The sequence below is a fragment of the Candidatus Synechococcus calcipolaris G9 genome (genome assembly GCF_029582805.1).
Classification (GTDB): Bacteria; Cyanobacteriota; Cyanobacteriia; order Thermosynechococcales; family Thermosynechococcaceae; genus Synechococcus_F; species Synechococcus_F calcipolaris.
In genome coordinates, this window is record NZ_JAKKUT010000008.1 from 288,358 (window position 1) to 346,028 (window position 57,671).

Here is a 57,671-nt window from a genome sequence, read left to right on the forward strand (position 1 = left end):
ACCGACGCTGGCACTATAGCTATCGGGGGAGAGATTATCCTCTACCCGGCCGCGACGATAATTAAACCCGACATTGCCAGTGATGCCCGCCGGTAAGCGTTGACTATAGCTACTGGAGACACTCCAATCGAATCCTTGGAGAAAGAGCGAATCTTCGGGAAAAAGGGAACTGATGCGATCGTCAAAGGTACGAAATTGGCCCCCCCGCCGCTCTAGGGCAAGGCGAAAGACAGGTTGCCAACGACTTTGGGGCCCTAGGTCTAAATATTCATAGCGTAGCCGTAAACCATAATCCACATTGCCATCAAAATGACTCAGGCCCGTATCCAGGCGAATATTGCCCAAAGGGGTGGCCTTAACGGTTTCCAATCCCAGGAGTTGCTGATTGGGATCCGCCTGGGTGTAGCCGCCCATGGTTAATGCATTGGTGAGGCCGACGCGATGGGCGGCAATTAGTAGGGGGGTTTCAACGTCATAGTTACGAAAGGTTCCAGAGGTAGTTTCATCCACGGGAAAGCCGATATTATAGCTAAACTGTTGGATCCCCTGGGCCAGTAAATCCGAAGCCACCGCCGCCGAAAAATTGAGTTGTTGTACCTGACCCACGGCATTGGTAATCACGAGGCTAATGTTATTTACCCCCACATTCAGGGGCAAATCCCGTAGGTCTTGGGGGCCGGCCGGTAGGGTAAGGGTTTGCCGCAAAAAGCCGTTGACATAAATTTCCACTTCGGAGGGGGTATCCAGGGTGAACTGGAAATTACCACGGGGTTGAATGGTGAGGTAGGGCTGGAGGGTGAAATTCCGACTGGCAGATAGGCCCAACATGGGCACAAAAGCCTGATAGCCCGTGGTCGAAAGGTTAAGATTACCGGCAGCGTAGCGAATTCCCCGCAGCGGATCATCCCGTACCAAGCGTAGATCTCCCTGGACAAATTCAGGATTCCCTAATTCCGTATAGGTGGTACTCCCTTCAAAGACCCAGTTTTTGAGATTAAAGGCACCGTCAAAATTGAGGGAGAGAGGTTGCCGACCAACAAGCTCACTATCGGGGCCCGTCCACACCACATCTTGACCGCCGCGAACATTCAAAAAACCACTGACCGTTGCCGGACGAACTGCCGTAGCCGCTTCCGGGGGTGCCCCCACTTGACTCAGGTTATAGATACTGGTGCGGCGCAATACGGGGGGAATATCCACTCGCAGCTCCAGAGTGCGCTCATTAAATAACGCCTCTAAGCCCACCTGTTGCAGAGCCTCTAGGGGTAAGTTGCCCTCATTGCTCACATTAGCCTCTAGGGTTTGCTGGAGTTCGGGTCGTAGGAATGTTGCCAGGCGTACCAGAAAGGGGTCTGCTTGAATTTGCACCGGAGATGCGGATGCTTGACCAATGAAAACGAGAACTTGCCCCTGTTCTAAATCGTTAATAAAAAAAGGAACCACAACCCGTTGAACACCTCTGGGGGTGCGGGGGCGGCCAAAAACTTCTTCAAATAGGGCATCTTGATTGGGGGAGGGGGGCGGGTCTGGGGTATCGGATTCCGGTTCTATTCCCTGGGGAGTCTCCCCAGTCTCTCCATCCACTCCCAAAGCATCAGGCCCAAGGGCATCAGGAGCAGCATAGGCTTGGGGAACAATGAGTATGATGGCAATGAGGGGAAATATTTTCCGTACTGTAAATGCAATCATGCTGTCTGGGATGTTCAAACCGCTGTATCGTTACTGTGTTCATTTACCGTCGATCGCCGGGGGCTTACTCATCTTTACGCTGACTTTTATGGGGGGTGGGCCATTACCCATTAGGGCAACGGAGGATAGGGACGCGGCGGAACGTCTCTTTAAGCAGGGGGTTGAACAGGCCTTAATTCAGAACTATGGAGCGGCGATCGCTGACTTTACGTTGGTAATTGATCTGGGCAGTGCCCTACCAGAGGTGTACTACAATCGAGGATTGGCTAGGGATCGTCTTGGAGATATTGAGGGGGCCGTTGCGGACTATTCCATGGCGATTCGTTTGGATCCCTTTGATGCGGCGGCCTTTGTCAATCGCGGTAATTTATATAGTCTTCAGGGAGATTTTCGGGCGGCTCTACGGGACTTTGACCGGGCCATTCAGGCGGATCCAACCCGGGTGACGGCCTACTATAACCGAGGTAATACCCACTATGAATTGGGTGAGTTTGCCCGGGCGATCGCCGACTATAACACCTGTTTGCAACTGGTTCCGGATTTTGCCGATGCTTTTGTGAATCGCGGACTGGCCTACTTTCAACTGGGCGATCGCCAGCGGGCCCAGCGAGATCTCAATCGGGCCAGTCAACTCTTTTTGAACCAAGATAATGTGGCCGCCTATGCCGAGGTTTTAGATCGGATCACGGGTCTAGAGCTTTAAGGTTTGGGGATTGGCAATTAGGGGGCTCAAAGGGATGATAATAGGCCCGCTTGGGCGGTGAGACTGTTTTGTTCCAGCATGAGGATCACCCGTTCACGGGAAAGGGGACGGGCAAAATAATATCCTTGACCGTAGGTGCAGTTTAGGGCTTGCAGATTCAGTAATTGCCCTAGGGTTTCGATGCCTTCGGCCACCACCTCTAAACCCATGGACTTCGCCAAGGTAATGATGGTGGGCACAATATTGGCGCGGGTATCTTCACTATCTAGGTGTTCAATGAAGCAGCGATCGATCTTGAGGGTATCAATGGGAAACTTATGCAAATAGCTCAACGAGGAGTAGCCCGTACCAAAGTCATCCATATAGAGCTTAATACCCAATTGGCGAATTTCTTGAAGGGCCGCGATCGCAACGTCTGTATTTTCAATCAGGATGCTCTCCGTCACTTCTAAGCGCAAGCGATGGTTCGGAAAACCTGTTTTTTCAAGGATCACTTGCAGTTTATCTAGGAGATCCGGTTGTTGAAAATGTCGCCCGGTTAAATTCACACTAATGCTGAGGTGATCACTATGGGGAAAGCTCCCCTTCCATTCCTGCATTTGTAGGCAAGCCTGCTCCATCACCCACCAACTAATGGGCACAATCAATCCCGTTTCTTCGGCGATCGCCATAAATTCCCCCGGTGCGATAATTCCCCGCTGGGGATGCTGCCACCGCAATAGGGTTTCAAAGCCAACAATGATTTCAGTTTTTAAGTCAACAATGGGCTGGTAATAAACGCGAAACTCTTTTCGCTCCATAGCACGCCGTAGTTCGGTTTCCAGTTGCATCATGGCTAAGGTTTCCACCCGCATTGCCGTACTAAATACCTCATAGCGAGATTTACCCAGGGATTTAGCCCGATACATGGCCGTGTCCGCATCTCGAATCAGATCCTCTGGGGTTCGAGTGTCTGGGTTTTTCAGGGCAATGCCAATACTGGTGGTGGCAAAAACCTCATGGCCATCAATCAAAAAGGGACGAGATAGGGCTTTGAGGATACGCTCTGATACTTGGACAGCAAAGTCAGTACTGGAAATATCGTCTAGAAGAATGGCAAACTCATCCCCGCCGAGGCGAGCCACCGTATCTTCACTACGGAGGCAGGTTTGTAGCCGCTGGGCCATGCCGATGAGGAGTTGATCCCCCGATAAATGCCCTAGGCTATCGTTAATGACCTTAAACCGATCCACGTCCAGGAATAGCACCGCAAATATATAATTGGGGCGGCGATAGCAGCGATTGAGGGCTTGACCGATCCGATCCATGATCAAAATCCGGTTGGGCAAGCCGGTCATGGCATCATGAAGGGCATCGTGGAGAATTTGCTCTTGAATGAGGCGATACTCGGTAATATCGGTCATGGAACCCGCCATGCGGTAGGGGATGCCATTTTCATCCCGTAATGCTTGCCCCCGCGATCTCATCCAGCGGTATCCGCCATCCCGATGCTTGAGGCGAAACTCACATTCAAGGTGGGGGCGTAGTCCTGACAAATGCTCTTCAATTTCGAGGTTGACGCGGTTTTGATCGTCGGGATGAATCCGCTGGAGCCAATCCTCAGGAACATCAGCCAAGCTACCGGGTTCGTAACCAATCATGGCAGCCCAGCGGGGAGAATAGTAAATTTTGTCATCGAGCAAATTCCAGTCCCACAGTCCATCATTAGCCCCCCGCGCTGCAATGGCATAACGCTCTTCACTCTCCCGTAGGGCCTGCTCAATTTTTTTGCGATGAGTAATATCGACAATATAACAGCGCACCAGATCGCTTTCCGGTAAGCAATGAATGGTCTGTTCGTAGATGCGATCGCCGGCTTCAATTTCCCGAATAAAAAAGCAGCGATTGGGGCTTTGAGTCCACTGCTCTAAGTCTTTTAAGAGGGGGTGAACCGGGTCTCCTTGACTTATCTCGGGAAATTCCGCCACTGCCGCCGGATTGAGATAGGTTAGTTTACCGCTAGGGTCTAGCTCTAGGATTGGATTTGGACTCAGTTCTGGAAATGAGGATAGGCGTAACAGTTGGACATCGCTGAGTTTTTTAATATCGGCAACGGACAGCCCGGAAGTTTCAAAGGGTAAACTTTTACTGGCAACGGGGCTACTGGAGAGTTGGGCTGCCTTGGTGTAGCGGGAAAAGGCGGAGTCCGACAAATTTGAAACCGCATGGTATCGGGCCCGCACATCCCCGGCAAAAATGATCAGATCCCGGTGTTTGAGAATACAGGAAGTACAGGCCTTACCATTGACCGTCGTTCCATTAACACTGCGTTTACCCTGGAGATCTCCATCAATTAGACGAAAGAAATAGTTTCCAGATTCTGGATCCAACACCCGCAGCAGCATGGCATGTTGACGAGAGACCATCTGGGAGTGAACCACAATCGTATTACTGGGATGGCGGCCCAGGGAATAGGTTCCCGAATCTAAGGAAACGGTGCGCCGTCCCTGTTCATCTTGGATAACCAAGAGATGGCGAATACGTTCTTCAGGGATAGTCACGACGGGCTTTCATGGTAAGGGATCACTGCTAGGAAGCAAAGAATAAGAATTTTTAGAGGATGACCATAGAACGATAATAAGAGACGTTAAGTATTACGTAGCAAGCCCATTGAGCATTAAACCGATGATGGCTGGAAACGCAACTTAGTTTCTCAAGGAATGAATGAATTTTAATTAATTGAAGGTATAATAAATAAGCCCTCACCCTAATCATAATCAAATTTTCCCTATGGTCAAAATACCAAGACATTCCCTTGTTGGATATTATTTGGCCCGGCTGCGTCAATGGCTATGGGGGGCGATCGCCCCTAGGGGGGGGCAAACAGTCCCAGGGATTCTATTCTCCCTAAAGGGTTTAGGTCTTGGGATAATCCTATTTATAACCTTAGGATGGGGCAATGGAAACGCCATGGCTGCAACGGCAAAACACTACAGTGAGCTTTCCCTGCCTCCCCTACCGGAGGTGACGATCCCCGATTACTATCGCTACGACTTAGCCAATGGGTTGACAGTTTACCTGATCGAGGATCATCAATGGCCGATTGTGCGGGGAAGTGTGATTCTGCGGGCTGGTAGCCGCTGGGATCCACCGGATCGGGTGGGTTTGGCAGATATTAGTGGGGAGTTACTGCGAAATGGCGGTACTAGGGAGCATCCGGCCCCGGTCTTGGATCAATTACTAGAGGAGCGGGCGGCCACCATTGAGTCGAGCATTGGTAAAACCCTAGGGCGGGTGAACTTTACCAGTTTGCGGGAAAATGTGCCGGAGGTATTGGACTGGTTTGCAGAGGTGATTCAAACCCCGGCGATCGCTGAGAATCGATTTGCCCTAGCCCAACAGCGTCGTCAAGGTCTGATTGCCCGGCGCAATGATAACCCGGATGGGATCGCCCAGCGGGAATTTTATAAACTCATTTACGGCAGTGACAGTCCCTATGCCCGTAGCCCGGAATACCTAGATATTGCCAATATCACCCTGGAAGATGTGGGTCAATTTTATGATACCTATCTCCACCCTAGCCGCATGATCCTCGGGATTGTCGGTGATTTCGATCGGGAACAGATGGAGCAGATGATCCAAGATCGCTTTGGTGCCTGGAATCCACCGCTGCCGCCCCCTTTGCCTCTTCCCGTGATCAATTCTGCTAAAAACGATCCGGGCCTATTTCTCGTCGATCGCCCCAATCTCAGCCAGAGTTATATTTACCTGGGCCATTTAGGGGGAACCCTGGAGGATCCGGATGTGTTTTCCCTGTATGTCCTCAATGGGGTTCTGAATGGCTTTGGTGGTCGCCTATTTAACCAGGTGCGATCGCGGCAAGGGCTGGCCTACAGTGTCTACGCAGCCTGGAATCCTGAATTTGATTACCCCGGTATTTTCTATGGCAAGGGCCAGACCCAATCCAGTTCTACCCTAGACCTGATTCAAGCTCTCAAGACTGAGATTAGAGCCCTGCAACAGGAACCCATTTCCGCCCCTGAACTCGCCTACGCCAAGGAATCAATTTTGAACTCCTTTGTATTTAACTTTCGTGACAGCGGCCAAGTTCTGGCGCGGTTAATGCGTTATGAGTATTTTGGCTATCCCAGTGATTTTATTTTTCGTTATCAACAGGGAGTAAAAGCGACCCAAATTAAAGATGTTCAACAGGTAGCCCGGCAACATTTACACCCCGATGACTTAACGACGTTGATTGTTGGGGAGGGCCGCACCCTAAGGGAACTCCTGGAACAGGAATCTATACCCATCACCTCCATTGATGTCACCATTCCCGCCCCCGTTGGTGCAAACTCTTAGCGCGATGAACGTGAGAGGATAGAACTAACCTGCCTCAGAGTACTAGGCCAAAATATTACTAGGCCAAAGTAGCCACTTCTGCCTTTAATCGATCGACGCTGGCATTGTCATCTAAAAACGAGAACAGGTGCTTATAGCGAAGTTTCCCCTCCTTATCAATCAGAAACTGGGCCGGCAGGGGCGCACCCAAGGCTTGACCTGTTTGATAGAGACGAAAGGCTTTGCAGGTGGGATCACTGAGTAAGGGCAGTTTGAGATCCAAATCCTGGGCAATGGTCTGACTCTGCACCGGATCCGTACTGGTTACGAGTAATACTTCGACTCCTTTCCCTTGAAAGTCTTCATAGGCGGCATTCAGGGCCTGAATGTGGGGGAAACAGAGGGGACAGTATTGATGTTCGGTAAAGATGCGTGTCAAGGCTAAAATAACCGGCTGTTGCGTCCAAATTGAGGAAAGCCGTAGGGATTTTTGTTCCTGTACCCAAAGTAATTCCACATCCGGCACAAGTTGCCCGTTACTGAGGGGGTTGGTTGCCGGTATTGGCAGAGTATTTTGCCAAAATCGGTCATTCACTAGGCCAGTGAAATTGGTTGAAGTTAAAAAAGGAAGCCGCACACTCATTCAGGATGTCCCCAGACAAGATACCTCAACGCGATCGCCCCATATGTCTAAAAATCTATCTAAAAATCTAAATGTCTCAAAAAGGGGCGCAGGTTTGCCATGATTATAAGCTGAATCTGTCTTCCCCAGAACCCTATGGCTGATCTCTATGGCTAGTCGTGACTATCTCCCTCCCTGGGCCCTGCGCTCTGGAGTTGTCCATACTGTTTTTACGGCCTTTGGTCAGAAATATTTTCCCTCTGGCCATTGGCAACCGGAGCAGGAGTATATCTTTGAGGGCTTTGAAGGAGTTCCCCTCTATGGTGAAGGGCGGCGCAACCTGGGCGATCGCGGCACGATGATTGCCACCTACGGCATTACGGGAGATTTAACCAACCAGTGGTTTTTGGATCAATTGGCCACTAGGGCAGATGCAGCGGGTTTCAGTGTGATTCGCTTTGATTGGCGGGGCCATGGTCGTTCCGCCGAATTATCCCCCACCCTCACCGCTGATGGTCTAAGGGAAGGTCAGGATTTTCTTGCCATTGCCAAGCGGGCGATCGCCCTGGGGTATCCAAGGCCGTTCTGGTGTGTGGGCTATTCTCTGGGGGGACAGTTAGCTCTCTGGGGAGCCTGGGCCGGTCAAAATGATCCAGAGGGGGTGATTGGAGGAGCAGCGGTTATTTGCCCTAACTTAGACTCAAACCGCTCCCTAACCCATTTGGTTCAAACCCCGTGGGGGCGAAGAATTGAGCAGTCCATTAGTCGCCAGTTGCGTCGCCTTGCCCTACAACTACACGGGTATCATCCCCAGAAATTTGATCTAGGGGCGATTGCACGGGCCACGACCATCGCCGGTTTTGATCGGGAGTTGGTGATTCCCCGTTTGGGATTTGCGACCGTTGCCGACTATTACTATGCCAGTAGCCCCTTACGCTTTCTGAGCCAGTTAACCTTACCCACCTATATTCTCTATGCCGCCGATGATCCTCTGTTTGACCCCACCATTATTGCGATTCTCCAGGCAGTGGCCCAGGAAAATACCCAGATCAAACTGTGTTTAACTCGCCATGGCGGCCATGTGGGCTACTTTAGCTCTCGCCATTGCCAACGGATATGGAAAGATGGCGATCGCCATTGGGGCAGTCATCGCTTAGTGGATTGGTTAGTCGCTCAGTCTTGTTCTGGGCAGTCCTGTTCTGGGGAAGCTGCGGATGGATAGCGGGTACTCCCTAAGTTGACCGATCCTATCGCCCCGAAGCAAGGTGACTTGGTTTCAACAAGCCCTATCAAACGGGGCAAAAAGTGATTAAAAACTTCAAAGCCACGATAATCAATGCTCTTCTATTGACTCATCAAAGATCTGAAATTCAGAAAACGGACAGGATTGGGGCAGGATTCTTGGATCAAGGGGGGTTTCCCGACCGACAAGGTTTAACCCCTTGCCATAGCCAATTTCAATGGCTTCCCTCACATAGGATTTAAGGCTAGGATTTTCCCGGAGATGCCGCTGAATTTCCTGCCGTTGCTCACGAATGGTGTAGATCCAGCTTTTGGAACGTCCTTCGCTTTGGTAGTGCCATTTCAATAGATGCCCTAACAGAATACCCAGGCGATTGCGAAGCTCCTGACGTTGTTGTTTTCCCAAGGATTCCAGTTCTTCAATCAAATTTTCATGGTCAAGGTGATCCAATTTCCCTAGGCGTAGGTACTTAACTTGCTCCTGAAGCCAGGCATAGAAGTCTGTTTCATAAAGTGAATCTATAGGATTCATGGACATTATTTTTGCCCTAGGGTTGGATCTGGGGTCAGCGCATAGGGGCTGCTTTTTTGATTTTAGGGCTGGCCGATGTGGCTTTGCCAGTCCTTAGGGGGCCTTTAATACGCTCTGAAAGAGGGTTTTAACTTGCTCCCAGGCATCTTTCGCCGCCGCCGGATCGTAGCTCTGCCGCTGATCACAGAAAAAGCCATGATCCGCTGGGTACAGAAAGATATGGTGGCGGACTCCATGCTTGTGAAGTTCGGATTCAATGGTTTGAATATGCTCTAGGGGAATACTGGCATCCTGATCGCCAAAGAAGGCATAGAGGCTGCCGCGAATTTCTGAGGTACGACTGACCGTGGGTAGTCCTCCCCCTGGGGTCATGGTGGCAATTCCCGCGCCATAGAAGGAAGCCGTTGCCTTAATCTCCGGCAGGGTAGCCGCTAAATAGGCGACATGGCCGCCAAAGCAAAAGCCAATGGTGCCAATCTCTGCATTGATCACTTGGCCAAGGCCCCGCAGGTAAGCGATCGCCGCCTGGGTATCACTGATCAGTTCATCGGCAGTGGTTTGATCTTTGTATTGGCGACCTAAGTCAATATCCGCTGGGCCATAGTCTGTCTCAAAGCCTGGGGCCAAGCGTTGGTAGAGTGCCGGAGCCAGAACAACATAGCCTTCTTGGGCTAATCGCTCGCTGACATCGCGAATGTGATGATTTACACCAAAAATTTCTTGAAAGACAATAATGCCAGGGTAGGGGCCACCCTCTTTGGGTAGGGCTAGGTAGGCATCTATGAGTAGATCCCCATTCACAATTTGTACCCAACGGGTCTCAATATCAACCATGAGTTAGTTCTCCCGACGGTTAGGATTCCAGATCAGGAAACGTGCGTTGGACTTCGGCCAATAATTCATCCAGTTCTTCAAGGGCTTGGTTGACATCAATGCGAAGGGTGCCCAGGTCTGGCTGTTCTAGAAGTTGCAGTAGGCTTTCTCGCTTACTTAAAACAAAGCGCAGGCGATCGCGTAGGGTATCGGGGTTCATTCTCACCAAGCTCCAAGGCAAACCTTCTCCACTGTAGTGCCTATTGGAGGTTTGGGAAACTCCTAGGGGTGTTCTAGATAATTTCCCAGGTAGTAAAATAGGCATTAAAGATGCGGGCTACTGCTGGATTGTACGGCTTCCCCAGATAGTTGTTGGGCGGTTACGGGGATGATCTCTGGCTGGAGACCTTGATTGTTTTGAACCTGCGGATGCTCTTTCTGGCCGAGGACGCGAAACACCTGGATCCGATGCTCTTTTCCCTTCAATTCCAGGGGACCCCAGGCTTCCACCTCATAGCGATCGCCCAAATAGTCTAAGGTTTCTTGGGCAATTAAAACCCGACAGGGGGTAGGATGGCGATGTTTATCCACACTTTCTAGGCGTGAGGCGGTATTCACACTATCCCCAATCACACCGTACTCCATCCGACTTTTACTCCCTAGACTGCCGACAACAATGGGGCCGGTAAAGATGCCCGCCCGCATTCCCACCTGGGGTAAATTCTGGGCTGCCCAGCCCCGATTCAGTTCCCCTAGGGCCTCTCCCAAGGCCAGGGCGCAGTCTACGGCATTCCGAGCGTCTTCGGCAATTTCCCCTGGGGTTTCTCGGGGAATGGGCACACCAAACACCGCCATGATGCCATCACCGGTAAATTTATTAATCACACCATGGTAGGACTGGACCACGTCCGCCACTTCTTCCAGGTAGGCATTGAGCCAGTTAAATAGGCCATCGGGGGTCATGCCCTCGGAAATCGTACTAAACCCTTTTAAGTCCGTAAATAATAGGGTAGCGGTGAGGCCCTGACCGGGGAGTTTGCCATCCTGAAGCAGTTCATCCCGCCGCTCCCACAGGGCTTCTGCTACTTCCGGAGAGACACTTTGACCGAGAAGCCGCATCACCATTTGCTGTTGCCGCTGGGCCTGTTGGGCCGTATAGGTAATCACACTCCCACCGGAAACAATTAAAGCTAGGGCTGGCGGCACAAAGGGAATCCAACCCAGGGATAAAAAGGCACCATAGGCGATCGCAAATAGCCCCGTTAAACTCACACCCACGGAGATCGCCAGGGCGACGGGATGACGTATCCCCCAAACCAATAGGCCTCCCACCAAGGCCCACAGGGCAATCCAGGCCCATTCCAGCGGCTCTGACCAAAACCAAATCACCGCCCCTTGATTTTCCCCAGCATCTAAAAACTGTCCTACCATCTGGGCATGGACAAACACCCCTGGCATACGTTGATCATCCATCAGGCTGGAGCTAAAGGGGGTATAGAAAAAATCCTTACCACTTTCGGCCGTATTGCCAATTAAAATCACGCGATCTCGAATGAGGTGAGGATCCACATTGCCCGCTAAAACATCCCCCAGGCTGACCCATTCAATGGCCCGATTATCTCCCCGATAGTTGAGCATCACCTGATAGCCATTGGTATCAATGCCCACATAACTGCCATCATTGGGCCGTAGGGGGGTAAAAATACTGCTTGTTCCCAACTGCATAATGGCGGCATCGCGTTCACTCCCCTGGGGAAAAATGTCCTCATCCTGGAGATACCGCAGGGCTAAACGCAGGGAAAAGGAAAAAAGGGTCTCACCGGTATCATCGCTGAGAAATAAAATACTGCGACGAACTGTTCCCCCCGCATCCACCGTGACATCATTGAAGCCAACTTGTTCCGGGGGCAGAACCGTAGGCGGAGCGATGGTTGGGTGAATTTCATCCCCAATTTTGGTTACCGCAAAGAGGCGATCGGAACTCTGCCAGACCTCATTGAGTTCTGCATGGCCCGGCTCTACCGCAAAATCCCGATAAATATCGAGACCGATTGCCCGGGGCTGATGACGCAGAAGTTCCCTAAAGAGATCGGCGTAAACCTGATCCGAGAGGGAGAGGGCCTGCTGCTCTTGAATATCTGCCTCCGTAATCGCCACCACCAATAGACGGGGATCGGGGCCGGAGAAAGGGCGTAATTGAAACAGGCGATCGTAGGCTGCCAATTCTAAGGGCTGTAGTCCCCCTAAACTGCGAACGCCGCCAATGAGTAGGGTTGCCACGCCACTAGCCAGCAAGACAATACTTAATTCCATCCAGCGGCCTTGAAGGCGAGAAAGTAGCTTTAGCATAGGCGTTTGAACCAGCAGAAGAAGGGCCTCTTTATATGAACGCTCAATTACAGCCCAAAACTTGAGTCAGGACTTGAGCCAAAACGTCAGGTTGAAGTGCTTCTATCCTAGTACGGAACTCCGATCCTAGAATCAAGGGAATGGGGACATGGGGTGGAGAGAGGGCGATCGCCCCCAGGAAATGTAACAATCTGTTTACAAACCCCCAAAAACGTTACACTTGATTGCGAATTGTAGCGTCGGGCAACTTTAGTGCTAACTTCAATAAGGAGTTAAGCAAGTCTAGTTAGATCAATCTGGCATTAGCTCAGTTCTAACTTTGTCTAGAACACTCTATCTAGAGCATTGTCTAGATCATTTCCATCTATTGCATCATGTGGGCTGATTTCAGCAGCAATATCGAGCGTTAGATCGAGGAGAACACTTTGTCTGTGCAACAACTTGGAAGAGACCCTGTTCTGCGGGAAGATTTAAGCGAATACGTTGCTCATTTGCAACTACACATGGCCCTCCAGGCCCGCAATCTTGTACCGTCCTTAAGCAATACGAAGGACAGTCGCAATCAATTACTCCACCAGACCCAAGCCACCTTTGAGAAATACGTCTCCCGTCAAAATTATCTCGGCTAGAGTTCACCAGACTTGTTAGTTAATCAACCTTTTTTCCTAAAAGGTTCTGCGCCTGATCGTGCCTGTTTATCTTTGCACGGACTAGGGGGTGGGGCCTATGAAATGCGAGAGTTAGCCGAACACCTCCAGGGCCAGGGTTTAACGGTTCAAGGAATTCTCTACCCGGGCCACGATCGCCCGGCGGCCCAGATGCCTGCCTCTACATGGCAACAGTGGTACGCCGCTAGCCTGGAAGCCTATCAGGAACTCGCCCAGACCTATCCCCAAGTGGATGTAGTTGGTTTTTCCACGGGCTGCCTATTGGGATTACACCTTGCCGCTGCCTATCCCCTCCAGAAATTAGTCTGCCTGTGCCCCTTTTTCACGATTTATCGTCCTGCCTACGTTCCCGTGCCCGTTGAGCTATTGGCCCAAACCATTGGCTATTTACTGCCCACAGTACCCCGCCTCCACTTTCCGATTCGGAATCCCCAGATGCAGCAACAGGCAAGGGAAGCCGCTTTTTTCCCCAGCTTTAATCTTGCCGCCGTCCGTAGTGCCCTGGCCCTGATTCAAATTGTCAAACCCGAACTGTCCCAGGTGACATGCCCGACCCTAATTATGCAAACCTGGGGCGATCGGGTGGTGAATCCCCAAGGGGCACAATTTCTCTACGATCGCCTCGGTAGTGAAACCAAGGAACTGCAATGGCTGGAGCGATCGGATCACATTATTACCCTGGACGATGAAAAAGAAGCTGTGTTTGCCGCCGTCGCCAAATTTTTAGCCTGATTTACTATAATTTTATTACCAAGTAAAAAGATTGCACGTGACTACAGTAACGGTCTCAGACAAAGGGCAAGTCGTTATTCCGATCAGCATCCGTAAAAAACTCGGCATTAAGCCAGGGTGCAAGTTGACATTCACGCTGGATGGAGATGTTATCCGTGCCGAAGTTCAGCGACCAAAGCTACAGACCAGTATTGAAGAAGGATTTGGGATGTTAACCTGTTCACCGGGGAAAACAAGGCGACTGAGGGATTTTGATATTGCCCAGGCAATGCAGAGTGAAGATGATTGGACTTGACACAAACGTTCTGGCCAGGTTCTATGTTAACGATCCCAACGATCCTGAAGCGACTCATCAGCAAAGCTTGGCCCGTCAGGTTTTTGTAGAATCTTCCAATCTCTTCGTTCCGCTCACCGTAATTCTGGAGTTGGAGTGGGTATTGCGATCATTTTACGGCTTTGAACAGGAAAGTTTTGTCCAGGTTGTCCGCCATCTCTTAGGCTTACCCCATGTAACAGTCGAGCATTGGGAGCGCGTTGAACAATCCCTGGTTTGGCATTTGCAAGGACTGGACTTTGCTGATGCCTTGCATCTTGCCGCCAGTAAAAATTGCCAAAGTTTCGTCAGCTTTGATGAAAAAAGGTTTGCCAGACGGGCTAAGCGACTGAATATTGAACCACCGATCCAGATACCTAAAGCGTTTAATCAAGAGCACTAGAGAAAAAAGTATACCTTTGTTAAGGGGGAGATGGCCAGCACATTTGCAAAGAGGCCGATATGATGGAGGCAAGCACATTTCTTAACATTTGGTAATGTTGGTTCAACCTTCCCAATTTCAGCGATGGCAGAGTGAGGCGCAGCGAATTCTCCTCTTTGGGCAGCAGCCCAGTCGGGAGCTATTTGCGATCCTTCTGGTCTATTTCGTCCAGGGCATTCTCGGGTTAGCCCGTTTAGCCATTAGTTTCTTTTTCAAGGACGAGTTAGGCCTGTCCCCGGCCCAAGTGGCTGCCTTAATGGGGGTGGCAGCGATTCCTTGGGTGATTAAACCCCTCTTTGGCCTGATCTCCGATAGTTTGCCCCTCCTAGGCTACCGGCGACGCTCCTATTTGGTGTTGTCTGGGTTCTTGGGCTGTGGGGCCTGGTTGAGTTTATCCCTGTGGGTGGAGAAGCCCTGGCAAGCAACGTTGGCGATCGCCCTAGCCTCCCTGTCCATTGCCATTAGTGATGTGATTGTGGATTCCCTGGTGGTTGAGCGGGCCCGCCATGAAAGTGCAACGGAAGCGGGAACCTTGCAATCTCTTTCCTGGGCAGCAACGGCCCTAGGGGGAATTTTAACGGCCTATTTTAGTGGCCAACTCCTAGAACATTTCACCACCCGTACCGTTTTTGCCATTACCGCCACCTTTCCCCTCGTGGTCTCTGGGGTGGCGATCGCCATTGCCGAAGAGCCCATCCACGAACGCCCCGCCCTGAAAAAAACCCTGGATCACATTGCCCTAGTTCGCCAAGCATTGATGCAGAAAACCATCTGGCTGCCAGTGGCCTTTCTCTTTCTCTGGCAGGCTACCCCGGGTTCCGAATCTGCCTTTTTCTTTTTTACCACCAACGAGTTAGGATTTCAGCCGGAGTTTTTGGGCCGGGTTCGCCTTGTCACCAGTGTGGCCTCACTCCTAGGCGTTTGGTTCTTTCAACGCTTTCTCAAAGCTATTCCGGTGCGAGTTATTTTCTTTTGGAGTACAATTATTTCCGCCAGCTTAGGGATGACCACCCTGATCCTTGTCACCCATGCCAATCGCAGTTTGGGCATTGACGATCGCTGGTTTAGTCTTGGGGATAGTTTGATTTTGGCAGTGATGGGGCAAATTGCCTTTATGCCGGTTTTGATTCTAGCGGCCCGGCTGTGTCCCCCAGGAATTGAAGCAACCCTCTTTGCCCTGCTCATGGCCATTAGTAACCTAGCGGGCCTAGTCTCCCATGAATTGGGGGCCCTGCTCACCCATTGGCTGGGAATTACGGATCACAATTTTGATGCCCTTTGGCTACTGGTGATTATTACCAATCTCAGTACCCTGCTGCCCTTACCCCTACTCCATTGGCTACCGCGACAAATCCCTTCTCCAACCGGGATTCACGTCCTTGCCAGTGAAACCGTCCCTAACCTGGAACCCTCTACACCCCTCGAATTGGAACATCGGCCCCAATGAATTCTATAACTCCCATAACTTCAACGAACCATCCCTTCTATACCATGGAGGGTTGGCGTGGCGGTACGAGATCGCTACCCCAGGAACATGACTACTGGATTGATCAGATAGAAGGAACCCTTCCCCCAGGCTTAGAGGGCACCCTTTTTCGGAATGGCCCGGGCCTACTTGACCGGGGAGGAGTCTCCTTTGCCCATCCCTTTGATGGCGATGGCATGATCTGTGCCTTTACCTTTGTGGAAGGGCGAGTCCATTTTCGCAATCGCCATGTTCGCACCGAAGGGTATAGAGCCGAAGAAGCTGCTAATAAAATCCTCTACCGGGGGGTGTTTGGTACCCAAAAACCGGGGGGCTGGCTGGCCAATCTCTTGGATACCCGCATTAAAAATATTGCCAATACCCAGGTGATTTACTGGGGGAATAAATTACTCGCCCTGTGGGAAGCGGCCCTGCCCCATCGCCTAGATGCCCAAACCCTAGATACCATGGGCTTAGATGACCTGGATGGCTTGCTGAAACCCAAGGATACCTTTGCGGCCCATCCCCGCATCGATCCCCAGGGTCAACGGTTAGTCAATTTTGGTATTCAGCCCGGCCCGAAAACCCAGATTCATCTCTACGAATTTGATCTGGCAGGGAAATTAGCGAGTCAACAAACCTTTGCCATTCCAGGGTTTGCCTTTATTCATGACTTTGCCCTCACCCCCACCTATGCCATTTTCTTTCAGAATCCGGTCGCGCTGAATCCGATCCCCTATCTGTTGGGGTTGCGGGGGGCGGCCCAATGTATTCGCTTCAATCCCCAAGAACCCACCCGCATTTGGCTGATGCCACGGCAAGGGGGAACTCCCCACTGCTTGACCATGCCCGCCTGTTTTGTCTTTCACCATGCCAATGCCTACGAGGAAGGGAGCCAAATCACCATTGATTCCATTGCCTATAGTCATTTTCCTGCCCCACAACCAGCCATGGATTTCCGGGATGTCAATTTTGCCGACTTACCCCCCAGTCAACTGTGGCGCATTCAGATCAACCTGGAGGATGACAGTGTCCGCCCTGATTGCCTCGATCCACGCTGTTGTGAATTTCCCACCCTCCATCCCCATTGGGTCGGGCAGCCCTATCGCTATGTCTATATGGCAGCGGGTCATGATCCGGTGGAGAATGCACCTCTGCAAGCTCTGTTACGCCGAGATTTGATCACAGGGGAGGAACAACTGTGGTCCTTCGCTCCCCACGGGTTTGTCAGTGAGCCGGTTTTTGTGCCAAAGGGGTTACAGGCAGATAAGCCGATCTGGGCGGCCCCAGGCAAGGAAGCAGACGGGTGGATACTACAGGTGGTATACGATGCCAGTGATGAAAAGTCCCATCTTCTGATTTTTGATGCGGCCCAGATTACGGCGGGCCCAGTGGCACGGTTATCCCTGCGCCATCATATTCCCTACGGCTTGCATGGCACGTTTACGCCAAAAGTGTTTCTACAACCATAAGTTAAACGACCACAAGTTAAACCTAAAAATAAAAATGCAAACTAGGTTTGCGATCGCCGTTTTTTGGATGGGGTTGATGAGCCTAAGGAGCCTTGAAAGGATTGACCTACCCCCTGGGCAATGCCTCGGCCAATCAAACCAATACCCCGGCCAATCACATGGGTCAAAATATAGACCATTCCTTGACCGACCCAAGCAATGGCCGATCGCACTGGGGGGGACAGGGCATCTCGGGTTTCCAGGGCAAGAGTTACCAACAGCCGCATTCCTTCTAGGGCTTGTAGCTCTTGCGTGCGGGGTAAGGCAACGTATTTTTTCTCAATGCCGCGATCGCTCAGGTAAATCAGAGCCATGCGACTTTCAAAAATATCCTGGGGTTCGCCAATCAAATGAAACCAGCGATATTTCCAAGATAGGGCATTCCGAAAACGTTCAATTTCGCGACTTGAAAGCATCCGGCGATCGAAAAAGTTGGACTGAATTTCTTCCAGATGGCTCAAGCGATTTAAGAGGGGCTGGATCACCCCATTACTGACCCCCAAAATCAGATGATCCACGAGGGCATCCAAAATGGGTACTGTTTCTGGACTGCCGTAGGCGTAGCGTTTTTGATCAATATGCAGGGGTGTTTGTAGGAGCAAATGGGCGAATAACTCCGGCACTAGGGGGATCGGCTCTAGTAAACCTCGCTGTACCAAGGGAGCTTCCACCAAGAGTATGGGGGTGATCTCCGTTTGCCCATCTTTAATCAGGGTATAGGGGCCAAAAAATGCGCGGGTACTTTGTTCCCATAGATCCAGTAGAAGGCGATCGCGACGTTGGTTTAAAAATTCACGGCTGGGGGGAGTAATTTGCAAGGCCCGTAAAATTCCTTCCCATTCCCGCAGCACCGTATAGACCAGTTCCCGCCGCTTTTCTGCCGTTAAAATATCAATCTCAAGAACCGATCCCGTTAAATTCAACAGATCACTCTGACTACGACTGAGGCAGCGATCGATTAGGGCGGGAATGGTTTGATTCGATACCAAAGGAGAGGGTGGGGACGGTGTTTTCAGGGTCTGGGTCGGTTGGCGAGAGGGGGGCAAAAATTGACCGACCAACCAACGAGCCACTAAAATTTCCCGTTGTCGGCCTTCGCAGACGAGCCGTTGCCAGGGATGGAGTTGCTCCTGACTTAAGTAACGATTCAGGGCCGTTAACCAGGTGTCCATATCCTCTAAGCCGGACTGAATAAACTGGTATTGCCAGCGGGTGATTGGATTGGGATAGCGCTGCCGCACCGTGGGTTGGGGAATGGGCAGGAGCCACACCTGCTCCCCGTCATGAATAGCCTGTAGCCCCGCAATTAATTCTTCGAGGGCAGTCCCCTTGGGATAAACCCCTTCGATTCCTAGGGTTGTGGCTAATTCCAGGAGTGATCGCCCCCCTGGCCCCACTAAAAGCAAGATGCGGATTTGGGGATAGTACTGTTTCAACCATTGCATCAACCAGGGTGTCGCCTCATGATTCACCGTTAACTGGGCATCGATCACGGCAATATCTACCCCAGGGCGATCGCCCCCAAGAGGTGCAGTCCGCAAAAACTGAACCACACTATTTCCATCAGCAACTCCCACCACCACTGTTAGGATCTGGCCATCCGTCGTTTTTACCTGATTTAAGCCCACCTCTAAGCCGAGACGAAAGACCGGATCGCCATCGGCAATCAATAACCGCAGTCCGGGGAATAATTCCTCAGCGGCAGGGGGGCCATCCAAGGAGGAGTCCATAGAACTAATAATGGTTTCTGGTGGGGATGGATCCGCCATGGACTGAACCTGATTGAAGTGGGCAAATAAATACTCTAAGACTACCTTGGATTATCAAAGTCTAGGACGATCGCGAAGAAGAATTTATATATTGGCTAACCAATTGGGCAATGACAACAGCTGGATACATCTGGCCAAACAACCCTTCGATAATCGCTAGGGACATGGTGATGGGAATGGTAGGTGTAATATCACCATAGCCAATTGTTGTTAGGGATACAAAACTAAAATAGATTAAATCAAGCAGATCAGCGTAGTCATGAGGAAACTTAAAACTCTCTGGATAGATCGTATAAACAATACGGTAGGCAAAGTAAAAGAAGTAACCTAAAAGAAAATAGACACAAATTCCACCTCGAATAGAATCAGAGGTAACTAACTCTTGACGAAAAATACTATTCATTGTCAAATAAATAGAGATTGCTACGAACGTGAGGTAAACTAAATTAGCCATAACAATAATCACTTGATGGTATGGTTGAAGAATCCCCATAAAAACAGTAAAAATCTGAATCAATCCAACCCCAAATATCAGACCACAATAGACTAAAAATTTCGTGTGACGAATGCGAAATGTCCTGACAATTAAGACGACAACAACCGTCAGCATGAGAATTGCCACAGTTAGAGCGAGTTTTCGCTGTGGAAATAGGGTGGGTAACAGTATCAAAAACAACTGAGCCGTTAACAACTGGGAATACTGATTCTGCAAAAATAATTCATGACGCGGAACTAGGCCCATTCCCATTCCTCCAGTTGATTATCAGAGTAAAAAATCATCCATGGCTGGGTGGGGGCGGCAAATCGGCAGAATCTCTTCTAGTTCATTGCCCGGTTGGGCAATCACCTGTTGAGAAATTACACTATGGCCGGGAACCTCTCCTAGGGCCGATCGCCCTGCCTTGACCGCAACCTGTACATCAGAAACCGATCCGCGGATCACCACCGACCAATAGCCATCGCCAATCCCTTCACAGCTAACCACCCTGACTTGGGCTGCTTTGACCATAACATCAGCCACCTGTAGGGCCGCTGGATACCCTAAAACTTGAACCATACCAACGGCGATCGCCATTAGACAACCCCAAAACTTACTTTGATAGTATTAAATAAATGACTGGTTATTATACCCTACTAGTTATAAATCCCCGTTCAATCCCTAGCTCAAACGCACCCCCAGGGAAAAGCCCCCATCCACCGTCAGACAAGCCCCAGTGATATAAGCCGCTTCGGGAGAGCATAAAAAAACAGCGGCCTGGGCTAACTCCTCTGGGGTGCCAATTCGACCAAGGGGACTGACCTGAGCTAAAAGTGCTTCACCTGCTGTGATCCCATCCGCGCCGGCCTTGGCCAAAAAACCCCGTAACATTGGCGTATCGACCGGGCCTGGAGCCAATTCATTTACCCGGATCCCCTGGGGCCCCTCCTCTAGGGCTGCACAACGGGTCAACATCGAAACAGCAGCCTTACTGGCGTTGTAGAGGGCATTATGGGGTACTTCATGACGGGCTGCAATGGAGGTAAGATTGAGAATTGCTCCGGTTTTTTGGGGTCGCATTGCCCGAATTTCTGCCTGCATACAGACAAACAGGCCCCGCACATTGGTACCAAAGACCGCATCAAACTCGGCCAAACTGTAGTCCACCAGGCTCTGCTCGAGATCTAGCCCCGCTGCATTCACTGCGGCTACCAAGCCCCCTGCCTCCTGAGCAAATTGGTTAATCGCGGTCTCGGTCTGGCAAGCATCCTGGACATCGGCCAACAATGGGATGGCCTCACCCCCGGCGGCTTGAATTTCAGTAACGACTTGATTGGCCCGCGTCGCATCTCGTCCTAGAACTCCAACTTTTGCCCCCACTTGACCAAAGGCCACGGCGATCGCCCGACCAATACCTGAGGTTGCTCCAGTGACCAATACTGGTTGATTTTCAAATGACATCATACACCCAATGAGTCTATAAAATTACAGTAATCATTGTGAAATTTTCATCCACGGGAACCCTTACCCAACTGTTTCTCCAGGATAACAACCCGATTTTAATAAATTCAAAGTCAGTTTGCACGGACTGGGGCAATCTGGGCCGAATTAACCTTCAGGGCTTGCGAGATGCTTACAACTCAGTATATACTCAGCTATTTTCCAGTCCCAAGAATTATCAATATCAATTGATTCATCGAAAGAGTTTATTTCTAAAGGAACAGGATCATTATTAAAAAAACTCTTATATTTTTGTAGGTTATGAGGTGTAATTAGATAAAAAGATCCATTGATTGTATAGGCTTTTGGCAAATCTTGTGATCTTAATTTAAGGCCTCCAGTAATAAATGGTTCCATTTTATCGTCTTTAATTTGAAAACACCACATTGGATGAGATTTTGCTGGAGATACTCCTAGAATAGTTCGATATTTATATTTTTCAAATAAATGGATACCTTTTTTAATCGTTTCCTTGCTTCTAAAAGGTGAGGTTGGTTGTAACAATAGCAAACCGTCAACACTACCCTTTGCAAGAACATACCAACTTAATGTGTGCAAACAAACATCAACAATTGAGGCAGTATCAGATGCTAGTTCATGTGGTCTTAACCAGGGAACCATAGCTTCTGCACTTCTTGCGATTGCTGCAATTTCTGGATCATCTGTGGACACTAAAATATCACAAATTTCCGTAATTTCTTTTGAAATATCTATACTCCAAAGTAATGAGAGATTTATCTCCTAAAATACGAATATTTTTCCTAGGTAATCGCTTAGAACCTCCCCGTGCAGGGATTACTGCTAAAATTTTCATAGTGCAATAAATTGCTGTAGTATTTTTAATCCAATCTCACCACTTTTCTCAGGATGAAACTGACATCCATAAATATTATCCCGGGCAACTACAGCAGGAATGGAAATGCCTCCATAAATGCAATCTGCAATTCGATGCGCTTTATTTTCTGTGACAGCCATAAATGAGTGGACAAAATACACAGAGCTTACTAAGGAGATCGTACTAAGTATTGTATCGTTCCAGTTTGATCTACTTTTTGCAAGCACTAAATTACTCCAGCCAATATGGGGAATTTTCTGAGGAATACCAGCAGTTGATTTCTTAGGGACTGGAATTACTCGTCCAGGTATGAGATTAAGTCCCTGGGTCAAACCAAATTCCTCACTTTCACTCAAAAGAAGTTGCATTCCCAAGCAAATTCCCAGGAATGGTATGCCTGCATTGACAACTTCGTGAACAACCTCCACTAAATGCCTGCGTTGTAGTTCTGCCATGGCATTACCAAAAGCGCCCACTCCAGGTAAAACTACTCTTGCCGCCGATAAAATATGTTTCGGATTGGATGTAACTTCTACATTTGCACCACAGTACTCTAAGCCTCGCTGGACGCTGAGCAAATTACCTATACCATAGTCAATGACTGCAACAGTACTCATAGATGGCGAACATCGATTCCTGCTAACTTAGCTATATTTCGTATTTCTGCTAGGGTTGAGCGATCGTAGTGAAGAATATCAGCCATAGCTACCGCATCAGCATCACCATGTTGAACAACATCGATCATATCTTCAGGTTTACCCATACCACCACTGGCAATGACTGGAATAGTCACAATTTGCGTGATCGCCCTAACTAAGCTAATATCAAATCCTTTGCGGGTTCCTTCTCGATCTACAGAAGTTAACAGGATTTCACCTGCACCCAAGGTAACACCCTGTTTAACCCAATCAATGACATCTAAACCAGTGCGTTCACGCCCATTATCTGTATAAACTTCCCAATAATCTGGAGACATTTGCTTTGCTTCAATTGAAAGCACCATACACTGACTACCAAAGCGGTGGGCAATCTCAGTAATGAGACTTGGGTTAGCCACGGCAGCCGTATTAACTGCAACTTTATCAGCACCAGACCTTAATAAATGGTTAGCATCTTCTACAGATCTTATACCCCCGCCAACAGTAATCGGAATGAAAATATCCTTGGCGGCATTTTCAATAATATGGCTAAGGTTATTGCGTCCATAGAGACTTGCTACGCAATCCATATAAATTAATTCGTCAGCACCTTGTTGATAGTAGCGTTGGGCGTAATCTCCTGGTAAACCGATCACTCGCAATCCCTCAAGGTGAACCCCTTTGATTAGGTTAGTTCCCTTAATATCTAAGCGAGGAATTAAACGAATGTTTCTCATCTCTTTGTTGTTAAACTTAATGCCACACAGCGTGTCTTAATTTCCATTGTTGATTATCGAAATACCATAGATGTGGAGATCGAAAGGTATCAGTCAAAAACTGAAAATATTTACGATCCATGATTGGCTGCTCAAACATTTGACTTGCATAAGGAAACTCTGCTTCAGGCAAGCTTAAATAGCGAAAAATTTCATCAGCAAATCGCTCAGGAAATTCATGATCAAATCGTTTAACAAGGGCAATACCTTCATCACGATCAATATCACCGGATCGAATTTCTTGAGCTGCATCATAGGTTGCTCGTCCAATGCCAAATTTGATTCCCGTTGTATAGTAATGAAAATCATCAATACGATCGTCAATACTATTATATTTACTGTATGTACCTGGCGTTCGTTCAGGTGAAGCTTGAAATCCACCATTTTCAACGGCATAGTAGTAACAGCTTTGAGGATGCCATTTTAAGTAATATCCTAAATAATGAACTTCAATTTTCTTGTCAAGTAATTGATTTGGATCTGCTGGCAAGTAAGGCTGTAGGTCATTGTCTGTTAAACCAAATTTTTCCTTTAAGTCACTAATGGATACCCCGCCAAGAAAAATTTTAGATTGATCTGTTACTGAAAAATATGCCCAATCTCGCTGAGCATTATCTGTATCACTAATTGGATTACCATACTCTGCTTCATTTTCACCGTAAAAAACCAATGGAATGTTGAACAATAAAGCCATTTTAGGAGCCAATGATTTTTGCCCAAACATAAAGGCTTGAAAGGGGTGAAAGAGTAGCTCGGTAGATAATCGAGAGAGTAGCCGATGAACGCGCCCATTGGGTGTCATTAAGTAGTTATCAAAGCCAGCATGAATCCACGCTTGGAGGTTTTTCCATCCCCACTCAGTATAAATATGGGGAGACCAGGTAACGGTCAGGGGATGCATCCCATATTTATATTTCAATACATGAGCTGCATAAAAACTATCTTTTCCGCCAGAGCCAGGAACAAGGCAATCATAGCTCCCGTCATTTTTACGGTATTTATCGCATAATTCTTTCAGTTGAAGATCTCGATCGCCCCAGTCAATATCATTTTTCTTTCTTTTTGTATAATTACAGGCATCACAAATACCATTCTCATCGAAGTTGATGGTTGCTTTTTTTGTTTTTTGGGTATGTTGATATTCAACAGCAGAATTAGGACGTTGATTGGATATAACACAACTACGACAAAATTTTACCTCTTGAGGTAATCCATAAAAAGCTTTTAGATCTAGATTATCCTTGCAATAGTCATCTAGATCAATATTAGCAGGATAGGGAATAATATTCATAGTTTTTTGGCACGGTATAGTGTTGAATGATTGACAATGAAATGATTTTTTATGAGGCTAAAAAAAGTAGTAAATAATTTCAGAATTTTCATTACCTACGGACAAGTAATTAGGATAAACAAAATATTGTCTGCGACAGAAAAAGCGCAAGTATGTTAATATAATTAAACAATCTAAACACCAGAATACATCGATTTTTATTTTATTCATTATTGACATTTCTTATCCTTTGGAAGAACTACCAAATATTTAAACCACCATCCACAATAATATTCTGACCAGTAAGATAACTTGAGGCATCTGAAGCTAAATATAGTAAAGCACCAACCATCTCTGATGCTTGAGCCATTCTATTTAATGGAACGCGATGAGAGTAACGAAGTTTAAATTCATTATTTTGTCCACTTTCAACCCCCCCTGGAGATAAACTATTCACTCGAATTCCTTCCCTTGCCCAGTAGGTTGCCAAATACTTAGTCAGGCCAATTACTCCTGCTTTAGACACACTATAGACAGCAGGCGTATTTATTTCTCGTCCCATATATAATGATTTTTCATAAATTCGCTGGTCAGGAGCAATAACACCATAGATAGATGCTGTCTGAATTATACTACCTCCCTTCCCTTGCGTAACCATCTGCTTTCCAACAGCTTGGGCGACAAGGAACATTCCGTCTAAATTAACCGACATGATTTCACGCCACTGCTTAAGACTATATTCCTCGAATGAGGCAAAAAAGGCATCTAAATTATTAGACTTTCCTGCTGCATTATTATGCAGAATGTTAATTTCTCCAAACTTAGAGATGACGCGGCTAACCATTTCAGTAACAGAATGGGGATCTGATACATCACAAGCTATTCCAGTTGATTCAACTTCATATCTTTCCTTAAGATTCATTGCCAACTCTTGTGCTTTCAATTCTTGAATATCAATAACTGCTACTTTAGCGCCTGCTTCTGCTAGACCGGCACAAAAGTGTTGCCCTAATATACCTACACCACCTGTTACGACTGCAACTCGATCTGTTAAATCAAACGATTTAAGATAAGATATTTCATTCATACGCCAACACGTCTTCTTATAAGAAATTCAACAATTTCAAAGTCCAACTCAGTATCAATATCTATAGATCGCTCTTCTGGCATTACAAAAATTTGAGTATCTATATTAAATATTGTAGGGTAATTAAATAAAATATCACGCCTCCAAACGTAAACTGAAGCATTCATATCAAAACACGCAGGTGAGTCTTGACGGCGGATTATTGGCTTATTAAGTGACTTGACTAAACGAACAACGTTATTATGTCCTAATTCAACTAAATTGAAGTAAGGAGATCTTCTTGCTGGACTACCTGTAATAACATTACCTATATTCTTAGCTTCAAGTAGATTAACAGCACCTTTAATATCTTCTGGCAAACGCAATGGTGATGTCACGTCTAAATCAACAACTATATCTGTTTTTTGTTTACTTAGATACTCAACTGTTTCTACACAATGACGAATTGCATTTAACTTGGATGATGAATCAGTAGCAAGATTAGAAGGTCGATCTACAAGAATATTTACACCATAACTTTGAGCTATATCCAGTATCTTTTTTGAATCACTACTGACAGCAATTAATTCAAATAATTGAGATTTTATTGCCTGCTCTACAGTATAAGCAATCAAAGGCTTTCCATGTAAATCACGAATATTTTTATTTTTAACTCCTTTAGAGCCTGCACGAGCGCAAATTGTACAAATTCGTTGTGTCATTGTTTTATCCAAACACAGAACTTTGATGCTTTTTCAGATGCTTCTATTGTTTTCAAGGTTTCAACCGCTTGTTTGAAATCACATAATACATTATTTTTGTTTGAGACTATAGCTTGATGTTGTGCCCGATACGTCATATCTTTTTGCATAAATAATAATTTTTTTTCTTTACCATTGATACTAATTATATTATTTAATAAATCAATGTATATACTTTTATTATTCATATTGATAGATATTTCTCGGCGTGGTATCTTATCAAGATAGTTAAGATGAATAGAGATCATTGGACAAGACTCTGTTTCCATTAATATGGAATATCCATCTTCACTATCAATTTCAAGAGAACTAAATTTTCCACCAATAGCTGTTAGCCGTCGCCAAGCTCCAAACAACCAAAATACATAATCTAGCTCATGACTAAGATCTCTAAGGACACCTCCACCCTGTGAACGTTGAGCAGAGTAGCTTACTCGATAATCCCTATTTGTGCGCCAGTTTGGAAGGTATGATCCAACATAAATATGAACCATTAATACCTCACTTTTATCTAACTTATCATCTAGGATTTGTTTCAATTTTTGTAATAAAGGATGAAATCTTAGATTATAACCGACTATATCCTGATTGAAGTTATTAAAAGGAATTTCCAAACACTTGTCAAACAATGGTTTTTCTACCATAACTACGCCACGAAAATCATTAGCAACTAGACTTTTAATATCATTAAAATGCTCACTTGTACGACTAGCTACAACCACATAATTAGGTTGCCAATCAATTAAAGCTTGGGTTATGTTTTGAAAAGATGGAAAATAATTAATTGAGCGACGGCTGAATACACCAACTTGACACCCTAATTCAGTTAATAAACGAGCATGGCGTTGGCCAATCGAACCGTAGCCAATAATCAAAACTTTCATATAAAAAACTATTCTGGTTTATATTGAATTCGCTCGAGTTCTTTTATGTTTCCAATATCTAACCAAGATTCATGAATGGGATAAACAATGGTACTTCCTCCCTGTTCCTTTACGCGATTAAAAAGCATTGGCATATCACAGTACTCATTGACCTCTAAAACATCTAAAGCTTTGGGACTAAGTACATAGATTCCAGCATTGATATTGCTACGAATTACCGGTTTTTCCTCAAATCGCCTAATATTTATGCCTTCCGTATGAACAACGCCAAATGGATTTTGCCATTCATGTAATTGTACAGCCATAGTTGCCGTAGCTCCGTACCGTAGATGAAAGTCAAGCATTTGTCCATAATGAACGTCTGTTAGTATATCCCCATTGCTCACCAAAAAAGGTTGATTGGGTCGTGTGGACAAAAGACTAATTGCCCCAGCCGTTCCCAGGGGAGATTTCTCACGGAGATAATCAATTTTTACGTGCCATTGTTCACCATTGCCAAAGTAGTCTTCAATCATGTGAGCCAAGTAATGAACAGCTAAAATAAAATGCTTGAAACCCTCCCTTTTAGCACGCTCAATAATATGCTCTAGCATGGGTTTACCTTGTACAGGTAAAAGTGGCTTGGGGCAGTTTTCAGTGTGGGGCCGGAGCCGTGTTCCTTTTCCACCCGCCATAATGATCATAAGATTAGGGCGTTGGGGTAGAGTGAGTAGACGATCTAGTGAATGTAGACCAATCACCCGTCGCTGTTCATCCACAATGGGTAAGGAATGAATTAAATTAGTTTGCATCAGATCTAGGACACGATCGCGGGGCATTTGAGGCGGGACAACAAAGGGATGTTGATGAATAATCGGTTCAATTGAGCTATTTAAGCTAATTCCGCGTAATAGACCCCGGCGAATGTCCCCATCGGTAATTGTGCCAATCAACTGTTGCTCTGAATTGATCACCATCACGATTTGCAAGGTTGATTCATTCAGATTACAAATAGCCTCGTGAATTGTAGCATCTTTAGGTAAAAGTGCTTTTTTCCAGTTAATTATATTAGTCATGTTGGGTATTCACCCCAACTTTTTGGGCTGGGCTGCCAGCAACAATCCAATGTCTAGGAATAGTTTTGGGAACAACTGTACCAGCACCAATAATTGAGTTTGCACCAATATGTAATCCTGGCAAAGTGACGGCTCCGGCCCCGATAAAGGTTGATTGTTCTAAGGTGATATTGCCACAGAGAATAGCCCCTGGTGATATAAAACAGTGATCGGCAACGACACAATCGTGATCTACACTAGCACGGGTATTAACAACAACATCTTGGCCAAGGGTGACTCCCGCTTGCACGATCGCCCCCGCCATAATTTGGCAGGACTCAGCGATGTTCGTTTGCTTTGAAATGATTGCTGTGGGGTGAATCACAGAACTAAAGGTATATCCCTGGCTGCTCCACTTGATGAATAGTTGGCGGCGAGACGCGATTGAGGGATTTGCGCCAATGCCATTAACTAGATGACAGGTGGCCGGATCAATTGACTCCAAAACGCGATCGCCCCCCAAAACAGGAATATCATAAATCCTCTGCCCCACCTCTAACCCTGGATCTAAAATACCCGTAACTTGAACGCCGCTGGCTTGTAGGGCATCTAGGAGAACGCGGCCGTGGCCACCAGCCCCTAAAAGGTAGAGAGATTTAGCCATCGAGAACCTGATCAATTTCAAAATCTTCGGGAGCAATCTTCCCTACAGTTTGCCAGTACAAAAAAGGCGATCGCCCATGACCGGGACGTTTACAGGTAAGATTTTCAGGGGTAAAGTCCCCCCCCTTTTGGATAGACTGGCTGGCAACAATACTTTTACGGGCAATGTCACGATTTTTCCATTCCGATGGCTGAGGAGATTTCACCCCATCCCCCAAGCATTGCTCAATATCACGGATTTGTTGCACCATTTGTTTGAGTTCGTCTGGTTCAAGGGAGGCTTGGTGATCGGGGCCCGGTAGACGGCGATCGCTTGTAAAATGCTTTTCTATTATTTTAGCTCCTCGGGCAATGGCCGCAAGGGCAATATGGATTCCTTGGGTGTGATCAGAGTAACCTACGGGTAATCGAAAGGCTGAGGCGAGAGTATCCATCGCACATAGGTTTACTTCCGCAAAGGGAGCCGGGTATTCAGTAGTGCAATGCAAAAGGGTAACGCGATCGCCCAGTGCCGTTTGTCCCACATCCGAAGCAAAGGCCTGGTCAAAATCGCCCCGCCGTGGCAACTGTGTTTTCTCTGCAATAAACCCAAAGGCTAAAACACCCAGGGCAGCTTCCACCTCAGCTAAGGTACTCATGCCCGTTGAGAGAATAATAGTTTCGGCGGCACGGGCAATTTCCAGTAAAAAGGGCGCATTCGTAATTTCTCCAGAGGCTATTTTAACGGTCTTCAAACCAAAGGTCTGGGTAAGCAGGTGTAGGCTAGGCCCATCGAAGGGGGTCGAGAGAAACTGGATTCCACGCATCTGAGCATGATCAATGAGGTCTTGATGATCTCCGATGCTCAGTTCTAATTGGCGAATCATCTCTAGCTGACTTTCTTGACGATCCGTGGTTTGAATTTGGTAGTCTGCCTTTGGGGCATAACGACTGACTAATTGCTCTGCCTGAAAGGTTTGAAATTTAACCGCGTCAGCCCCCGCATCTGCCGCAATATCAATCAGTTCCTTAGCTAACTGGCGATCGCCATTATGATTAACTCCAGCCTCAGCAATAATGAATGTAGAGTGGGTTCCAAACTTCATTACAACATCCCATTACCGAATCCTATTACCGACAGAGAACCTAGGCTAAATGGCTACTTTTAATATTTTTAGGGAATTTCATTAGCTTATTGAACTTAACAAATCAATAACCCCTTATCCTGAACTAAGTTTAGCCTAACACTAGGTCAGCATTCCATTTTATATCAGAGTCATTTTATTCTCAGAGAACGTCGAAAATACATTTATCCTTTACCCAGACTGCGGTGCTGGGGACAGAGGCCATACAGTAATGAATAAAGGGATAAATTATATGATAAGATTTTCTTGCCTTAAAAATCTTTGTCAACCATTGTCGATCCATTGCCAATAGCCTCATGTTTATCTCTACAGCCCCCCTTCCACCTCAATCTTTTCTGCAAATCTGTCCACCCTGATTACCTGGGTGCTCTACAGACAAATACTGAAACTTGCTTTCCCGTTGATTCCCAGGCCTGATGGGTAAGGGATTGTTCGTGGACTACGTATATTTATGGAGTCAAATTGAATATTAAAACCTTAAAACGGGAATGGTTCTCCAATGTTAAGGCGGATCTTTTGGCAGGGGCCGTCGTTGGACTGGCCCTAATTCCCGAGGCGATCGCCTTTTCGATCATTGCCGGGGTTGACCCAAAGGTGGGACTGTATGCCTCATTTATTATTGCGGTGATGACCGCCTTTCTGGGGGGGCGACCGGGTTCTATTTCCGCTGCCACTGGGGCCATGGCTCTGTTGATGATTGATCTGGTCAAAGATCATGGGCTGGAATATCTTTTAGCAGCAACGTTTTTGACCGGAATCCTTCAGGTGATCTTTGGCCTACTAAAGCTGGGTCGTCAAATGAAGTATGTGCCTCGAGCCGTCATGATTGGCTATATCAATGCCTTGGCAGTGTTGATTTTCCTAGCCCAATTGCCCCAATTGATCAATGTGCCACCAGCGGTTTATGTACTCACGATTCTTTCCCTGGTGATCATCTACATTTTGCCCCGTTTCACGAAAGCGGTTCCCTCACCTCTGGTGGCCCTGGCCGTCATGACTATTGCGGCGATCGCCTTAAAATTAGAGGTTCCGACCGTGGGAGACATGGGGGAGTTGCCCGGTAGTTTACCCCTCTTTTCCCTGCCCCAAGTCCCCCTCAATTTAACGACCCTGAAAATTATTTTGCCCTACTCCCTCACCTTGGCGATTGTTGGCTTGTTGGCATCCTTTTTAACCGCCGCTCTAGTGGATGAATTAACCGATAGTCCCAGTGATAAAAATCAAGAAGCCAAAGGCCAAGGGATTGCCAATATTGTCACCGCTTTCTTTGGGGGAATGGCGGGCTGCGGCATGATTGGTCAATCGGTCATTAACGTGCAATCCGGGGGACGGGGACGGCTTTCGACCCTTGCTTCCGGTGTGTTTTTACTCTTTGCCATTTTGGTGCTAAAAGATTGGGTCAGACAAATGCCGATGGCGGCCCTAGTTGCCGTAATGATCATGGTGTCGATTGGCACATTTCGCTGGTCATCCATTCGAAATTTGCGCCGGGTTCCCCGCACCGAGGTGGTGGTGATGCTAACCACGATGTTTGTGACGATTTTTACCCGCAATTTTGCCCTAGGCGTTGCCACCGGTATTGTCATGAGTACGGTATTCTTTTCCCAAAAGATTGCCCTCCTAGTCGTTGTGGATAAGGTTTTAAGCGAAGATGGCAACCACCGCACCTATAAAGTTGCCGGACAGATTTTCTTTTTATCCAAAGAGGAGTTTCTGGAGTCCTTTGATTTTCGGGAACTGGTGGATCAAGTCACGATTGATTTATCCCAGGCCCATCTTTGGGATCAAGGGGCAGTGGAAGTGGTGGATAAAGCCGTGAGTAAATTCCGACGAAATGGGGCCGACGTAGAGGTGATTGGCTTAAATAAAGCCAGTGGTACCCTTTTTGATAAATTGGCCGTCCATAAAGGTTCAGTGGTCATACCGGACTAGCCTCATTTACGTTTTAATATCAGGACTTAACTTAAATGAAAAAGATTTTGATTTGTACCGATGGCTCGTCCTTTGCGGAAAATAGCTATCGTTATGGTGCCTGGTTTGCCCATCGCCTAGATGCCACGATTCATGTTCTCTGTGTGACGGATATTCGCAGTCAACAGGTGATTTCCACCGGAAATTTGAGCGGCAGTATTGGTATTGATGCCTCAGAAAATCTACTCCATCGATTAGTGGAACTGGAACACGAAAAAGCCAAGGTCAATAATCAGCGGGCTAAATTGATTTTGCAACAGGCAAATCAAGCCCTCCAAGGAGAAGGGATTCATCAGGTTCAGCTTTTCCATGAAACTGGATTTTTAGTGGATTGTTTTGAAAAATTTGAAGCAGATTCTGATCTCGTTGTTTTGGGAAAGCGGGGGGAAAATGCCAGTTTTGCCTCGGGCCATTTAGGAGCAAATTTAGAGCGGATTCTTCGTAGTAGTCATAAACCTTGCCTGGTGACATCACGTCAATTTACGCCCATCGAACGGGTTTTGATTGCCTACGATGGCAGTCCCACGGCCAAAAAAATGCTGCAATTTGTGACTCAGTCCCAACTCTTCCATGACATTGATCTCCATGTGATTACGATTGGCAAGGGTAACCAGGATGGAATGGCGATCGCCCGCTTGAGTGAAGCAGAAACCAGCCTATCCGCCGCCGGACTCAAGGCTATCTATCAGTTACTCCAGGGAGAATCCGAGAAAGAAATTAGCCGCTATAGCAGTCAGCAGGATATATGTCTCCTCATCATGGGGGCCTATGGCCATAGCCGCATTCGTCACCTCGTCATCGGCAGCACCACCGCCCAAATTTTGCGGAGCAGTCACATTCCTGTCTTAGTCTTCCGCTAGGTCAGGTCTTGGGGCTTCAGTCCTTGGGAACCAGCCATGACAATACTCAACTATTTCTAGGTTAAGAATTTCTAAGTTAAGAGAAAACTTACGATGTCTACATTAATCAATTCAATTCACTTTCGCCATTGGCGTGGCGATTTATTTGGGGGCGTAACGGCCGCCATTGTCGCATTGCCTTTGGCCCTGGCCTTTGGAGTTGCCTCCGGCGCGGGTGCCATTTCTGGTTTGTATGGGGCCATTATCATCGGTGCCTTTGCGGCTCTTTTTGGCGGAACCCCCACCCAAATTTCTGGCCCCACCGGGCCGATGACCGTTGTCACAACGACGGTGATTACAACCCTGATGGCCCGCTACCCAGACACAGGCCTAGCCATGGCCTTTACGGTTGTGATGCTAGGGGGCATTCTCCAAATTGTTTTTGGGGTGATGCGTTTAGGTCGCTACATTACCCTGATGCCCTATACGGTGATTTCTGGGTTTATGTCTGGGATTGGGGTGATCATTATTGTTTTACAAATTCCGCCCCTGCTGGGACATACCGGCCCGGGTGCGGTTCTTGAGACATTGCAAAAACTACCGTCCTATCTCCAGGAGCCTAACCTGGTTGCCCTACTTTTGGGACTGCTCACCTTAGGTATTGTGTTTCTATCCCCACCCAAACTAAATCGAGTGTTACCTTCGCCCCTGTTAGGTTTGGTGGCCATTACTCTGGTTTCTGTGATCTTTTTTGGCGATGCTCCCCTGGATCGAATTGGCCAAATTCCCAGTGGTTTTCCCCGCCCCCAACTGCCCACATTTCATTTGGCTGAATTAGGGGATATGCTCCGCTATGGTTTGATGCTAGGGGTTTTGGGGGCGATCGATTCCCTTTTGACCTCTTTGGTGGCGGATAGTATTTCCCACACCCAACACAAATCTGATAAAGAATTGATCGGCCAAGGCATCGGTAACTTAGTCTCCGGTCTTTTTGGCGGATTACCCGGTGCGGGGGCGACAATGCGAACGGTGGTAAATGTTCAGGCCGGCGGCAAAACCCCCCTCTCTGGAATCATTCACGCCCTTATTTTATTACTGGTGGTGTTCTGGGCCGGGCCCTTAACCGCCCAAATTCCCAATGCGGTGTTAGCCGGACTCCTATTAAAAGTCGGGATTGATATTTTGGACTGGGGTTTTATTAAGCGGGCCCCGCGTCTTTCAATCAAAGGCACAGGATTAATGTATTTGGTGCTATTTTTAACCGTATTTGTGGATTTAATTACGGCGGTGTTAGTGGGGGCATTTATTGCCAATATACTCACCATTAGCCGCTTAACAGATGTCCAGAGTGATAATATTCAAGCCATTACGGATCCCACGGACTCTAGTAATCTGAGTCCAGCGGAACAGGATATTCTCAGTGCATCCGGTGGCGATATTTTATTGTTTCAGTTAGGTGGGCCGATGAGCTTTGGGGCAGCAAAAAGTATTTCGCGGCGGATGTCCTTGGTCAAAAATTATCAGGCCCTCGTCTTAGATTTAAGTGAGGTTCCCACCATTGGAATTACCGCTGCTCTGGCGATTGAGTCCATTGTCCAGGATTCCCTCAGTCGTTCCCGAAATGTCTGGATTGTCGTCCACCCGGGACAGGTTAAAGATCGGATACAAGCTCTGGAACTCGAACGTTTTGTGAAGCCTCCTTTGACCACCGATAAACCTAGTACTGACAAAAAAGATATGCATAAACACAAAAAGGTCGGTGCGATCGCCCCCAAGCTGTATCAGGTTGAAAATCGCTTTTTAGCTTTACAGTCTGCATTGACATTAGTTCATCCCCAAGTGGGCGATCGCTGAGGATACTCTAAGCCCTCCGAGGACGTTATCAATCCTATGATCTCCAAACAGCCTATTTCTACTAAACAGCCCCAGGCAAATTGGCCCATTCATCAGCTACCGGGACTGAAAGAATCCGATGCTGAAAAGCTCGAACACCATGGTATCGAGACTACTCGACAACTGTTACAAAAAACCCAACAGCCCGCCGATCTGGAAACCCTTGCAGCCCAGCTACAGGTTCATCTTCCGCGCCTGAAAAAATGGCGGGCCATGGCTGACTTGGCCCAAATTCCATCGGTTGGCTGTAAATACTGTGGCTTACTTCCCCACAGTGGCATTGGCTCTAGGCAACAACTCGCTAAAATTCCGGTTCATCGCCTTCACCAGCAGGTTCTGCGTTTTTATGTGAGTAATATGCAACGGCGAGATCTGTGTCCAGAAGTCAGTCGGGTAGCAACCTGGATTGCCCAAGCCCAACGATTTCCCCACCCTTAGGTCAAAAAAAAGCCCATCCCCGTAGGGATAGGCATCAAAAAGAGAGATTAAAGGCTTTAACTCAATGACCGGCCCGACCGAGCCTCGTCAACCCATGGGCAAACCTAGAGACTGGTCAAAAAGCCAATGAGACCATGGCCCGTAATGACTTCCAGGGCCAAGAGAGAAACAAAGCCAATCATAGCTAGACGACCATTGAACAACTCAGCGTAGGGGGTAAAGCCAGACTGAGACTCGCTCATAACGTACATTTGAGGCTCGATGGCGAAATTGTTCATTTTCCCTTGGTCATCGATGATAGAACCGCTTCTCATAATGGTGCTCCTGTTTGTTGCGTTTTCTTTACCTTTCTTAATATAAGTTAACACTTAGTTTACAAAATTGCAAGGGCAGGCCCATTCGGCTATGGTGGTGGGTTAAAAAGAAGGGAATAGCCCCCATGTATCAGTGCTTTGTAAAAAATTGCACGATTTGACTATAGGTATCTGGGGTATTAGCATCCCAACCTAGACCCCATTCGGCCCTGCCGGGAATCGGCTCTATCTTGGAGCGGCTTTGGTGTAATAACTGCCGCAGGCCCGCTTGGCTCTCTCTTAAGTGCAACAACTGGTGACGCCATGCCCCCACGAAGACAAGGGGGTGATCCCAGCGGCCATTTAAGGTTGGAACCAAAAGGCGATCGCCCTGGGCAACACTAGCACAACGTAACCGGGCGTAAAGCTGGGGTTGGCGGGGTTGATCAATGGCCGAGATGAGAATTGCACGGGTTTGCTGGGGCACCGCTTGCACGCCAGCAGCAATAGAAGTGGTTTTGCCTTGACTAGGATCAGGATTGAACACTAAATAGTCCTGGGGCAAGGTTCGCTTTCCCCAGTCCCAGTTATGGGGGCCCAAAACAATTCGGGGAATCCATCCCGTAGTTGCCAGGGTCTCTAGCAGCCATTGACCTAGGGGCTGGCCATTGAGCCAAGGTAGAGCGGCTTTGTCCTGACCCATCCGTTGGGAGTAACCTGCCGCTAGAACGATCGCATAGGCAAGGGGGGGCTTAGTCATGGCCGCGCCAATGGCCAATCAACTCGGCCACAATACTGACCGCAATTTCCTCTGGGGTTTCTGCCCCAATTTCCAGGCCAATGGGGGCGTGAAGAATCTCCTCCGGCAAAGGACTCCCATGGTGCTGATCATAAACTTGGCGCAGAGTGCTAATGCGCTTGCGACTGCCTAAAATGCCCAGGTAATCCAACCGAGCAAAGCCATCCTTTAACTCGCCAAGGGTGTGCAGATCCTGGGGCAACCCCCGGGTCACTAAAGCCACCCAGCGCGGCCCCTGCCAGGCATAAAAGGTATCTAGGGCATGGCTCAGGAAAGGAAAACAGCGAGTGCCCTCGGGTAAGGCATCAGCAGCTAACCAGGAGGGGCGATCGTCATAAACGATCATTTGCCACCCTAAGCCACTGGCCAAATGGCTAAGGGCACGGCCCACATGGCCAGCACCCACCACTAGCAATACCGGCGGTGGCCAGAGCTGCTCAACAAAGAACTCTTGAGAGGGAAAGGGGTCTTTGGCTGTCAAGGCAATGGGAAACTCTCCGTGCAATTGGCAAACTATGGGTACGGCTTGCCCTTGGCTTAACTGCTGGTGAATGTGCTTAATCGTAGAGACTAGGGTAAAGGTTTGGGCATCCAGGTACTGCACCCAAAGTCTCATGGTGCCACCACAGATACCATCCCGGAGCTGCTGGGGATTCCCCCAAAGATCAATGTCCAAAACCTGGGCTTTGCCAGTTTGCATTACCTGTGCTGCTGCCACTATGACCTTAGCTTCGGCAGCCCCACCCCCAATCGTACCTACCCACTGGCCGCTGGGGGTGATTAGCATTCGCGCCCCTCCTTGACGGGGGGTTGACCCCTGGCTGGTTACTACCGTAGCCAGTGCCACTGGCCCCTCTGCTAGGGCAGTTGCCAAGGCCTGCCAGAAATGAGTCATAAACTTTTTATTAAAATCTCGAAAATGATTTAACTTTTGCTTATTCTAAGTACAGCTTAACAAATGGTATTGTGATGGATCTCAATACGGTGAGCCGGGTCGTACAGCCGCGCACCCTGGCAGAAGCCCCGTTTCCCTGGTCGTCTGATATGGCTTGGCTGGCGGGGGGCACTTGGCTCTTTTCTGAGCCTCAAAGCCATTTAACCACCCTAGTGGATTTGCGTAGCCTCAATTGGCCCGATTATGAATTAAACGAATCGGGGCTGACGATTGGTGCTACCTGTGCGATCGCCACCTTGGCTGGGATGTCCCTGCCCACCCACTGGTCTGCCGCAGAATTGGTTCCTGTCTGCTGTCAGGCTTTGCTGGCCTCGTTTAAGATTTGGAACGAAGCTACAGTGGGGGGCAATATCTGCTGTGGCTTGCCCGCCGGCTCTATGATTACCCTGAGTGTGGCCTTAGATGGAGTTGGCACCCTCTGGGGCCACGGCGGGCAGAGGCGTCAAGTGGCCATTGCCGATTTTATTACAGGTGAAGGACAAAAAGATTTGCACCCCGACGAGGTCTTACGCAGTATTCACATTTCTGCCTCGGCCTGGCAACGGCGTTATACCTATCGTCGTTGTGCGTCTGGAGAGCAGGGGCGATCGATGGTGTTTTTAGTGGGGACGGTTGACCCCACCACTGACGAATTTGTGCTAACCCTTACCGCCGCAACTCAGCACCCCATGCAATTACGCTTTCCTAGTTTGCCTTCCTGGTCAACCGTACACAAGGCCCTAGACGAGCAAATTCCCTTTACCCTTTACCTCGAAGATGCCTATCGCTGCGCTACCTACCGCCAGCACATGACGTACTATTTTGCCGAACAAATTTTGGCAGAGTTGGCAGCGGATCCCTAGGGGGAATTGTTGCTGTGGTTACCCTAGTGTTTAAGGAGTATCTATCCCGATGCAATTTGAAGTAAATGGTAAGGGTTTTGCCGTAACCCCCACCAGTGGCCAGTGTCTACGCACCTTTCTGCGGGAACTGGGCTTTTTGGGGGTAAAAAAGGGATGTGATACCGGAGATTGTGGTGCCTGTACGGTTTGGGTAGATGGTAAACCCATTCATAGCTGCCTTTACCCGGCCTTTCGCGCCCAAAATCGCCACATTACGACCATTGAGGGGCTAGGTTCCCAGCAGCAGTTGCATCCCCTCCAACAGGCCTTTTTGGCTGCCCAGGGCTATCAATGCGGGTTTTGTACCGCTGGGATGTTAATGACCGCTGCCAGCCTAGAGTCCCTCTCCGGCGATGAGTTGCCCCGCTTGATGAAGGGAAGTCTGTGCCGCTGTACGGGCTATCGAGCCATCCAGGATGCCCTTGAGGGGATTGCCAACGTGGAAACGGAGCAGCCGGGCCAAGGGGTGGGAGCCTGTGTGGCCAACCCTTTAGGGCCAAGCATTGTCACTGGCCAAGCCCGCTATACTGCCGATGTGGCCATTGAGGACTTGCATTACTTAAAGGTGCTGCGATCGCCCCATGCCCATGCCCGCATTCTTAAAATTGATAAAACCCAAGCTCTAGCATTACCAGGGGTGCGGGCCATTTTCACCTGGGAAGATGTTCCGCGCAAGCGTTTTACCTCTGCCACTCACCACGATTACCGCGTTGATCCCGACGATACCTACGTTCTCGATCAAATTGTGCGCTTTAAGGGCCAGCGCATTGCTGCCGTTGTCGCCGACAGTGAAGCCCATGCCGAAGCAGCGGTGCGGGCCCTAGCCGTAGAGTATGAGATTTTTCCCGCTGTTTTTGATGCTGAAACAGCCATGGCTCCAGGAGCACCTATCCTACACCGGGACAGCGGCCCCGAATCTCGGATCATGCGCCCCGATCGCAACATTTTTGCCGAAATTCATGGCGAGCAGGGCAATGTGGCCGAGGGGTTTGCCCAGGCTGCTTATCTTTACCAAGACACCTATCAAACCAATCGCCAGCAGCATGTTCACCTAGAAACCCACTGTTCTGTCAGTTGGCTAGATGACCAGGGCCGTTTGCATGTGCGCACCTCTTCGCAAACGCCGTCCCTCACTAAGGAAAAGCTGTGTCATATTTTTGATATTTATCCAGAAAAAATTCATGTCTTTAGTGAGCGGGTTGGGGGAGGCTTTGGCGGCAAGCAGGAGGTTCTCACCGAGGATCTGTGTGTCTTGGCCACCCTAAAAACAGGGCTGCCGGTTAAGTGGGAGTTTACCCGCCAAGAAGAGTTTATCGGTGGGGTGTGTCGCCACCCCATCAAGATTGATGTCAAGCTCGGGGCAGATGCAGCAGGTTACCTAACTGCCATGCAGGTGCGGGTGGTTTCCAATACCGGGGCTTACGGCAACCACGGCGGTACGGTTCTATTTCGCTGCCTTGCTGAACCCCTTTCGATCTATAACTGTGCCAACAAAAAGGGAGATGGCTACGCCGTTTATACCAATACCCTGCCTTCGGGGGCATTTCGCGGCTATGGAGCTGCCCAAATGTGTTTTGCCCTAGAGTCGGCCATTGATGAACTAGCCAAGCTAGTCGGAGATACCCCCTCGATGTTCCGTCACCGCAATATGATCCATCAAGGGGATGAAATTAACAGCATCTATGAAGGGCCCCATGACTTAGATTTCAATAGCTATGGCCTGGATCAATGTGTGCAGTTGGTCGAGAGTGCCCTCCACAGCGATCGCGGCCTGGCGAAACCAGCCGAAGAAGATTGGTTAGAGGGGCGAGGCTGGGCCATGAGTATGGCGGAAACAATTCCAGGAGAGCACCGCAGCGAAGCCCACCTTTGGTTGCAGCCCAGTGGGGATTACCAGTTGGCCATTGGCTCCGCTGAGTTTGGTAACAGCATCATCACAGCCCACCGCCAGATTGCAGCCACCGTCTTGGGAACAACCACGGGCCAAATTGACAGCCTCATTGCCGATACCGATCGCGCCCCCTTTGATAGCGGCACCTTTTCATCTACGGGGGTACCTGTGGCTGGTAAAGCGGTGGAGCTAGCTGCCCGCGCCCTAAAGAAGCAACTGTTAACCTGTGCCGCGAAGCACTGGCAGGTGGACATGAATCAGTGCTCCCTTGATGCAGAAGGCGTGTACTGGGGCGATCGCCGGTTGGCCTTAACGGAGCTTTATACCCTAGCCCAACAGCAGGGCCATAAGCTGGAGGCCTGCCGCAAAGCCTACGCCACGCCGCGATCGGTCTCATTCAATGTACAGGGGTTCCGGATAGCCGTCCATCGTATTTCCGGCGAGATTAAAATTCTGCACAGCGTTCATGCTTGTGATGCGGGTACAGTCATTAACCCCATGCAGTTGCGGGGACAAGTTGAAGGCGGCATTGTCCAAGCCCTTGGGGGGGCCTTGCAGGAAGAATTATTGCTAGATGAAACAGGGGGCGTTCGCAATGCAGCGATTCGTACCTATCGCATTCCCAGTTTTCCTGAAGCACCCCGAACAGAAGTCTTTTTTGCCCAAACCCAAGAATTAACAGAACCTTTTGGGGCCAAGGGAATAGCCGAAACCTCCTTTGACCCAGTGGCACCGGCCCTAGCCAATGCCCTAGCCGATGCAACCGGCGTGCGCTTTCCCCGCTTGCCGCTTCGTCCCGATAAACTCTATGAGTCCCTGATATAGCGATCGCCGCTGGCAGGCTTACTTAAGTTGGGGAGATTGAGTCAAAGACCAGTGGTAGTCAATTTCTCCACCCTTGCGCTGCCACTCTTCCTCAAGCTGTTTTTGTTGAGATAACGCCTTCCGTAATTGGACAATGACCCCTTGGACTTGAATATAGGCAGAACTACGAATGTCTAAACTCGGCAATGACACTTGCTCTAAAAGCTGTAGGAGCAGTTCATAGTGAACATGGGACGGCAGGGAAATTGGTAATTCCGTTGATTGAGATGGGCGCACTAGAGAGTGAACCTCCGGGAAAAAAGAATGGAGAAGGCTGATATGCTTTTCATTTATATCATTATGCCCAATAATTCTATGCCCAATGATCAAGTCCGTTAAGTTTAAGGCTTGAGAATTTTCCGGCTGAGAACTGTGACATCCCAAGCACCCATGGTAGTTCCATCAAGCAAGCGTATAAAATAACGTTCAGTCCTAGAATATTCAGCCCTTGGGGAAATGCACCTGATGCTCAGTCAAACTCGCCTCCGTTATGCCTACTATCCAGGCTGTGTAGCCCAGGGGGCCTGCCGGGAATTACACCTGTCTACCCAGGCGATCGCCCCCCTCCTAGATATGGAGTTAATTGAACTGAAACAGGCATCTTGCTGTGGTTCGGGCACATTCAAGGAAGATTCGTGGCTTCTGGAAGATACGGTCAATGCTCGGAACATTGCCCTAGCGGAAGAGCTAAACTTACCCCTGTTAACCCACTGCAGTACCTGCCAGGGGGTGATTGGCCATGTGGATGAACGCCTTAAGGAGGCCCAAAGCCAACGACCAGAGTATTTGGCTCAGGTTAACCAGTTATTGGACGAGCAGGGGTGTCATCCCTATCGGGGTAGTACGGACGTCAAACATATTCTCTGGGCGATCGTGGGTGATGTGGGACTGGAGACCCTAGGGAAAAAAGTTGTCCGCTCCCTGACCGGCCTGAAATGTGCCGCCTTCTATGGCTGTTATCTACTGCGAAGTCAAAAACAACTGCCCTTTGATCATCCCATTCATCCCCAGTCCTTGGAAAATGTCTTTGAGACCCTAGGGGCCACCCCGGTGGACTACAACGGCCGCACCCAATGCTGTGGTTGGCCCCTGTCTAGCTACGCCACGGAAGAATCCTTTCGCATGGCAGGACTGCGCCTCAAAGCAGCGATCGCCGCCGGTGCCGATTGTATTGTCACCCCCTGCCCCCTCTGTCATCTAAATTTAGATTCACGCCAACCGGAAATTGCAAACATTATGGGTGAATCCCTCCAGTTACCTATTTTGCATTTACCCCAATTGGTGGGGTTAGCCCTAGGGTTAGAACCAGCCCAATTAGGCCTGGGTAAGCACGTTGTCTCCACCCAGTCAGTTTTAGCAAAGCTTAAAAACTATAACGCATAGCTCTAAATATATAGATAATGATAACTGCCAAAAATCTTTAGAGTGTCCGTATAGGCCGCTAGTGCTTCTACGCCCTCAGCAATGGTGGCGGCGCGGCCATTCACCTCGAGATCTAGGAAAAATACATAATCCCCTAAGGCCCGCTTACTGGGGCGGGATTCAATACGAGAAAGATTTATTTGGCGATCGCCCAACAGATTCAGGGACTTGACTAGGGAGCCGGGTTCATTGGTCTTGAGACTAAAGGCCAGGGAGGTATGGCTATCATCCGGCCCCGGTAAACCATCCCCTTGACTGCGGCTGAGAATCCAAAACCGGGTACAGTTGTGGGCAAAGTCTTGAATATCCGTCGCTAAAATTGGCAGATTATGGAGAGAGGCCGCCCAAGGGGCCGCGATCGCCGCCGCAGTGTTATCCTCCTGAACATAGACCAAGCCTTCAGTAGTGGAGGTCATTAACCGTTGCTCGGCCCAGGGTAACTGTTGTTGCAACCACTGTTGACATTGACCCAAGGCTTGGGGATGGGAGTAAATGATTTTAATCTGCTCTAGACCCGTAGCATGGGTAATGAGGGTGTTGGCAATGGGACGAACGATGGCATGTTGAATGTGAAGATCCGGCCCCTGCCATAGGGCATCTAGGGTCATATTCACACTACCTTCCACAGAATTTTCACTGGGCACAATGGCCAAATCTGTCTCGCCAAGGGCAAGGGCCTTTAACGTGGCGGGAATACTTGAATAGCTGTGTAATTCAACTGTTTGATCCTGTGTTTTAGTTAGCCATTGGGCACAAGCTTTGGCCGCTTCTTCGCTGTAGGTTCCGGCTGGGCCTAGATGGGCAAGGGATAGGGCCATTAAGATATTGACAACCTATAAAAACTATCACCGTAATTATATCCAACCCACAGATAGGGCGATCGCTAAAACAGACCTGTGTTCTCATTAGTGTTATCATTAGTGTTATCATTAAAGAATAAATAAGATTGACGACAGCAATTGATGAAAAGTTTTACTATTCCCAAAAAGTATTGCGCTGTCCCATCAACCATTTGAGTTAAGTTAAAGCCGTTTTAGTCTATACAAGATTCTGAGCAACAGGAATCCGAAAAAACATTCTGGTAATGAGGTACGGATATGACCGATATGGATCATTTAGCATGGCAAGACCAGTATGCCTTAGGCCATGGTGAAATTGATCAACAGCATCGAGCACTGCTCAGTTTATTAAGGCATCTCAGACAGGCGATCGCAACCTCTGTCGATTCCACCACTATAGAAAACAGCCTTCAAGAAATCGTCAATGAAACCCTGAACCACTTTCGGGATGAAGAGAAACTGATGGGGGGCAGCAACTACCCAGGGTATTTGGGACACAGGGCAGCCCACCAAAATCTTGAGGCAGCTATGGGAAAATTAGTTGCTACCTTTGAGGCAGATCCAGCTAGCTTTACCCTAGAGACAGTCGCAGCCTTGGGGGAACTTATCTTGCACCATATTTGTGAAGAGGATCAACCCATGGTGCAATTTCTCAACGCTCCAGATGCCACAGCCGCTACTGAAGGCAAATTGACCGCCGCCAGCCTTTTCTAGCGGTTTCGTCCTAATTGGAGATATTTCTTAGATATTGGCGGATACGGGCGCAGTTTGGGCCCATAATATGGCAGACTTTTGAAGAACATTACGTCATCCTACTCGTCGTTAAATTTTTCCATGACTCAACCGAAGCGTGCATTAATTACGGGCATTACTGGCCAAGATGGCTCTTACTTAACGGAATTGCTGCTCGATAAGGGGTATGAAGTCCATGGCATTATCCGACGCACCTCCACCTTCAACACCGATCGCATTGATCACGTTTACGAAGACCCCCATAAAGAGTCTGCGAAGTTATTACTCCACTACGGTGATTTAACGGACGGAGCCACCCTGCGGCGCATCTTAGAAATGGCTCGGCCCGATGAAATTTATAATTTGGGTGCCCAATCCCATGTGCGAGTGAGTTTTGATGCCCCAGAATATACGGTGGATACCGTTGCCATGGGTACATTGCGGCTTTTAGAAGCAGTGCGGGATTACCAACAGCGCACGAGCATTCCGGTGCGATTTTATCAAGCGGGTTCCTCCGAGATGTTTGGCCTCGTCCAGGCAGTTCCCCAGAGTGAAACCACACCCTTTTATCCTCGCAGTCCCTACGCTTGCGCCAAGGTCTATGCCCACTGGCAAACGGTGAACTATCGGGAAGCCTACGATATTTTTGCTTGTAACGGTATTTTGTTTAACCATGAATGCGTCACGGCCGAAACGCCGGTCATTATCCGCAAAGATGGCCTCATTGATATTGTGCCCATTGAAGATATGGTTCCCCATCGCACCAGCGCGGAACATGGTCATCGCTACACCACGGATGTGCCCCTAGGCGATCGCTTTCAGGTTTGGGATGCCCAGGGCTGGACAGACGTGACCTGCATGACGGCAACCTGGAATGGGGCCAAACAACGTGCCAATAAGCAGGTGCATCGAATTGCGGCCCGGGGAGCAATTTATCAGGCCACCAGTGAGCATCAGGTTTTTATCCAAGGGGAAAATGGAGCGATCGCCCAACCCGCAGGAGACGTTAAAGTTGGTGATGCCTTGGCATTGATTGAGTTACCCCCAGCAACGGAGCAGCTAGATTTAACCCAGTCTGAAGCCTGGTTGCTGGGCATTTTAGCGGCGGAGGGTTATGTTACCGAAGAGGGCAAGGTGACTGCCACCAATCAAGATGAGACCCTCTTAGGACGGATTGGGGCAACGTGGCGGAAGGTTACCGGGGGCTACTGCACCCACCATCAAACCCAAAGTGGTTTTGAGAATGGCCGACCCGTCATCCAACTCCACTTGAATGGAAATCGGGCCTATGGTCGCTATATTCGCGAATCCCTTTATACGCGGTCAGGTTACAAACGCATTCCCAAACGAATTTTGAATGGAGGGGAACCAGAGCGACTTGCCTTTCTAGAGGGGTTTAATGCTGGGGATGGTCTGAAAAGTACCCCCTGTACCTACGAATTTCAAGGATTTCGCACCGCTTCAGCCGTGATGGCAGCCGGACTGTACTGGCTAGTGACGACCACACTTCAACAACGGATTACCCTGTGTACCGAGGATCGGGATGGGCGATTATACTACCAACTCAATCTCAATTCCCCGGATGTTGTTGGTCAACAGGGACAACATTTACGCAAGCCTACTGAGGAAGTAGTAAAGGCAAATCCTATTGATTACGATGGCTGGCTCTTTGATTTTGCAACCACCTCAGGAACCTTCCATGCTGGGGTGGGCCAAGGTTGGATCCACAATTCACCGCGACGAGGGGAGACCTTCGTTACCCGCAAAATTACCCGCGCCCTCGCTCGGATTGTGTTTGGTCTACAAAAGAAAATTTACCTGGGCAACTTAGATGCCAAGCGAGATTGGGGCTATGCCAAGGATTATGTTGAGGCCATGTGGCTGATGCTGCAACAGGAACGGCCCGATGACTATGTGATTGCCACGGGGGAAACCCATTCCGTGCGGGAGTTTTTAGAGACCGCCTTTGGTTTGGTCAATCTCAACTGGGAAGACTACGTGGAATTTGACCCGCGTTACCTGCGCCCAGCGGAGGTGGAGCTTTTGATTGGGGATTCCAGCAAAGCTCAAACCCAATTAAATTGGAAACCCTCGGTGACATTTAGGGAATTAGTAAAAATCATGGTGACAGCGGATCTGCGGGCGGTGGAGCGGTCTAAAAATGGATCATCTACCGATGAAAATACGCCGGAGTCAGTTCTGGATATTGTGGCCAGTCGTCAACTCATTAGTAAAGCTGACTAACCTAAACCTATGCGTAATCTCTCAGATACAAAGATTTTGGTGACGGGGGGGGCTGGATTCCTAGGGCAGCAGGTTGTCGCCCAATTACTTCAGCAGGGAGCAACTAAAGAAAATATCACCCTTCCGCGATCGCGGGATTGGGATTTACGCTCCCTGGAGGCCTGTCAACAAGCGGTTCAGAATCAAGATTTAGTCATTCACCTAGCAGCCCATGTGGGCGGCATTGGCCTCAATCAAGCCAAGCCAGGGGAACTGTTCTACGACAATTTGATGATGGGGGCCCAACTGATTCATTCGGCTTACCAGGTGGGGGTGAGGAAGTTTGTGTGCGTGGGTACGATTTGCGCCTACCCTAAGTTTACTCCGGTCCCCTTCAAGGAAGCGGATCTCTGGAATGGCTACCCAGAGGAAACCAATGCCCCCTACGGAATTGCTAAAAAAGCCCTTTTAGTGCAGCTTCAAGCCTATCGACAGCAGTACGGGTTTAATGGCATCTATCTATTGCCCGTCAACCTCTACGGTCCCCGTGATAACTTTGATCCGAAAAGTTCCCATGTGATTCCGGCTCTGATCCGCAAAGTCTACGAAGCCCAACAACGGGGCGATCTCACCCTATCTGTCTGGGGAGATGGCAGTCCCACCCGGGAATTTCTCTATGTGGATGACGCGGCCCGGGGGATTGTCACCGCGGCGATCGCCTACGGGGGAGCCGAACCGGTGAACTTAGGAACCGGCGAAGAAATTACCATCAAAGATCTGGTGATGCTGATCTGTGAATTAATGGAGTTCAGGGGTGAAATTGTCTGGCAAACCGATAAGCCTAATGGCCAACCCCGGCGGTGCTTAGATACGGAGCGGGCAAAGGACTATTTTAACTTTGAGGCGGAGGTCTATCTACGGGAAGGGTTAAGGCGCACGATTGAATGGTATCGTCAAAACCCGAGTTAGGCGGCTTCAGCTATCGGTAAGGCTTGGTAGGAAAGTATTCTGAGTGAGAATATCAGGTAGTCGTAGGCTCCTTCTAGAAGCTCCATTGATTCTGACCCGACAGCTAATTTTTTATTGACTAAAATGGGAATGCACTTCACGACCGATCAGTAACTATGTTAGAAGATAAACAAAAGAGAATAGTGGTTGCACCTCAGCCATCACTGGTTTCACACTCTTCACTACCACCTAATCGCGTTATTAGTGTTGAGCTAGAGGATGGGGAGGATGTCGAATGGATGTGGATGGCACTACCTGACGGTACAAAGTACGTCAGTGGATATACCATTGTCAAAAAATAAAGCAGATGGTTCTAGCGCAGTGCATTGCTGCGATTATCTACGATCTTAAGGACGATAGAATGAGAGTCTCCATTATCAATGAAGTGATCAAGCAGCTAGAAGTAATGCCGCAGCACCTACAACAACAAGTGCTTGAATTTACTCAAGCGTTAGCAACATCTGAAGTTCGAGGAACTCCAGGGCAACAATTGCTATGTTTTGCAGGTTCAATCCCTCCAGAGGATCTCCAATTAATGCGTGAGGCAATCGAGCAAGATTGTGAGCGGATAGATATTGATGGGTGGTAGGTTTTTGCTCGATACCAACATCGTTATTGCACTTTTTGCAGACGAGGTGATCGTCAAAGACAATCTTGCTCAAGCTAGTGAAGTTTTCATTCCAAGCATTGTCATTGGTGAGCTGTGTTATGGAGCCAGAAAGTCAGGACGAGTTAAAGCAAACTTAGCAAGAGTTGATAAATTAGTTGCTGGTAGCACAATATTGGTATGTGATGCTGAAACGGCTCAGCAATATGGCGAAGTTAAGAATAACTTGAGGCTCAAGGGTCGCCCACTGCCTGAGAATGATGTCTGGATTGCAGCCCTTGTCCTACAGCATGATCTGATTCTGATAACACGAGATAACCATTTTCAAGAAGTGGAGAATCTGCAAATCGTAGTGTGGTGAGTAAAGCCGCCGCATAACAACCCGGTCGGAGCGGACTGTCGAAAGTCTCCGGTATAGATACCAAGATTGCTGACAGCCGATCAACCGGAATGTTCGACGCTCAGTTGTCTATGGGGTAACACCATTGAAGAATTAGTCGTTGTATTTAGGTGCAGTCAGGGGTTCAGAGAATTATTGAGGAGAAGATTTTAAGCTTATGGACAGACAATACGGCTTTAGACTCACTCTCTTAACCAGTTAAATAGAGCTTCTACGGTGAGGTTAAAGTCTTTAGCAAATTCTGGTACTGGCAATCGTGCCTTTGGTTCATCATAGGCAGTCGTTGGTTGATCGGGTAGATAAACAAAAACTGATTGCTTATCTGGATCAATCAGCCAGCCCATCTGAGTTCCATGCGTGAGGCAGTACAGGATATTTTTGATGACTTTAGTTTGGCTCTGCTCAGGTGAAAGAATTTCGATGGTCCAATCTGGAGCAATGGAAAAAACATTTGCAACCCTACCATTTTCCTTGCGTGGAATTCGATTCCACAGAAATACAGCAATATCAGGTACGGTTGAGCGTCCGCCAAAAGTACAACGCAACTCTGTGAAAGCCCGTGCAGTCTGTTTGGGTTTTACAGCCAAATTAATTGCAGGTGCTAATTCAGTCTGGATTACGCTGTGCTCTCCTTGTGGCATTGGTTTCTGGATGATCAGTCCGTCAATGTACTCGCTGGCGGGTTTTGTCTCCGGCAACTGTAAAAAATTCTCTAGTGTAAGGGGTTTAGTAAAACTTTGCACCATTTTAAGATTCCCTTAAGAGAAGCAGGCTATTACTAGTTTATTGGTTATTCTACAGGTACATTAGGTCGTTGTTGCGGTCGAACGTTAGCGTGATCCATGGAGGTATCCTGTGCAAGATGGGCGTGTCATTGCCGATTCTTTGTCCCCAGCGGGCATTCGCTTAGTGACGTTGCAATTGACCTATCCTCGCTTTATCCATAGTGAACTGTTAACCCATCGCGTTTTTTCCCGCAATTCTGCCAGTTCTCGGGCCGTTCCCGTCACCAAAGTGATGGAGCAGGTGGAGCAGTATCCAGTGATTCCCTACCACTGGGGCCAAAATCAACGGGGGATGCAGGCGGCCGTAGAAATCGAGCAAAAAGATCAAGGGAAAAACATTTGGCTAGAAACCCGATTGGCGGTGCTAGAGGGGGCAAAAAAGTTAAATGAATTGGGGGTGCACAAACAGGTCGTTAATCGAATGCTGGAACCCTGGATGTGGATGCAAACCGTGGTTAGTAGTACGGAATGGGATAATTTTCTCCACTTGCGGAATCATCCCGATGCCCAGCCGGAGATGCAACAGCTGGCTAAAATGATCCAAACCTTACTGGAGAACCATACTCCGACCCCGGTGGACGTAGGGACATGGCATTTACCCTACATTGCCGCCGAAGAACGGGACACCTTTAGCCTAGACCAACTGAAGTATATGTCCGTGGCCCGGTGCGCGCGGGTGTCCTACTATTTGCGGGATGGGCGGCGCAGTGACCCGGAATCGGATTTAACCCTATACGAGCGGCTGGCAGGATCGGAGCCAAAACACCTTTCCCCCCTAGAGCATGTGGCTGAATGTATGGGCGATCGCCAGGGGTATGCTAATTTTACTGGCTGGCGGCAGTTACGATTTCATGCCGAAGGCTAACCATTTGCTGCCAACTGAATGCGCGGATCCACCCATTTAAGTAAAAGATCTGCCAATAGATTACCAATAATCAACATGGTCGCGCCCATCATCAGACTGGCCATCACCAGGTAAATATCTTGGGATTGGACGGCCTGCAAAATGAGTCGCCCTAAGCCCGGCCAATTAAAGAAAAATTCGGCAATAAAGGCTCCGCTCAACAAACTGGCAAACTCAAATCCGAGGAGCGTCACTAGCGGATTAATGGCATTCCGTAGGGCATGGACATAGATAACCCGATGTTCCGGCAATCCCTTGGCCCGGGCCGTCTGAATATAATTTTGGCGCAGGACATCCAGTAAATTGCCCCGCATTAAACGCTGTAGTCCGGCAAAACTGGTCAGACTCAAGGCTAGGGTGGGTAAAATTAAATGCCAGCCAATATCTAAAACTTTGCCTAACCCGGTTAGGTCATCGTGATCAATACTGGTCATCCCCCCCACAGGAAACAGGGGCGTATTCTGGGCCAGAAACAACAGGAGGAGGGCCGTAATAAAACTGGGAAATCCTTGGCCAATGTAGCTCACCACTTGTAACGTGCGATCGCTCCAACGATTTTGATTGATGCCCGCAATAACACCCAAGGGAATGGCTAAGCCCCAGGTGACAATAATGGAGGAAAAAGAGAGAAGTAAGGTAGCCGGAACCCGTTCCCACAAAAGAGATGCCACCGAACGCTGATAGACAAAACTGGTACCAAAATTGCCATGGCGAATAATTTGCCACAACCAATTAAAATATTGCTGAAGGGCAGATTTATTTAAGCCAAATTGGGCTTCTAATTCGGCAATGCGTTCCGGGGAAATTTGGGGATTGGCTTTCAGGGTATCTAAATAATTGCCAGGAGCCAACTGAATAATGGCAAAACTAAGGGCAGAGGCCAGAAAAAGGGTTAAAATCGCCTGCAACAGTCGCTTGACAATAAATTGGCTCGTTTCACTAGTCAGACCACGGAAAACATTCTGCTGAAGGTGGTGAAATTTTAGGGAAGGGGCGGAGGTAAGGATCATAAATTAATGGGGGACAACAAGAGGGATTCAAATCGGTAGCGGTTTCTATTATCAGAATCAAGCCCTAGGTGCTTATAACATAGCAAAGAATGCTTTGATGGCATCAACCATATCTTGGACATGCTCGAGAGATAGATCGGGAAATAATGGTAAACGAAGTAAACGATCAGCAACACGATCTGTGTTGACCAAATCGCCCTGGGTGCGTCCATAGCGCTGACCTGCTGGTGAGCTATGCAAGGGCACATAGTGGAACACACTCTTAATACCACTTTGCTTAAGGTAGGTAATCAGATCTGTGCGGACTGTTAGGTTGGGTAGCAAAATATAATACATGTGACCATTATGTTGGCAATGTTTGGGAATTTGAGGCCGACGAATTTTTGCGACTTCCTCTAACGATGCAAGTAGGTTATGGTAGTGATCCCAGATTTTAAGACGGCTTGCAATAATTTGATCAGCAAGTTCTAATTGAGCATAAAGAAATGCTGCAATAATTTCTCCAGGAAGATAACTAGAACCAATATCTATCCAAGTATATTTATCTATTTCTCCTCTAAAAAACTGACTACGATTCGTACCTTTTTCACGAATGATTTCGGCTCGTTCTACAAAACGATCTCGATTAATCAGGAGTGCCCCACCTTCTCCGGAGATAATATTTTTGGTTTCATGAAAGCTTAAGCATCCTAAATCGCCAATGGTACCTAAGGGTTGATCCCTATAGCGAGCATATATTCCTTGGGCGGCATCTTCGATAACCAGCAAGTTATATTTAGTCGCTAACGTCTGAAGTTCATCCATTTCACAACCTACCCCTGCATAATGCACCGGGGCGATCGCTCGGGTTCTATGGGTAATGGCACTCTCAACTAGGGTTTCATCTAGGTTTAGAGTATCGGGACGAATATCCACAAAGACCGGCACTGCTCCCCTGAGAACAAAGGCATTTGCAGTAGAGACAAACGTATAGCTGGGCATAATCACTTCATCCCCTGGTTCTAAATCTGCCAAAATTGCTGCCATTTCTAAGGCAGAGGTACAGGAGTGCGTAAGTAAGGCTTTTGTACAGCCTAACTGTTGTTCTAACCAAGTATGACATTGATGTGTAAAAGAGCCATCACCTGCTAGTTGCCCCGATTGGTAAGCTTGGCCAATCAGTTCTAATTCGCGTCCAGTAAGAAAGGGATGATTAAAGGGAATAGGTTTCAATTAGCGACTGCCTACGACGATGCCAAACACAATAGCTGCCATCCCTAACATTTTAGGCAGGGTAATTGGCTCCTTAAAGAATACCGCACTTAGGAAAAGTACCAAGACAAAAGCGAAGCTCATAAAGGGATAGGCATAGCTGAGGGGAAACTTAGTCATGGCAGCCATCCAACTGAGGGCCGCCAAAAATGCAGCAGCAAATCCACTGATAATCCAAGGATTGAGTAGTAAATATGCTAGATGGAGAAGTTTTTCAGCAGTCTGTTGAGGCAAGGGGCCGGCTAGGCTCACCTGCCATTTTATAATCATTTGCCCATATACAGTAAAAAATATCGTAAGAAAAATATATAAATGATTTGAAGTCATTTTTGCATTACCAAGAATTTTATAAAATCATTGTAATAGCATCAATTTTCAGAAACGATATATTTAAGAATATCTGACTGTGGGACAAACATTAAAGTATCTATAATACTTACAAAATTTTCAAAGATAGGTAGATTTTGAAAATATTGCTTGTAAGGACCATAAGCTTTGTAAATTAGCTTAATATTGTTTTGACTAAATTTTTCTTCTTGACCATCTAAATATTTTTTAGCTGCAATTCCTGAAATATACTCAGTTCCTCCAACTTGTTTAATGATTGAGATTAATCGGTCAACTCTATCTAATTCTAAAGAAAAATGACGAGAATCAGCAAATTGAGTAGTTATTTTAGAATACTTACATATTTTCATAATAATATATTGATTTAAGTCTGAAAGAAAGTTCCATTTATGCTTTAGGTAAATATCTTCAAGGAAATAAATTATTTCATTAAATTGTGGTGACTTACAATAAGTATGAATGATGGTTTTGAAGTGTTTCTCTTGCCAATGAAAATCTTCTAATGTAACTTCACTTATTTTTAGATTTACTGATTTTTTATTAATAGGAATGGTTAACCAAAAAATACCGTTTTTAGAATACAATTTATTTCTATTTCGCCAATCATTTTTTGTATATTGAACTTCATCTAAAAAACAAAAAAAATCGGCGTCATTTATTAAATCAAAGTAGCCTTTCCAAGGTATGTAATTTGACTGTAAAATTACTACTTTCATAGCTAGTTCAACTTAAATGGTTTATTGAGAATTTTCTGTGGATTACCAATTACCCAAGCATCATCAGGCACATCTTGTGTAATAACTGTTCCAATACCAATATGGACATGATTGCCAATCACAATATCATTAGATATAACTGTTCCACTACCAACAAAAGACGCTTGGCCAATTTTTACGTTTCCCGAAATAGTAACTCCAGGACTAATATAGGATCCATCTTGAATTTCACAATTATGAGAAATAGTAACTGAATTATTAATTAATACACCTTTACCTAAAAAAACTTCTTTGTCGAGATTACACATTGGGTAAATAAGAGATCCTGAAGATACATTTGCTAAAGGTGAAACATAGGCTGTAGGATGAACTAAATTAAGTAATTTTCCAGATGCATTACTAATTTCTGTTATCAATTTAAGTCTTAAGCTCATATGCTTATAACCAACACATAAAAGCCATAGAGAATTATTTATATGATTGATATATTCGTTGAAATAAAAATGATTATTTGATGTTCTAGAAAGTTTATCGTCAAAGTAAAATCTTGGGTAATCATAGTTAGATGAATTGAGAAGTAATTCAACTTGCTTACCTAATTCACCGAATCCTAGAAAGCTTATATTCACTTACTTTACCGCTATAAAACCAACATATTTAAATATATTTCTTGTAATAGGTAAAGCTTTAATAAGATAGTCATGCATAACACTTGCATGCTGAAAGCGTAAATGATAATCCATAGAGGTATCATTAATAAGTTGAGCCTGCCCCAAAAACCAATGATAGATAAAGTCTACTTGTTTAAAGCCTACGTCAAAAAGTTGTTCTTGTATATCTTCCTCTCTAATTCCACCCTGAACATGTTTTTGATGCTCAGCCTTAATAAATAGTTCCTTTGATATTCCAAATTGTTTTTCAATCTCTTCGCCTTTTTGATTTACAGCTTTAATTTCTCTTTGAATAATTTGATCATAATTTTTTGATAAATCTAGTTGCTTTATACCATCCCAAAAATAAGCGTTTGGACTGAGATCAGCATAAAATAAACCTCCATTTTCTAGAGAGTTATAAACATTGATCAACGTTGGCTTGATGGTGTATAAATGATCTAAAAACGAATAGGCTGTAGCTAAATTATAATAACCTTGTTGTAACTTTACATCACCTGTATCTGCATTAATCAAAGAAATTTTTGCTTCTCCTGTTTTATCCACTTTATCGAGCATTGCTTGTGTAATATCAATCCCTATAATTTCCTCAACATATTTTTTGAGAATATCAATCATAAAGCCAGTTCCACATCCAAAGTCAATAACTCGTTTAATTTGATGTTTTGTGATAAGTGATTGAATAATTTTCTCTACTCTTGCAATGCTTTCAGGTCTGTAATGTGGTTCAATCGTATTATAGTCATTAACCATAACTGAGTGAACAGCAACATTAGCCTCAATAGCTTCTTGATAAAACTTATTTTGTGTATCCATTATTCTACTCTTTGCTTGAATTTTCGATTTTCAAAAGGTGCATAATATTCATCATAGTTGCTGGGAACTTGAGCATGGAAACCCAACTTTTGCTTTGCAATTTCTGAAATATTACTCAAATCGATATCTTTCATTGCTCTAGGTATATCAATACGTTGCTTCATCCATGGCCTAATCATATTAATTGTTAAGGCATGCCTCCAATCATTTGTAAAGTTTTGCCCTCCTGCATGCCAAATTCTAGCATTAAAAAAGAAAACATCTCCTGCTTTTGCAATTAACCTGTGAGCATTATAGTAAAAATCATCAGACTTAGGCTGTGTTGAGATTTGTTGACTAAATGGTAGGAACCAAGTTGCTCCATTATCTAGAGTAAAATCATCAAGTAATATTGTAGCTCCTATGTTGGTAATATATCCTGGGATAATACGTGGACAATCAGTGTGTATTCTTTGACTATAATTAGATTGATGGGGAGGCATAGACGAAGATGTGTATGCATAAACAATACAGCCTTCTCCTAAAATCAAATTAAATGGTTCTCTAATCAGCTCAATATCAAAAATATCACAGAAAATTTTTCCATACAATGAACATATTAAAACCATTCCATAATCCGAATAATCTTTTGTTCCATGATACTTAACTTCATGGTCAATTGCCTTTGTTAAATATATTTTTAATTGTGTAATCAAGAAATCTGGCAGTACACCTTTTATAATAGAAAATCCTTGAGTTTGAATGTCTTGTATAAAGTCATCTTTGTTAAACATAATTTCTTGACTAGATGTTTTTTGTTTCTTTGACTATAAATAAAGGTCTATTTTGAACTTCTTGTAAAATTCTGCCCACATACAATGAAGAAAAACCTATTAATACTATTTGAACTCCAGATAAAAATACAATAATAGCAACTATTGAAGCATAACCAGGTTGATAGTCTACAAAGAAAATTTTTGCTACAAGCAATGTAATTAGTGAAATGAAACCTGTAATAGCTAAAATAAAACCTAGTATAGATATCCAACGTAAGGGCAAATCAGAAAATGAAATAATTGATTCCATTGCCATTAGTAAACGTCTGTTTAAGTTATAAGAAGATTTTCCATCTTTTCGTGCTTGATGATTGATTGGTATGTAGATTTTAGAAAATCCCAGCCAGTTTTCTAAACCCGGCAAATATCTAGATTTCTCAGAAAGTTTATTGTATGAATTTATAAATCTTCTAGACATAATTCGCATTGTTGCCACGTTTAAGGGTATGTTTTGACCAGTTAATTTATTCAATAGGATGTTAAATAAATACGAAGAAATTTGCTTGAGGTAATTATCTCTACGTTTTTGTCTTAACCCATAAACTACATCATACTTGCCTGACATTATATATGGTAAAAGCTTAAGCATTTCTTTGGGTGGATCTTGCTGATCTACATTCATCATGCATATTAAGTCACCTATTACATAGGCATAACCCGCTGAAACAGCTATATGTTGACCAAAGTTACGACTAAGAGAAATCATTTTAATCTGCGCATGTTTACTGGCAACGGTTTTTATGTTTTCTTCGTCAACTTCTCCACTTCCATCGATAACGAAAAGTACTTCTATTAAATCTATTTCTTTTGGAAGCTTTAGTGAAAATACTTCTTCAATGAAATCCTTTGCAAGATAGCTATCTTTATATATGGGAGTTACTATGGAAAGCATTATTTTCTCTCTGTTGTCAGAATACATCTTGCTCTTATTGGTTGCCTCCTAAGTAATTTAAAAATATATGGGAATCTCTTCAAGATATAGGGATATCGCAAACAAAATTATAATGACTTCAGCTTCTATCTTCAGCAGATCTAGTATTTTTTTGATGATTATATCTATTTACTCTAGTTTAATATACTTATCGTAATCAGTTAATACAACTGGTAAGTGTTTGACCTGTTCTATTTCTGTATATTCCTTATAAAAAAGTATAACTGTTCTCCAAAATACTTAGTAAGTACTCGCCATAGCCACTTTTTAATAGAGGTTGGGCTAACTGTTTCAGTTGTTCTTCATCAATAAATCTCATCCGGTAGGCAATTTCTTCTACACAGGCAACCTTAAATCCCTGTCGCTGTTCTAGAGTTTGAATAAACATTGCTGCCTGCAAGAGAGATTCGTGGGTTCCCATATCAAGCCAAGTATACCCTCGCCAAAGCACCCTTATCCTCAATTTTTCTTGAGCTAAGTATAACCGATTTAGGTCGGTAATCTCGAACTCCCCCCGCAAAGATGGTTGTAGGGTTGCCGATAGATGCGCTACTTGGGAATCGTAAAAATAAATTCCAGGTACGGCGTAGGATGAGCGAGGATACTCTGGTTTTTCTTCTAAATTGATCACTTTACCATTTTCATCAAATTCAACGACTCCATAGGCCTTAGGATTGATGACACGATGGGCAAAAATAAGAGCGCCATCTTCGAGTTGGGATGCTTCCTGTAAAATACTGACCAAACCATTACCATAGAAGAGATTATCCCCCAAGATTAAGCACACTGGTTGATGATCAATAAAGTCTTTTGCCAAAACAAATGCTTGAGCCAATCCCTCAGGGTGAGGTTGAACTAAATAGCTAAACTCTATTCCCCACTGACTACCATCACCCAGCAGTTGCTCAAATAGTGGAAGTTGCTGCGGACTGGAAATAATTAAAATATTTCTAATTCCTGCCAGCATCAGAACTGACAAGGGATAATAGATCATGGGCTTGTCATACACTGGCATTAGTTGCTTGCTCACTACTTGAGTGAGGGGATACAAGCGGCTACCAGAGCCTCCTGCCAATATAATACCTTTCATAGAATTAAATTAGCGATCGCCATAGTTTTTATCCATCCAAGTTTGATAGGCTCCAGAGCGCACCTGTTGAACCCACTGGGGAT

Annotated in this window: 59 protein-coding genes and 2 pseudogenes (2 of these 61 only partly in view); 23 read left to right on the forward strand and 38 right to left on the reverse strand. The window is 46.9% G+C overall.

The annotated features are described in order from the left end of the window. Nucleotides 1-1,689 carry the 5' portion of a fimbria/pilus outer membrane usher protein gene (locus L3556_RS15695; RefSeq protein WP_277868275.1) on the reverse strand. 942 nt of this gene lie to the left of the window's left edge, so 1,689 of the gene's 2,631 nt are visible here — the first part of the coding sequence; it begins with the start codon at nt 1,687-1,689; its stop codon lies off the left edge, out of view. Nucleotides 1,690-1,699: 10 nt separating this feature from the next. Between L3556_RS15695 and L3556_RS15700 the strand changes: the two genes are divergently transcribed. After that, on the forward strand, nt 1,700-2,392 hold the full coding sequence (locus L3556_RS15700) for a tetratricopeptide repeat protein (RefSeq protein WP_277868276.1): 693 nt from the start codon (nt 1,700-1,702) through the stop codon (nt 2,390-2,392). Nucleotides 2,393-2,418: 26 nt separating this feature from the next. Here L3556_RS15700 and L3556_RS15705 read toward each other — a convergent pair whose 3' ends face one another. Then, nucleotides 2,419-4,932: an EAL domain-containing protein gene (locus L3556_RS15705; RefSeq protein WP_277868277.1), complete on the reverse strand. Its 2,514-nt coding sequence runs from the start codon at nt 4,930-4,932 to the stop codon at nt 2,419-2,421. Between the two features lie 409 nt (nt 4,933-5,341). On the opposite strand from L3556_RS15705, the gene L3556_RS15710 reads away from it, so the two are divergent. Then, nucleotides 5,342-6,730, forward strand: coding sequence for a M16 family metallopeptidase (locus L3556_RS15710; RefSeq protein WP_277868278.1), 1,389 nt, complete (start codon nt 5,342-5,344; stop codon nt 6,728-6,730). Nucleotides 6,731-6,788: 58 nt separating this feature from the next. On the opposite strand, the gene L3556_RS15715 is transcribed toward L3556_RS15710, so the two are convergent. Continuing rightward, nucleotides 6,789-7,352 (reverse strand): peroxiredoxin family protein, encoded by a 564-nt coding sequence (locus L3556_RS15715; RefSeq protein WP_277868279.1) that lies wholly within the window; start codon nt 7,350-7,352, stop codon nt 6,789-6,791. A gap of 148 nt (nt 7,353-7,500) precedes the next feature. On the opposite strand from L3556_RS15715, the gene L3556_RS15720 reads away from it, so the two are divergent. Next, a complete protein-coding gene (locus L3556_RS15720; RefSeq protein ID WP_277868280.1) occupies nt 7,501-8,553 on the forward strand; it encodes a YheT family hydrolase in 1,053 nt (350 codons plus the stop codon). Between the two features lie 111 nt (nt 8,554-8,664). Here the strand turns inward: L3556_RS15720 and L3556_RS15725 are convergent, their stop codons facing one another. The 4 genes from L3556_RS15725 to L3556_RS15740 form a co-directional block, all read right to left on the reverse strand. Beyond that, complete coding sequence (locus L3556_RS15725) at nt 8,665-9,111, reverse strand: DUF29 domain-containing protein (RefSeq protein WP_338405767.1); 447 nt, start codon at nt 9,109-9,111, stop codon at nt 8,665-8,667. Between the two features lie 87 nt (nt 9,112-9,198). Then, the gene (locus L3556_RS15730) at nt 9,199-9,939 is read right to left on the reverse strand and encodes a dienelactone hydrolase family protein (RefSeq protein WP_277868281.1); all 741 of its coding nucleotides are present in this window, start codon (nt 9,937-9,939) and stop codon (nt 9,199-9,201) included. A gap of 19 nt (nt 9,940-9,958) precedes the next feature. Further along, nucleotides 9,959-10,138 carry a hypothetical protein gene (locus L3556_RS15735; protein WP_277868282.1) on the reverse strand — a complete coding sequence of 60 codons (180 nt, stop codon included), beginning with the start codon at nt 10,136-10,138 and terminating at the stop codon, nt 9,959-9,961. Nucleotides 10,139-10,242: 104 nt separating this feature from the next. Next, a complete protein-coding gene (locus L3556_RS15740; protein ID WP_277868283.1) occupies nt 10,243-12,267 on the reverse strand; it encodes a CHASE2 domain-containing protein in 2,025 nt (674 codons plus the stop codon). Between the two features lie 431 nt (nt 12,268-12,698). Here L3556_RS15740 and L3556_RS15745 point away from each other — a divergent pair, with 431 nt between their 5' ends. The 6 genes from L3556_RS15745 to L3556_RS15770 all read left to right on the forward strand — a co-directional run bounded on the left by L3556_RS15745 (nt 12,699) and on the right by L3556_RS15770 (nt 17,359). Then, nucleotides 12,699-12,896, forward strand: a complete 198-nt coding sequence (locus L3556_RS15745) for a hypothetical protein (RefSeq protein ID WP_479682454.1) — start codon at nt 12,699-12,701, stop codon at nt 12,894-12,896. Between the two features lie 12 nt (nt 12,897-12,908). Beyond that, on the forward strand, nt 12,909-13,667 hold the full coding sequence (locus L3556_RS15750; RefSeq protein ID WP_277868285.1) for an alpha/beta hydrolase: 759 nt from the start codon (nt 12,909-12,911) through the stop codon (nt 13,665-13,667). Between the two features lie 37 nt (nt 13,668-13,704). Further along, nucleotides 13,705-13,962: an AbrB/MazE/SpoVT family DNA-binding domain-containing protein gene (locus tag L3556_RS15755; RefSeq protein ID WP_277868286.1), complete on the forward strand. Its 258-nt coding sequence runs from the start codon at nt 13,705-13,707 to the stop codon at nt 13,960-13,962. Continuing rightward, nucleotides 13,949-14,383, forward strand: a complete 435-nt coding sequence (locus L3556_RS15760; protein ID WP_277868287.1) for a type II toxin-antitoxin system VapC family toxin — start codon at nt 13,949-13,951, stop codon at nt 14,381-14,383. The genes L3556_RS15755 and L3556_RS15760 overlap by 14 nt, the downstream gene beginning before the upstream one ends. Nucleotides 14,384-14,477: 94 nt before the next feature. Then, the gene (locus L3556_RS15765) at nt 14,478-15,869 is read left to right on the forward strand and encodes a folate/biopterin family MFS transporter (protein WP_277868288.1); all 1,392 of its coding nucleotides are present in this window, start codon (nt 14,478-14,480) and stop codon (nt 15,867-15,869) included. Next, the gene (locus tag L3556_RS15770) at nt 15,866-17,359 is read left to right on the forward strand and encodes a carotenoid oxygenase family protein (protein WP_277868289.1); all 1,494 of its coding nucleotides are present in this window, start codon (nt 15,866-15,868) and stop codon (nt 17,357-17,359) included. Before L3556_RS15765 ends, L3556_RS15770 begins: the two co-directional genes overlap by 4 nt. 41 nt (nt 17,360-17,400) lie before the next feature. On the opposite strand, the gene L3556_RS15775 is transcribed toward L3556_RS15770, so the two are convergent. The 15 genes from L3556_RS15775 to neuB form a co-directional block, all read right to left on the reverse strand. Beyond that, entirely contained in the window at nt 17,401-19,167 is a 1,767-nt protein-coding gene (locus L3556_RS15775; protein WP_277868290.1) for a DUF3685 domain-containing protein, read from the reverse strand. A gap of 61 nt (nt 19,168-19,228) precedes the next feature. Continuing rightward, entirely contained in the window at nt 19,229-19,909 is a 681-nt protein-coding gene (locus L3556_RS15780; RefSeq protein ID WP_277868291.1) for a potassium channel family protein, read from the reverse strand. Between the two features lie 21 nt (nt 19,910-19,930). Beyond that, on the reverse strand, nt 19,931-20,242 hold the full coding sequence (locus L3556_RS15785; protein ID WP_277868292.1) for a BMC domain-containing protein: 312 nt from the start codon (nt 20,240-20,242) through the stop codon (nt 19,931-19,933). Nucleotides 20,243-20,326: 84 nt separating this feature from the next. Then, nucleotides 20,327-21,109 (reverse strand): SDR family NAD(P)-dependent oxidoreductase, encoded by a 783-nt coding sequence (locus L3556_RS15790; protein ID WP_277868293.1) that lies wholly within the window; start codon nt 21,107-21,109, stop codon nt 20,327-20,329. A 144-nt stretch (nt 21,110-21,253) separates the two neighbouring features. Then, nucleotides 21,254-21,817 carry an acylneuraminate cytidylyltransferase family protein gene (locus L3556_RS15795; protein ID WP_277868294.1) on the reverse strand — a complete coding sequence of 188 codons (564 nt, stop codon included), beginning with the start codon at nt 21,815-21,817 and terminating at the stop codon, nt 21,254-21,256. Between the two features lie 7 nt (nt 21,818-21,824). Then, the gene (locus L3556_RS16390; RefSeq protein ID WP_422110797.1) at nt 21,825-21,959 is read right to left on the reverse strand and encodes a cytidylyltransferase domain-containing protein; all 135 of its coding nucleotides are present in this window, start codon (nt 21,957-21,959) and stop codon (nt 21,825-21,827) included. After that, nucleotides 21,956-22,597 carry an imidazole glycerol phosphate synthase subunit HisH gene (hisH, locus tag L3556_RS15800; RefSeq protein WP_277868295.1) on the reverse strand — a complete coding sequence of 214 codons (642 nt, stop codon included), beginning with the start codon at nt 22,595-22,597 and terminating at the stop codon, nt 21,956-21,958. Before hisH ends, L3556_RS16390 begins: the two co-directional genes overlap by 4 nt. After that, a complete protein-coding gene (gene hisF, locus L3556_RS15805; RefSeq protein WP_277868296.1) occupies nt 22,594-23,355 on the reverse strand; it encodes an imidazole glycerol phosphate synthase subunit HisF in 762 nt (253 codons plus the stop codon). Before hisF ends, hisH begins: the two co-directional genes overlap by 4 nt. Before the next feature lie 16 nt (nt 23,356-23,371). Then, a complete protein-coding gene (locus tag L3556_RS15810; RefSeq protein WP_277868297.1) occupies nt 23,372-24,685 on the reverse strand; it encodes an N-acetyl sugar amidotransferase in 1,314 nt (437 codons plus the stop codon). Nucleotides 24,686-24,923: 238 nt separating this feature from the next. Continuing rightward, the gene (locus L3556_RS15815; RefSeq protein WP_277868298.1) at nt 24,924-25,751 is read right to left on the reverse strand and encodes an SDR family oxidoreductase; all 828 of its coding nucleotides are present in this window, start codon (nt 25,749-25,751) and stop codon (nt 24,924-24,926) included. Further along, a complete protein-coding gene (locus L3556_RS15820; protein ID WP_277868299.1) occupies nt 25,748-26,452 on the reverse strand; it encodes an acylneuraminate cytidylyltransferase family protein in 705 nt (234 codons plus the stop codon). Before L3556_RS15820 ends, L3556_RS15815 begins: the two co-directional genes overlap by 4 nt. After that, nucleotides 26,449-27,375, reverse strand: coding sequence for a Gfo/Idh/MocA family protein (locus L3556_RS15825; protein ID WP_277868300.1), 927 nt, complete (start codon nt 27,373-27,375; stop codon nt 26,449-26,451). The genes L3556_RS15820 and L3556_RS15825 overlap by 4 nt, the downstream gene beginning before the upstream one ends. 8 nt (nt 27,376-27,383) lie before the next feature. Beyond that, a complete protein-coding gene (locus tag L3556_RS15830) occupies nt 27,384-28,430 on the reverse strand; it encodes a nucleotidyltransferase family protein (RefSeq protein WP_277868301.1) in 1,047 nt (348 codons plus the stop codon). Next, on the reverse strand, nt 28,423-29,073 hold the full coding sequence (locus L3556_RS15835; protein WP_277868302.1) for an acetyltransferase: 651 nt from the start codon (nt 29,071-29,073) through the stop codon (nt 28,423-28,425). The genes L3556_RS15830 and L3556_RS15835 overlap by 8 nt, the downstream gene beginning before the upstream one ends. Then, a complete protein-coding gene (gene neuB, locus L3556_RS15840) occupies nt 29,066-30,157 on the reverse strand; it encodes an N-acetylneuraminate synthase (RefSeq protein WP_277868303.1) in 1,092 nt (363 codons plus the stop codon). The genes L3556_RS15835 and neuB overlap by 8 nt, the downstream gene beginning before the upstream one ends. 501 nt (nt 30,158-30,658) lie before the next feature. Between neuB and L3556_RS15845 the strand changes: the two genes are divergently transcribed. From L3556_RS15845 to L3556_RS15860, 4 genes are all read left to right on the forward strand, one after another. Further along, nucleotides 30,659-32,128: a SulP family inorganic anion transporter gene (locus L3556_RS15845; protein WP_277868304.1), complete on the forward strand. Its 1,470-nt coding sequence runs from the start codon at nt 30,659-30,661 to the stop codon at nt 32,126-32,128. A 35-nt stretch (nt 32,129-32,163) separates the two neighbouring features. Then, nucleotides 32,164-33,027, forward strand: a complete 864-nt coding sequence (locus tag L3556_RS15850; protein ID WP_277868305.1) for a universal stress protein — start codon at nt 32,164-32,166, stop codon at nt 33,025-33,027. A gap of 93 nt (nt 33,028-33,120) precedes the next feature. Beyond that, nucleotides 33,121-34,860 carry a SulP family inorganic anion transporter gene (locus L3556_RS15855; RefSeq protein WP_277868306.1) on the forward strand — a complete coding sequence of 580 codons (1,740 nt, stop codon included), beginning with the start codon at nt 33,121-33,123 and terminating at the stop codon, nt 34,858-34,860. 36 nt (nt 34,861-34,896) lie between these two features. Beyond that, nucleotides 34,897-35,337, forward strand: coding sequence for a DUF4332 domain-containing protein (locus L3556_RS15860; RefSeq protein ID WP_277868307.1), 441 nt, complete (start codon nt 34,897-34,899; stop codon nt 35,335-35,337). Nucleotides 35,338-35,441: 104 nt separating this feature from the next. On the opposite strand, the gene L3556_RS15865 is transcribed toward L3556_RS15860, so the two are convergent. The 3 genes from L3556_RS15865 to L3556_RS15875 form a co-directional block, all read right to left on the reverse strand. Continuing rightward, nucleotides 35,442-35,651: a chlorophyll a/b-binding protein gene (locus L3556_RS15865; protein ID WP_277866333.1), complete on the reverse strand. Its 210-nt coding sequence runs from the start codon at nt 35,649-35,651 to the stop codon at nt 35,442-35,444. Between the two features lie 130 nt (nt 35,652-35,781). Beyond that, nucleotides 35,782-36,390, reverse strand: coding sequence for a nucleotidyltransferase family protein (locus L3556_RS15870; protein WP_277868308.1), 609 nt, complete (start codon nt 36,388-36,390; stop codon nt 35,782-35,784). Next, entirely contained in the window at nt 36,383-37,324 is a 942-nt protein-coding gene (locus L3556_RS15875) for an XdhC family protein (protein ID WP_277868309.1), read from the reverse strand. Before L3556_RS15875 ends, L3556_RS15870 begins: the two co-directional genes overlap by 8 nt. 74 nt (nt 37,325-37,398) lie before the next feature. Between L3556_RS15875 and L3556_RS15880 the strand changes: the two genes are divergently transcribed. Then, the gene (locus L3556_RS15880) at nt 37,399-38,226 is read left to right on the forward strand and encodes an FAD binding domain-containing protein (protein WP_277868310.1); all 828 of its coding nucleotides are present in this window, start codon (nt 37,399-37,401) and stop codon (nt 38,224-38,226) included. A 49-nt stretch (nt 38,227-38,275) separates the two neighbouring features. Continuing rightward, the gene (locus tag L3556_RS15885; RefSeq protein WP_277868311.1) at nt 38,276-40,981 is read left to right on the forward strand and encodes a molybdopterin-dependent oxidoreductase; all 2,706 of its coding nucleotides are present in this window, start codon (nt 38,276-38,278) and stop codon (nt 40,979-40,981) included. A gap of 18 nt (nt 40,982-40,999) precedes the next feature. Here L3556_RS15885 and L3556_RS15890 read toward each other — a convergent pair whose 3' ends face one another. After that, complete coding sequence (locus L3556_RS15890; protein ID WP_277868312.1) at nt 41,000-41,257, reverse strand: DUF5340 family protein; 258 nt, start codon at nt 41,255-41,257, stop codon at nt 41,000-41,002. Nucleotides 41,258-41,485: 228 nt separating this feature from the next. On the opposite strand from L3556_RS15890, the gene L3556_RS15895 reads away from it, so the two are divergent. Next, the gene (locus tag L3556_RS15895) at nt 41,486-42,403 is read left to right on the forward strand and encodes a CoB--CoM heterodisulfide reductase iron-sulfur subunit B family protein (protein WP_277868313.1); all 918 of its coding nucleotides are present in this window, start codon (nt 41,486-41,488) and stop codon (nt 42,401-42,403) included. Between the two features lie 2 nt (nt 42,404-42,405). Here the strand turns inward: L3556_RS15895 and pheA are convergent, their stop codons facing one another. After that, entirely contained in the window at nt 42,406-43,260 is an 855-nt protein-coding gene (pheA, locus tag L3556_RS15900; RefSeq protein WP_277868314.1) for a prephenate dehydratase, read from the reverse strand. 288 nt (nt 43,261-43,548) lie between these two features. On the opposite strand from pheA, the gene L3556_RS15905 reads away from it, so the two are divergent. The 6 genes and pseudogenes from L3556_RS15905 (at nt 43,549) to L3556_RS15930 (ending at nt 48,212) form a co-directional block, all read left to right on the forward strand. Next, nucleotides 43,549-43,995 carry a bacteriohemerythrin gene (locus tag L3556_RS15905; RefSeq protein WP_277868315.1) on the forward strand — a complete coding sequence of 149 codons (447 nt, stop codon included), beginning with the start codon at nt 43,549-43,551 and terminating at the stop codon, nt 43,993-43,995. A gap of 120 nt (nt 43,996-44,115) precedes the next feature. After that, nucleotides 44,116-44,727: pseudogene (locus L3556_RS15910) on the forward strand (GDP-mannose 4,6-dehydratase); the annotation flags it as partial. A gap of 1,011 nt (nt 44,728-45,738) precedes the next feature. Continuing rightward, nucleotides 45,739-46,257: pseudogene (locus L3556_RS15915) on the forward strand (GDP-mannose 4,6-dehydratase); the annotation flags it as partial. A gap of 9 nt (nt 46,258-46,266) precedes the next feature. Further along, nucleotides 46,267-47,205, forward strand: a complete 939-nt coding sequence (locus tag L3556_RS15920; RefSeq protein WP_277868316.1) for a GDP-L-fucose synthase family protein — start codon at nt 46,267-46,269, stop codon at nt 47,203-47,205. Between the two features lie 346 nt (nt 47,206-47,551). Then, nucleotides 47,552-47,833, forward strand: coding sequence for a hypothetical protein (locus L3556_RS15925; RefSeq protein ID WP_277868317.1), 282 nt, complete (start codon nt 47,552-47,554; stop codon nt 47,831-47,833). Continuing rightward, nucleotides 47,823-48,212, forward strand: a complete 390-nt coding sequence (locus tag L3556_RS15930) for a type II toxin-antitoxin system VapC family toxin (RefSeq protein WP_277868318.1) — start codon at nt 47,823-47,825, stop codon at nt 48,210-48,212. The genes L3556_RS15925 and L3556_RS15930 overlap by 11 nt, the downstream gene beginning before the upstream one ends. 221 nt (nt 48,213-48,433) lie before the next feature. On the opposite strand, the gene L3556_RS15935 is transcribed toward L3556_RS15930, so the two are convergent. Next, on the reverse strand, nt 48,434-48,997 hold the full coding sequence (locus tag L3556_RS15935) for a Uma2 family endonuclease (RefSeq protein ID WP_277868319.1): 564 nt from the start codon (nt 48,995-48,997) through the stop codon (nt 48,434-48,436). A 109-nt stretch (nt 48,998-49,106) separates the two neighbouring features. On the opposite strand from L3556_RS15935, the gene L3556_RS15940 reads away from it, so the two are divergent. Beyond that, complete coding sequence (locus L3556_RS15940) at nt 49,107-49,901, forward strand: FAD-dependent thymidylate synthase (RefSeq protein ID WP_277868320.1); 795 nt, start codon at nt 49,107-49,109, stop codon at nt 49,899-49,901. Here the strand turns inward: L3556_RS15940 and L3556_RS15945 are convergent. The 10 genes from L3556_RS15945 to rfbB all read right to left on the reverse strand — a co-directional run. Next, nucleotides 49,898-50,950, reverse strand: a complete 1,053-nt coding sequence (locus tag L3556_RS15945; protein ID WP_277868321.1) for an ABC transporter permease — start codon at nt 50,948-50,950, stop codon at nt 49,898-49,900. The two genes, L3556_RS15940 and L3556_RS15945, sit on opposite strands and share 4 nt — an antisense overlap. A gap of 72 nt (nt 50,951-51,022) precedes the next feature. After that, on the reverse strand, nt 51,023-52,162 hold the full coding sequence (gene rffA, locus L3556_RS15950) for a dTDP-4-amino-4,6-dideoxygalactose transaminase (RefSeq protein ID WP_277868322.1): 1,140 nt from the start codon (nt 52,160-52,162) through the stop codon (nt 51,023-51,025). Continuing rightward, entirely contained in the window at nt 52,163-52,471 is a 309-nt protein-coding gene (locus L3556_RS15955; RefSeq protein ID WP_277868323.1) for an EamA family transporter, read from the reverse strand. Nucleotides 52,472-52,569: 98 nt separating this feature from the next. Next, complete coding sequence (locus L3556_RS15960; protein WP_277868324.1) at nt 52,570-53,265, reverse strand: WbqC family protein; 696 nt, start codon at nt 53,263-53,265, stop codon at nt 52,570-52,572. Between the two features lie 2 nt (nt 53,266-53,267). Then, entirely contained in the window at nt 53,268-53,894 is a 627-nt protein-coding gene (locus L3556_RS15965; RefSeq protein WP_277868325.1) for an LbetaH domain-containing protein, read from the reverse strand. Then, on the reverse strand, nt 53,895-54,752 hold the full coding sequence (locus tag L3556_RS15970; RefSeq protein ID WP_277868326.1) for a class I SAM-dependent DNA methyltransferase: 858 nt from the start codon (nt 54,750-54,752) through the stop codon (nt 53,895-53,897). Next, on the reverse strand, nt 54,752-55,525 hold the full coding sequence (locus L3556_RS15975) for a phytanoyl-CoA dioxygenase family protein (RefSeq protein ID WP_277868327.1): 774 nt from the start codon (nt 55,523-55,525) through the stop codon (nt 54,752-54,754). The genes L3556_RS15970 and L3556_RS15975 overlap by 1 nt, the downstream gene beginning before the upstream one ends. A 10-nt stretch (nt 55,526-55,535) precedes the next feature. After that, a complete protein-coding gene (locus tag L3556_RS15980; protein WP_277868328.1) occupies nt 55,536-56,486 on the reverse strand; it encodes a glycosyltransferase family 2 protein in 951 nt (316 codons plus the stop codon). A 220-nt stretch (nt 56,487-56,706) separates the two neighbouring features. After that, a complete protein-coding gene (gene rfbA / locus L3556_RS15985; RefSeq protein ID WP_277868329.1) occupies nt 56,707-57,588 on the reverse strand; it encodes a glucose-1-phosphate thymidylyltransferase RfbA in 882 nt (293 codons plus the stop codon). Nucleotides 57,589-57,597: 9 nt separating this feature from the next. After that, nucleotides 57,598-57,671, reverse strand: the 3' portion of a protein-coding gene (gene rfbB / locus L3556_RS15990) for a dTDP-glucose 4,6-dehydratase (RefSeq protein WP_277868330.1). 1,003 nt of this gene lie beyond the right edge of the window; only the last 74 of its 1,077 coding nucleotides appear in the window; its start codon lies off the right edge, out of view; it ends in the stop codon at nt 57,598-57,600.

Excerpts from the sequence above, each read along its gene's own strand:
- L3556_RS15810 (WP_277868297.1), bottom strand. The coding sequence starts at position 24,685 with ATGAATATTATTCCCTATCCTGCTAATATTGATCTAGATGACTATTGC.
- L3556_RS15765 (WP_277868288.1), top strand. The coding sequence starts at position 14,478 with ATGTTGGTTCAACCTTCCCAATTTCAGCGATGGCAGAGTGAGGCGCAG.
- L3556_RS15945 (WP_277868321.1), bottom strand. The coding sequence starts at position 50,950 with ATGATCCTTACCTCCGCCCCTTCCCTAAAATTTCACCACCTTCAGCAG.
- L3556_RS15770 (WP_277868289.1), top strand. The coding sequence starts at position 15,866 with ATGAATTCTATAACTCCCATAACTTCAACGAACCATCCCTTCTATACC.
- L3556_RS15780 (WP_277868291.1), bottom strand. The coding sequence starts at position 19,909 with ATGGGCCTAGTTCCGCGTCATGAATTATTTTTGCAGAATCAGTATTCC.
- L3556_RS15960 (WP_277868324.1), bottom strand. The coding sequence starts at position 53,265 with ATGAAAGTAGTAATTTTACAGTCAAATTACATACCTTGGAAAGGCTAC.
- L3556_RS15930 (WP_277868318.1), top strand. The coding sequence starts at position 47,823 with ATGGGTGGTAGGTTTTTGCTCGATACCAACATCGTTATTGCACTTTTT.
- L3556_RS16390 (WP_422110797.1), bottom strand. The coding sequence starts at position 21,959 with ATGAAAATTTTAGCAGTAATCCCTGCACGGGGAGGTTCTAAGCGATTA.
- L3556_RS15725 (WP_338405767.1), bottom strand. The coding sequence starts at position 9,111 with ATGTCCATGAATCCTATAGATTCACTTTATGAAACAGACTTCTATGCC.
- rfbA (WP_277868329.1), bottom strand. The coding sequence starts at position 57,588 with ATGAAAGGTATTATATTGGCAGGAGGCTCTGGTAGCCGCTTGTATCCC.
- L3556_RS15790 (WP_277868293.1), bottom strand. The coding sequence starts at position 21,109 with ATGATGTCATTTGAAAATCAACCAGTATTGGTCACTGGAGCAACCTCA.
- L3556_RS15830 (WP_277868301.1), bottom strand. The coding sequence starts at position 28,430 with ATGACTAATATAATTAACTGGAAAAAAGCACTTTTACCTAAAGATGCT.
- L3556_RS15720 (WP_277868280.1), top strand. The coding sequence starts at position 7,501 with ATGGCTAGTCGTGACTATCTCCCTCCCTGGGCCCTGCGCTCTGGAGTT.
- L3556_RS15865 (WP_277866333.1), bottom strand. The coding sequence starts at position 35,651 with ATGAGAAGCGGTTCTATCATCGATGACCAAGGGAAAATGAACAATTTC.
- neuB (WP_277868303.1), bottom strand. The coding sequence starts at position 30,157 with ATGAAGTTTGGAACCCACTCTACATTCATTATTGCTGAGGCTGGAGTT.
- L3556_RS15895 (WP_277868313.1), top strand. The coding sequence starts at position 41,486 with ATGCTCAGTCAAACTCGCCTCCGTTATGCCTACTATCCAGGCTGTGTA.
- L3556_RS15715 (WP_277868279.1), bottom strand. The coding sequence starts at position 7,352 with ATGAGTGTGCGGCTTCCTTTTTTAACTTCAACCAATTTCACTGGCCTA.
- L3556_RS15880 (WP_277868310.1), top strand. The coding sequence starts at position 37,399 with ATGGATCTCAATACGGTGAGCCGGGTCGTACAGCCGCGCACCCTGGCA.
- L3556_RS15855 (WP_277868306.1), top strand. The coding sequence starts at position 33,121 with ATGTCTACATTAATCAATTCAATTCACTTTCGCCATTGGCGTGGCGAT.
- L3556_RS15920 (WP_277868316.1), top strand. The coding sequence starts at position 46,267 with ATGCGTAATCTCTCAGATACAAAGATTTTGGTGACGGGGGGGGCTGGA.
- L3556_RS15905 (WP_277868315.1), top strand. The coding sequence starts at position 43,549 with ATGGATCATTTAGCATGGCAAGACCAGTATGCCTTAGGCCATGGTGAA.
- L3556_RS15775 (WP_277868290.1), bottom strand. The coding sequence starts at position 19,167 with ATGGCGGATCCATCCCCACCAGAAACCATTATTAGTTCTATGGACTCC.
- L3556_RS15980 (WP_277868328.1), bottom strand. The coding sequence starts at position 56,486 with ATGTATTCTGACAACAGAGAGAAAATAATGCTTTCCATAGTAACTCCC.
- L3556_RS15850 (WP_277868305.1), top strand. The coding sequence starts at position 32,164 with ATGAAAAAGATTTTGATTTGTACCGATGGCTCGTCCTTTGCGGAAAAT.
- L3556_RS15975 (WP_277868327.1), bottom strand. The coding sequence starts at position 55,525 with ATGTTTAACAAAGATGACTTTATACAAGACATTCAAACTCAAGGATTT.
- L3556_RS15760 (WP_277868287.1), top strand. The coding sequence starts at position 13,949 with ATGATTGGACTTGACACAAACGTTCTGGCCAGGTTCTATGTTAACGAT.
- L3556_RS15955 (WP_277868323.1), bottom strand. The coding sequence starts at position 52,471 with ATGATTATAAAATGGCAGGTGAGCCTAGCCGGCCCCTTGCCTCAACAG.
- L3556_RS15825 (WP_277868300.1), bottom strand. The coding sequence starts at position 27,375 with ATGAAAGTTTTGATTATTGGCTACGGTTCGATTGGCCAACGCCATGCT.
- L3556_RS15820 (WP_277868299.1), bottom strand. The coding sequence starts at position 26,452 with ATGACACAACGAATTTGTACAATTTGCGCTCGTGCAGGCTCTAAAGGA.
- L3556_RS15935 (WP_277868319.1), bottom strand. The coding sequence starts at position 48,997 with ATGGTGCAAAGTTTTACTAAACCCCTTACACTAGAGAATTTTTTACAG.
- L3556_RS15875 (WP_277868309.1), bottom strand. The coding sequence starts at position 37,324 with ATGACTCATTTCTGGCAGGCCTTGGCAACTGCCCTAGCAGAGGGGCCA.
- L3556_RS15925 (WP_277868317.1), top strand. The coding sequence starts at position 47,552 with ATGGTTCTAGCGCAGTGCATTGCTGCGATTATCTACGATCTTAAGGAC.
- pheA (WP_277868314.1), bottom strand. The coding sequence starts at position 43,260 with ATGGCCCTATCCCTTGCCCATCTAGGCCCAGCCGGAACCTACAGCGAA.
- L3556_RS15710 (WP_277868278.1), top strand. The coding sequence starts at position 5,342 with ATGGCTGCAACGGCAAAACACTACAGTGAGCTTTCCCTGCCTCCCCTA.
- L3556_RS15700 (WP_277868276.1), top strand. The coding sequence starts at position 1,700 with ATGTTCAAACCGCTGTATCGTTACTGTGTTCATTTACCGTCGATCGCC.
- L3556_RS15885 (WP_277868311.1), top strand. The coding sequence starts at position 38,276 with ATGCAATTTGAAGTAAATGGTAAGGGTTTTGCCGTAACCCCCACCAGT.
- L3556_RS15785 (WP_277868292.1), bottom strand. The coding sequence starts at position 20,242 with ATGGCGATCGCCGTTGGTATGGTTCAAGTTTTAGGGTATCCAGCGGCC.
- L3556_RS15860 (WP_277868307.1), top strand. The coding sequence starts at position 34,897 with ATGATCTCCAAACAGCCTATTTCTACTAAACAGCCCCAGGCAAATTGG.
- L3556_RS15740 (WP_277868283.1), bottom strand. The coding sequence starts at position 12,267 with ATGCTAAAGCTACTTTCTCGCCTTCAAGGCCGCTGGATGGAATTAAGT.
- L3556_RS15970 (WP_277868326.1), bottom strand. The coding sequence starts at position 54,752 with ATGGATACACAAAATAAGTTTTATCAAGAAGCTATTGAGGCTAATGTT.
- L3556_RS15870 (WP_277868308.1), bottom strand. The coding sequence starts at position 36,390 with ATGACTAAGCCCCCCCTTGCCTATGCGATCGTTCTAGCGGCAGGTTAC.
- L3556_RS15735 (WP_277868282.1), bottom strand. The coding sequence starts at position 10,138 with ATGAACCCCGATACCCTACGCGATCGCCTGCGCTTTGTTTTAAGTAAG.
- L3556_RS15730 (WP_277868281.1), bottom strand. The coding sequence starts at position 9,939 with ATGGTTGATATTGAGACCCGTTGGGTACAAATTGTGAATGGGGATCTA.
- hisH (WP_277868295.1), bottom strand. The coding sequence starts at position 22,597 with ATGAGTACTGTTGCAGTCATTGACTATGGTATAGGTAATTTGCTCAGC.
- hisF (WP_277868296.1), bottom strand. The coding sequence starts at position 23,355 with ATGAGAAACATTCGTTTAATTCCTCGCTTAGATATTAAGGGAACTAAC.
- L3556_RS15815 (WP_277868298.1), bottom strand. The coding sequence starts at position 25,751 with ATGAATGAAATATCTTATCTTAAATCGTTTGATTTAACAGATCGAGTT.
- L3556_RS15835 (WP_277868302.1), bottom strand. The coding sequence starts at position 29,073 with ATGGCTAAATCTCTCTACCTTTTAGGGGCTGGTGGCCACGGCCGCGTT.